This window comes from Kaistella sp. CFF1-2, from assembly GCF_059509915.1.
Genome location: NZ_JCAKLF010000004.1, coordinates 57672 through 115342 on the forward strand (window position 1 = coordinate 57672; position 57671 = coordinate 115342).

56 protein-coding genes and 1 riboswitch (1 of these 57 only partly in view) are annotated in these 57671 nt (G+C 36.5%); of the genes, 23 read left to right on the forward strand and 33 right to left on the reverse strand.

The genetic code is table 11. The features are described 5' to 3' along the window. The 3 genes in view from AC5XHR_RS11440 to AC5XHR_RS11450 are tightly spaced (at most 14 nt apart) and all read right to left on the reverse strand, a layout consistent with a single transcriptional unit that may run on beyond the window. Positions 1–306 carry the 5' portion of a response regulator gene (locus tag AC5XHR_RS11440; RefSeq protein WP_495950927.1) on the reverse strand. Its footprint begins 60 nt before the window's first position, so only the first 306 of its 366 coding nucleotides appear in the window; it begins with the start codon at positions 304–306; its stop codon lies off the left edge, out of view. 14 nt (positions 307–320) lie between these two features. Beyond that, complete coding sequence (locus AC5XHR_RS11445) at positions 321–3932, reverse strand: response regulator (RefSeq protein ID WP_495950928.1); 3612 nt, start codon at positions 3930–3932, stop codon at positions 321–323. Positions 3933–3936: 4 nt separating this feature from the next. Continuing rightward, positions 3937–5406: a sensor histidine kinase gene (locus tag AC5XHR_RS11450; protein ID WP_495950929.1), complete on the reverse strand. Its 1470-nt coding sequence runs from the start codon at positions 5404–5406 to the stop codon at positions 3937–3939. Between the two features lie 144 nt (positions 5407–5550). On the opposite strand from AC5XHR_RS11450, the gene AC5XHR_RS11455 reads away from it, so the two are divergent. The 3 genes from AC5XHR_RS11455 (at position 5551) to AC5XHR_RS11465 (ending at position 7305) form a co-directional block, all read left to right on the forward strand. Beyond that, complete coding sequence (locus AC5XHR_RS11455) at positions 5551–5859, forward strand: hypothetical protein (RefSeq protein ID WP_495950930.1); 309 nt, start codon at positions 5551–5553, stop codon at positions 5857–5859. Between the two features lie 368 nt (positions 5860–6227). Next, on the forward strand, positions 6228–6407 hold the full coding sequence (locus AC5XHR_RS11460; protein ID WP_495950931.1) for a hypothetical protein: 180 nt from the start codon (positions 6228–6230) through the stop codon (positions 6405–6407). A gap of 139 nt (positions 6408–6546) precedes the next feature. Further along, on the forward strand, positions 6547–7305 hold the full coding sequence (locus AC5XHR_RS11465) for an alpha/beta hydrolase (protein ID WP_495950932.1): 759 nt from the start codon (positions 6547–6549) through the stop codon (positions 7303–7305). A 31-nt stretch (positions 7306–7336) separates the two neighbouring features. Here AC5XHR_RS11465 and AC5XHR_RS11470 read toward each other — a convergent pair whose 3' ends face one another. Next, positions 7337–8206 (reverse strand): DUF808 domain-containing protein, encoded by an 870-nt coding sequence (locus AC5XHR_RS11470; RefSeq protein WP_495950933.1) that lies wholly within the window; start codon positions 8204–8206, stop codon positions 7337–7339. Positions 8207–8330: 124 nt separating this feature from the next. On the opposite strand from AC5XHR_RS11470, the gene AC5XHR_RS11475 reads away from it, so the two are divergent. Then, complete coding sequence (locus AC5XHR_RS11475) at positions 8331–8753, forward strand: hypothetical protein (RefSeq protein WP_495950934.1); 423 nt, start codon at positions 8331–8333, stop codon at positions 8751–8753. Positions 8754–8798: 45 nt separating this feature from the next. Then, complete coding sequence (locus AC5XHR_RS11480; protein WP_495950935.1) at positions 8799–9815, forward strand: TQO small subunit DoxD; 1017 nt, start codon at positions 8799–8801, stop codon at positions 9813–9815. A 46-nt stretch (positions 9816–9861) separates the two neighbouring features. On the opposite strand, the gene AC5XHR_RS11485 is transcribed toward AC5XHR_RS11480, so the two are convergent. The 8 genes from AC5XHR_RS11485 to AC5XHR_RS11520 all read right to left on the reverse strand — a co-directional run bounded on the left by AC5XHR_RS11485 (position 9862) and on the right by AC5XHR_RS11520 (position 19124). Then, positions 9862–11187 carry a hydroxymethylglutaryl-CoA synthase family protein gene (locus AC5XHR_RS11485; RefSeq protein WP_495950936.1) on the reverse strand — a complete coding sequence of 442 codons (1326 nt, stop codon included), beginning with the start codon at positions 11185–11187 and terminating at the stop codon, positions 9862–9864. Between the two features lie 119 nt (positions 11188–11306). Next, positions 11307–13820: a M1 family aminopeptidase gene (locus tag AC5XHR_RS11490; RefSeq protein ID WP_495950937.1), complete on the reverse strand. Its 2514-nt coding sequence runs from the start codon at positions 13818–13820 to the stop codon at positions 11307–11309. Positions 13821–13877: 57 nt separating this feature from the next. Beyond that, positions 13878–14672, reverse strand: coding sequence for a thymidylate synthase (locus tag AC5XHR_RS11495; protein ID WP_495950938.1), 795 nt, complete (start codon positions 14670–14672; stop codon positions 13878–13880). 82 nt (positions 14673–14754) lie between these two features. Continuing rightward, a complete protein-coding gene (locus AC5XHR_RS11500) occupies positions 14755–15231 on the reverse strand; it encodes a hypothetical protein (protein WP_495950939.1) in 477 nt (158 codons plus the stop codon). Between the two features lie 18 nt (positions 15232–15249). Further along, positions 15250–16599, reverse strand: coding sequence for an alpha-amylase family glycosyl hydrolase (locus tag AC5XHR_RS11505; protein WP_495950940.1), 1350 nt, complete (start codon positions 16597–16599; stop codon positions 15250–15252). Between the two features lie 93 nt (positions 16600–16692). Beyond that, the gene (locus AC5XHR_RS11510; RefSeq protein WP_495950941.1) at positions 16693–17283 is read right to left on the reverse strand and encodes an IS1096 element passenger TnpR family protein; all 591 of its coding nucleotides are present in this window, start codon (positions 17281–17283) and stop codon (positions 16693–16695) included. Positions 17284–17384: 101 nt separating this feature from the next. After that, the gene (locus tag AC5XHR_RS11515) at positions 17385–18437 is read right to left on the reverse strand and encodes a sensor histidine kinase (protein WP_495950942.1); all 1053 of its coding nucleotides are present in this window, start codon (positions 18435–18437) and stop codon (positions 17385–17387) included. 9 nt (positions 18438–18446) lie between these two features. After that, entirely contained in the window at positions 18447–19124 is a 678-nt protein-coding gene (locus AC5XHR_RS11520) for a response regulator transcription factor (RefSeq protein ID WP_495950943.1), read from the reverse strand. A 198-nt stretch (positions 19125–19322) separates the two neighbouring features. Between AC5XHR_RS11520 and AC5XHR_RS11525 the strand changes: the two genes are divergently transcribed. Next, complete coding sequence (locus AC5XHR_RS11525; protein WP_495950944.1) at positions 19323–21953, forward strand: outer membrane beta-barrel protein; 2631 nt, start codon at positions 19323–19325, stop codon at positions 21951–21953. A gap of 45 nt (positions 21954–21998) precedes the next feature. Further along, positions 21999–23222 carry a beta-helix domain-containing protein gene (locus AC5XHR_RS11530; RefSeq protein WP_495950945.1) on the forward strand — a complete coding sequence of 408 codons (1224 nt, stop codon included), beginning with the start codon at positions 21999–22001 and terminating at the stop codon, positions 23220–23222. Positions 23223–23305: 83 nt separating this feature from the next. Here the strand turns inward: AC5XHR_RS11530 and AC5XHR_RS11535 are convergent, their stop codons facing one another. The 4 genes from AC5XHR_RS11535 to AC5XHR_RS11550 are packed head-to-tail and all read right to left on the reverse strand — an operon-like array spanning position 23306 to position 25568. After that, complete coding sequence (locus AC5XHR_RS11535; RefSeq protein WP_495950946.1) at positions 23306–23620, reverse strand: barstar family protein; 315 nt, start codon at positions 23618–23620, stop codon at positions 23306–23308. Positions 23621–23649: 29 nt separating this feature from the next. After that, positions 23650–24225: a ribonuclease domain-containing protein gene (locus tag AC5XHR_RS11540; protein WP_495950947.1), complete on the reverse strand. Its 576-nt coding sequence runs from the start codon at positions 24223–24225 to the stop codon at positions 23650–23652. A gap of 14 nt (positions 24226–24239) precedes the next feature. Continuing rightward, entirely contained in the window at positions 24240–25031 is a 792-nt protein-coding gene (gene nadE / locus AC5XHR_RS11545) for an NAD(+) synthase (protein ID WP_495950948.1), read from the reverse strand. A 9-nt stretch (positions 25032–25040) separates the two neighbouring features. Further along, complete coding sequence (locus AC5XHR_RS11550; RefSeq protein ID WP_495950949.1) at positions 25041–25568, reverse strand: GNAT family N-acetyltransferase; 528 nt, start codon at positions 25566–25568, stop codon at positions 25041–25043. A gap of 41 nt (positions 25569–25609) precedes the next feature. Here AC5XHR_RS11550 and gldB point away from each other — a divergent pair, with 41 nt between their 5' ends. From gldB to AC5XHR_RS11590, 8 genes are all read left to right on the forward strand, one after another. Then, entirely contained in the window at positions 25610–26596 is a 987-nt protein-coding gene (gldB, locus tag AC5XHR_RS11555) for a gliding motility lipoprotein GldB (RefSeq protein WP_495950950.1), read from the forward strand. 2 nt (positions 26597–26598) lie between these two features. After that, positions 26599–27279, forward strand: a complete 681-nt coding sequence (locus AC5XHR_RS11560) for a hypothetical protein (RefSeq protein ID WP_495950951.1) — start codon at positions 26599–26601, stop codon at positions 27277–27279. Continuing rightward, complete coding sequence (gldC, locus tag AC5XHR_RS11565) at positions 27276–27602, forward strand: gliding motility protein GldC (protein WP_495950952.1); 327 nt, start codon at positions 27276–27278, stop codon at positions 27600–27602. Before AC5XHR_RS11560 ends, gldC begins: the two co-directional genes overlap by 4 nt. 11 nt (positions 27603–27613) lie before the next feature. Beyond that, entirely contained in the window at positions 27614–28759 is a 1146-nt protein-coding gene (locus AC5XHR_RS11570; protein ID WP_495951031.1) for a cystathionine gamma-synthase, read from the forward strand. Between the two features lie 64 nt (positions 28760–28823). Then, complete coding sequence (locus tag AC5XHR_RS11575) at positions 28824–29276, forward strand: GNAT family N-acetyltransferase (RefSeq protein WP_495950953.1); 453 nt, start codon at positions 28824–28826, stop codon at positions 29274–29276. A gap of 92 nt (positions 29277–29368) precedes the next feature. Next, positions 29369–29872, forward strand: coding sequence for a DinB family protein (locus AC5XHR_RS11580; protein WP_495950954.1), 504 nt, complete (start codon positions 29369–29371; stop codon positions 29870–29872). A gap of 76 nt (positions 29873–29948) precedes the next feature. Next, positions 29949–30458, forward strand: coding sequence for a DinB family protein (locus AC5XHR_RS11585; RefSeq protein WP_495950955.1), 510 nt, complete (start codon positions 29949–29951; stop codon positions 30456–30458). Between the two features lie 3 nt (positions 30459–30461). Further along, positions 30462–31010 carry an L-threonylcarbamoyladenylate synthase gene (locus tag AC5XHR_RS11590; RefSeq protein WP_495950956.1) on the forward strand — a complete coding sequence of 183 codons (549 nt, stop codon included), beginning with the start codon at positions 30462–30464 and terminating at the stop codon, positions 31008–31010. A 1-nt stretch (position 31011) separates the two neighbouring features. Here the strand turns inward: AC5XHR_RS11590 and AC5XHR_RS11595 are convergent, their stop codons facing one another. Then, on the reverse strand, positions 31012–32829 hold the full coding sequence (locus AC5XHR_RS11595; RefSeq protein WP_495950957.1) for a POTRA domain-containing protein: 1818 nt from the start codon (positions 32827–32829) through the stop codon (positions 31012–31014). Between the two features lie 181 nt (positions 32830–33010). Here AC5XHR_RS11595 and AC5XHR_RS11600 point away from each other — a divergent pair, with 181 nt between their 5' ends. After that, positions 33011–34435: a CCA tRNA nucleotidyltransferase gene (locus tag AC5XHR_RS11600; protein WP_495950958.1), complete on the forward strand. Its 1425-nt coding sequence runs from the start codon at positions 33011–33013 to the stop codon at positions 34433–34435. Positions 34436–34471: 36 nt separating this feature from the next. Here the strand turns inward: AC5XHR_RS11600 and AC5XHR_RS11605 are convergent, their stop codons facing one another. Then, positions 34472–36388 carry a TonB-dependent receptor plug domain-containing protein gene (locus AC5XHR_RS11605; RefSeq protein WP_495950959.1) on the reverse strand — a complete coding sequence of 639 codons (1917 nt, stop codon included), beginning with the start codon at positions 36386–36388 and terminating at the stop codon, positions 34472–34474. A gap of 97 nt (positions 36389–36485) precedes the next feature. Next, a riboswitch (cobalamin riboswitch) is annotated at positions 36486–36677 on the reverse strand. 11 nt (positions 36678–36688) lie between these two features. Continuing rightward, positions 36689–37168 carry a cytidine deaminase gene (locus AC5XHR_RS11610; RefSeq protein WP_495950960.1) on the reverse strand — a complete coding sequence of 160 codons (480 nt, stop codon included), beginning with the start codon at positions 37166–37168 and terminating at the stop codon, positions 36689–36691. A 152-nt stretch (positions 37169–37320) separates the two neighbouring features. Here AC5XHR_RS11610 and AC5XHR_RS11615 point away from each other — a divergent pair, with 152 nt between their 5' ends. Further along, positions 37321–37605 (forward strand): DUF2752 domain-containing protein, encoded by a 285-nt coding sequence (locus AC5XHR_RS11615; RefSeq protein WP_495950961.1) that lies wholly within the window; start codon positions 37321–37323, stop codon positions 37603–37605. 36 nt (positions 37606–37641) lie between these two features. After that, positions 37642–37974, forward strand: a complete 333-nt coding sequence (locus AC5XHR_RS11620; RefSeq protein WP_495950962.1) for a CCC motif membrane protein — start codon at positions 37642–37644, stop codon at positions 37972–37974. Positions 37975–38023: 49 nt separating this feature from the next. Here the strand turns inward: AC5XHR_RS11620 and hemL are convergent, their stop codons facing one another. The 3 genes from hemL to AC5XHR_RS11635 form a co-directional block, all read right to left on the reverse strand. Continuing rightward, positions 38024–39298, reverse strand: a complete 1275-nt coding sequence (hemL, locus tag AC5XHR_RS11625; protein ID WP_495950963.1) for a glutamate-1-semialdehyde 2,1-aminomutase — start codon at positions 39296–39298, stop codon at positions 38024–38026. A 64-nt stretch (positions 39299–39362) separates the two neighbouring features. Further along, complete coding sequence (locus tag AC5XHR_RS11630) at positions 39363–40418, reverse strand: glucosaminidase domain-containing protein (protein WP_495950964.1); 1056 nt, start codon at positions 40416–40418, stop codon at positions 39363–39365. Between the two features lies 1 nt (position 40419). Continuing rightward, positions 40420–41331 carry a 1-aminocyclopropane-1-carboxylate deaminase/D-cysteine desulfhydrase gene (locus tag AC5XHR_RS11635; protein ID WP_495950965.1) on the reverse strand — a complete coding sequence of 304 codons (912 nt, stop codon included), beginning with the start codon at positions 41329–41331 and terminating at the stop codon, positions 40420–40422. Positions 41332–41481: 150 nt separating this feature from the next. Here AC5XHR_RS11635 and AC5XHR_RS11640 point away from each other — a divergent pair, with 150 nt between their 5' ends. Both AC5XHR_RS11640 and AC5XHR_RS11645 read left to right on the forward strand, forming a co-directional pair. After that, positions 41482–41973 carry an RNA polymerase sigma factor gene (locus tag AC5XHR_RS11640; RefSeq protein ID WP_495950966.1) on the forward strand — a complete coding sequence of 164 codons (492 nt, stop codon included), beginning with the start codon at positions 41482–41484 and terminating at the stop codon, positions 41971–41973. After that, the gene (locus tag AC5XHR_RS11645; RefSeq protein ID WP_495950967.1) at positions 41966–42637 is read left to right on the forward strand and encodes a DUF8845 family protein; all 672 of its coding nucleotides are present in this window, start codon (positions 41966–41968) and stop codon (positions 42635–42637) included. The genes AC5XHR_RS11640 and AC5XHR_RS11645 overlap by 8 nt, the downstream gene beginning before the upstream one ends. A 49-nt stretch (positions 42638–42686) precedes the next feature. On the opposite strand, the gene rpoN is transcribed toward AC5XHR_RS11645, so the two are convergent. From rpoN to AC5XHR_RS11660, 3 genes are all read right to left on the reverse strand, one after another. Further along, positions 42687–44168 (reverse strand): RNA polymerase factor sigma-54, encoded by a 1482-nt coding sequence (gene rpoN, locus AC5XHR_RS11650; RefSeq protein ID WP_495950968.1) that lies wholly within the window; start codon positions 44166–44168, stop codon positions 42687–42689. A 91-nt stretch (positions 44169–44259) separates the two neighbouring features. Beyond that, complete coding sequence (gene asnS / locus AC5XHR_RS11655) at positions 44260–45708, reverse strand: asparagine--tRNA ligase (protein WP_495950969.1); 1449 nt, start codon at positions 45706–45708, stop codon at positions 44260–44262. Positions 45709–45795: 87 nt separating this feature from the next. Further along, positions 45796–46122 carry a hypothetical protein gene (locus tag AC5XHR_RS11660; protein ID WP_495950970.1) on the reverse strand — a complete coding sequence of 109 codons (327 nt, stop codon included), beginning with the start codon at positions 46120–46122 and terminating at the stop codon, positions 45796–45798. A gap of 38 nt (positions 46123–46160) precedes the next feature. Between AC5XHR_RS11660 and AC5XHR_RS11665 the strand changes: the two genes are divergently transcribed. Both AC5XHR_RS11665 and AC5XHR_RS11670 read left to right on the forward strand, forming a co-directional pair. Further along, positions 46161–46337 carry a C1orf53 family protein gene (locus tag AC5XHR_RS11665; protein WP_495950971.1) on the forward strand — a complete coding sequence of 59 codons (177 nt, stop codon included), beginning with the start codon at positions 46161–46163 and terminating at the stop codon, positions 46335–46337. 5 nt (positions 46338–46342) lie between these two features. Next, positions 46343–46873, forward strand: coding sequence for a DUF4136 domain-containing protein (locus tag AC5XHR_RS11670; protein ID WP_495950972.1), 531 nt, complete (start codon positions 46343–46345; stop codon positions 46871–46873). A gap of 50 nt (positions 46874–46923) precedes the next feature. On the opposite strand, the gene AC5XHR_RS11675 is transcribed toward AC5XHR_RS11670, so the two are convergent. After that, the gene (locus tag AC5XHR_RS11675) at positions 46924–47763 is read right to left on the reverse strand and encodes a restriction endonuclease (protein ID WP_495950973.1); all 840 of its coding nucleotides are present in this window, start codon (positions 47761–47763) and stop codon (positions 46924–46926) included. 114 nt (positions 47764–47877) lie between these two features. On the opposite strand from AC5XHR_RS11675, the gene fabV reads away from it, so the two are divergent. Then, positions 47878–49080: an enoyl-ACP reductase FabV gene (gene fabV, locus AC5XHR_RS11680; RefSeq protein WP_495950974.1), complete on the forward strand. Its 1203-nt coding sequence runs from the start codon at positions 47878–47880 to the stop codon at positions 49078–49080. A gap of 75 nt (positions 49081–49155) precedes the next feature. Here fabV and pafA read toward each other — a convergent pair whose 3' ends face one another. From pafA to AC5XHR_RS11715, 7 genes are all read right to left on the reverse strand, one after another. Then, complete coding sequence (gene pafA / locus AC5XHR_RS11685) at positions 49156–50799, reverse strand: alkaline phosphatase PafA (RefSeq protein ID WP_495950975.1); 1644 nt, start codon at positions 50797–50799, stop codon at positions 49156–49158. 120 nt (positions 50800–50919) lie between these two features. Next, positions 50920–51354 carry a hypothetical protein gene (locus tag AC5XHR_RS11690; protein WP_495950976.1) on the reverse strand — a complete coding sequence of 145 codons (435 nt, stop codon included), beginning with the start codon at positions 51352–51354 and terminating at the stop codon, positions 50920–50922. Between the two features lie 96 nt (positions 51355–51450). Continuing rightward, positions 51451–53073 carry a TonB-dependent receptor domain-containing protein gene (locus tag AC5XHR_RS11695; RefSeq protein WP_495950977.1) on the reverse strand — a complete coding sequence of 541 codons (1623 nt, stop codon included), beginning with the start codon at positions 53071–53073 and terminating at the stop codon, positions 51451–51453. 177 nt (positions 53074–53250) lie between these two features. Continuing rightward, positions 53251–54177: a malate dehydrogenase gene (locus AC5XHR_RS11700; protein ID WP_495950978.1), complete on the reverse strand. Its 927-nt coding sequence runs from the start codon at positions 54175–54177 to the stop codon at positions 53251–53253. A 127-nt stretch (positions 54178–54304) separates the two neighbouring features. Beyond that, positions 54305–55318 (reverse strand): nucleoid-associated protein, encoded by a 1014-nt coding sequence (locus AC5XHR_RS11705; RefSeq protein WP_495950979.1) that lies wholly within the window; start codon positions 55316–55318, stop codon positions 54305–54307. Positions 55319–55420: 102 nt separating this feature from the next. Then, positions 55421–56977 carry a sodium:solute symporter gene (locus tag AC5XHR_RS11710; RefSeq protein ID WP_495950980.1) on the reverse strand — a complete coding sequence of 519 codons (1557 nt, stop codon included), beginning with the start codon at positions 56975–56977 and terminating at the stop codon, positions 55421–55423. Positions 56978–57058: 81 nt separating this feature from the next. Continuing rightward, positions 57059–57637, reverse strand: coding sequence for a TMEM175 family protein (locus AC5XHR_RS11715; protein WP_495950981.1), 579 nt, complete (start codon positions 57635–57637; stop codon positions 57059–57061). Positions 57638–57671: the final 34 nt, after the last annotated feature.

The following is a 57671-nucleotide window of genomic DNA, read 5'->3' on the forward strand; positions in this document are numbered from 1 at the left end:
ATCTTGCGCACCTGCATCCAAACATTTTTGCTTATCTTCGGGCATTGCTTGAGCCGTTACCGCGATAATCGGAATTTGCTTAATATCCTCCGATTTTCTGATGATTTTCTTGGCTTCATAGCCGTCCATTTCGGGCATCATCATGTCCATCAACACGACATCAAAATCGTTTTGAGACTTCAACATTTGGATGGCTTCTTGCGCCGAAGTTGAACTTTCCAATTGAAAACCTCTTGATTTTAAAGTCAATTTTAGAGCAAATATGTTGCGTGGATCGTCGTCCACGATGAGCACTTTCTTATTCATAATTCTAAAGCAAATTAACTTTCGTACATCCAAACGCGGAGTAACGATAACAATTGGTCGGTATCCACAGGCTTCGAAATATAATCGGAAGCGCCAGCTTCAATACATTTTTCACGTTCGCCAATCATGGATTTTGCCGTAATAGCAATCACCGGAAGTCGCATGTATTTTGGTTGTTTTCGGATTTCGCGGATGGTTTCGTAGCCGTCCATTTCGGGCATCATCATATCCATTAAAACCACGTCAATATCAGGATTTGCAGCCATTTGTTCTAGGGCTTGCTTACCGTCCATCGCCAAAACAACTTCCACTTTATATTTTTCTAAAACCTTGGTTAGCGAGAAAATGTTGCGAACATCATCATCGGTAATTAAGATTTTTTTACCACTCAAAACTTCTGTCAACGAGCCAAGCGTCGAGTTCTTTCTGTTTTCTTCGGTGCTGTTTTTTTCTTCTACTAAATGTAAAAACAAACCAACTTCGTCCAAAATTCTTTGGTAAGAATGAGCTGTTTTCACGACAATAGAATCGGCGTATTGCTTGATTTTCAACTCCTCAGATTTCGATAAACTACGATCAATAAAGATAATAATCGGTAGATTTTCTAAACCTTCATGGCTTTTTATGGTTTCAATAATTGAATATTCCTCACCACGCGAATTTTCAACATTTAGAATCACGCAATCCACGTTCTGATCGATGAAAGCCGACACGCAATCTTCCGCTTTGTCTTCCACCGAAGCCGAAATATTAAAGTTGCTTAAAAAATACGAAAGCGCCGTTGCATGCTTCGCGTTTTCCTCTACAATAAGCACTTTTTGAAGGGTTTTGCTTAAAGCTTCTTCAATTTTTTTGAAAACATCCGCCATTTGTTCCAACGCCATCGGTTTGTTGATGAAATCGATCGCACCTTTCATCAAACTTTCCTTTTTCACGTGAAGTGACGACATCATGTGCACCGGAATATGCTTGGTTTGAAGATTTCCTTTCAATTCGTCCATCACTTGCCAACCGTCTTTTACAGGAAGTTGAACATCCAATAAAATCGCTGACGGACGGTATTTCAACGCGGCAGGAAGTGCGTAATCGCCACGAACCATCGCTATTGCTTTGTAATTTTGAGTATGCGCATATTTCACCAAAGCTTTTGCGAAATTAACGTCGTCTTCAACAATCAAAATCACTTTATCGTCTTTTACAATGGAATCTCGATCGTCGGGAACGTCTTCTGGAATGCCCAAAATCTCGATTGGAGCGGGCAATTCGTCGTCCTCAAACTCTATAATTTCTTTGATCTCTTGAACGTCTTCTTGAATGGTTTCAATTAAATCTTGTTCCTTATTCACGTATTCCACCTTCAAATTTGACGTCATTGGAATCACCAAACTAAACTCCGAACCTTCATCCACTTTTGAAGTCAACTGAAGTTCGCCGCCCAATAATTTCGCGATTTCGCGACTGATGGAAAGCCCAAGTCCAGTCCCGCCAAACTTACGTCTGGTTGAGCCATCCGCTTGTTGAAACGCCTCGAAAATAATGCGTTGCTTGTCTTCTGGAATCCCAATTCCAGTATCTTTTACGGAGAAAATAACAAATCCTTTTTGTGCAGGATCTTTTTTAATATTTAAACTAATGCTGCCTTTAGACGTGAATTTGAGGGCGTTTGACATTAAATTCCTCAAAACCTGATCGACACGAAGCCTATCGGTTTCGATGGTTTGACTTAAATCTGAATCGATATTAATATTGAAATCCAAACCTTTTTCTTGCATTATTGGATTGAACAAACTGCGCAAATCCTTTACTACATCGTCGATTGGAACGTGTTGATATTCCAAATTCATTTTACCAGATTCGATTTTTGCTAAATCTAAAATCTCGTCAATTAACGTCAACAAACTGCTTCCCGAACTTTGAATCACTTTTGCAGATTCAATTTGATCTTCCGTTAAATTATCGTCTGGATCTTCCGCCATCAAACGAGAAAGTAGTAAAATTGAATTTAACGGTGTACGCAATTCGTGGGACATATTCGCCAAAAATTCAGACTTGTATTTCGTGCTCAAAGCCAATTCTTCCGCTTTTTTCTGAATTTCAATATTACGTTCTGCAATTAAATGATTTTTCTCCTCCAACAATTTCGAACGCTCTTCCAATTCAGCATTGGTTTGCATTAATTCTTCCTGTTGAACGCGCAATTCTTCTTCGGAAGCTTGCAATTTCTGGGTTTGAGCTTCCAATTCGGTGTTCAAATTCTCTAATTCCGAATGCTGAACTTGCAATTCCTCCGACTGCGCCTGAGTTTCTTCCAATAATTTTTGCTCTTTTTCGCGACCTCTTGCCGCACTTAATGCAATCCCAAGAATTCGGCAACTTTCTGCAAAGAAATCAACATCATCTTCTTGGAAATTATTACCAGAATTTAATTCAATAATTCCGACAGCTTGTCGCCCAACCATAATTGGAACCAACAAAATTCCGTTGATATGCAATTTGCTACTCGCAAAACTTGCCACCACATCTTTCTCTAAAATATCATTGTAAACACGAGGTTTTTTCTGCACAAAAACTTGCCCAACCATGCCTTCACCTTGATTAAAATGGTTTTTCATAGTGCTTTCTAAACCGTACGAACTTTCAAGTTTTAGCACATCATCATTCAATAAATAAAGTGCGCCACTGATGCAATTTCCGTACTCCACCAAATGCGTCAAAGCCTTTGCAGTAATCTCTTTGACGGATTTATTCCCGACCAAAGATTCGTTGAGAACCGCCAAACCTTTTTGTCGCCAATCGCTTTTATTAATGGTATCAAAAGACGTTTTCAAGGAATCGGTCATGTGATTCAAAGAATCAACTAATTCACCCAAATTATCGGACTCAGAGTCGTCAATTCGTAAGCTGTAATCGCCTTTGGCAACACCGTTTGCAATCTTTTGAATCGCCGAAACACGCGCCGTCATTTGCTCATCTTTTGCGACCAATGCTTTTTCTAATTTATCACGACGGAGAATGTCATTTCGAAGTTTAAAATAAAGAAAAGCCGTAATCCCAATCGCTCCAAGCGACGAAAATAAAAGGAAAATTTTGGTGATTAACGCCGATTCCTTAAGATCGACATTTTTAAGTTCTAAAACATCTTCTTCATGCTTCACAAAATCGGCCACCAATTTGCGACTTTTGTCCATGTAGGTCTTGCTTCGAAGCATATCGGACTGCGAAACATCGATGTTTTGACGCTTTTTATCAATCATACTTTGTAAAACGCCAATGCGACTCTGCACCGAGCTTTGAAGACTGTCAACCCGGTCTTTTTGGATTATATCGTCGTTACCCAAATCTTTTAAACGCGCAATCGCTTTCGGAAACTCTTCCAAACCACGATTGTAGGGCTCTAAAAATTCTTCTTTGCCCGTTATTTGAAAGCCTCGATTTCCTGTTTCAGCGTCTAAAAGTGCCACCAAAACATCTTTTATCGCGGTTATGGATCGTCTGGAATTGGACAAACTTTCGCGGTTTTCCATTTGTTTTTGAATGCTTAAATACGACGCAATTGAGGTCGCAATAAGCAACAAAAGCGACATTCCGACGCCAAATTGTAGATTTCTGATTGTTTTTCCTGCCATAAATTTACTTTATTGGTAAGGTGAAATAAAAAGTTGATCCTTCATCAATAATGCTGGAAAGACCGATGTTTCCGCCATGTTGCTTGATGATTTCTGCACAAATATAAAGTCCAATTCCCATACCTTGAAATTGCAGGGAAGACTCTTCAACACGATAAAATTTATTGAAAACCGCATCTTGTTTGTACTCGGGAATCCCGATTCCGAAATCGGTTACACTGATTTTAACATCGTTTTCGTCCACCGAAGTGGTTACGATAACTCTATTGTTTTTCGGCGAATATTTTATGGCATTGGTTAAGAAATTTATTAGAACTTGCTCCACACGAATTGCATCAAACGGCATTAAAAAATCTGGTTTCTGGCCGTGTCTTTCGATGCTTACGCTGTTTTCGTCATGGGTTTGAATAATCGTTTCAATGGCGTTATGAATTACATTTTCCAAATTAGTTGGCTGTAAATTCATCTTCAGTTTTCCATTTTCTATTTTCGAAACATCGAGCAAATCGGTGATTAGATTATTCAGTTTATCAATTTGATCCTGAACTTTTGTCACGTAATTGGCTTCAGGACTTTCTTTGTCTAACTTCAACTTGCGATCTAAAAGCTGAACATAAGCTTTAATGCTTGTTAGCGGCGTTTTCAGTTCGTGACTGGCGATACTCAAAAATTCGTCTTTTTCTTTCTCAACCCTTTTTTGATCGTTGATATCGGTGAATGTTCCCACCCAATTTTTCGCTTCCGAATTTTCTAAAATCGGCGACATTCTCAACAAATGATAACGATATTCACCCGTTTCGATATTTTTAATTCGAGCCTCAAGTGCGATGGCTTGAAGGTTTTCTCGTTGACGACCAAATTCATCCACCAAATCTTTATCATCGGGATGAACTTCTGGAAAGGTTTTATCCGACTTCGAATATTGGAACCATCTTCGGTTAACGAACTCAATTTCGCCCGTATTGCTCAATGTAAAAGCAATCTGAGGTAACGCTTCCAACATTTGCTGGAAATGATCGAGCTGCGATTTCATCGCGACCTGCGTTTCGCGACGGCCTTTAACTTCAAGTTCCAGGCTTTGTTTGGTTTTCTTCAGCTCCGCATTTTGCCCTTGAATATTGTAGTAGGTTTTCACCTTCAACATCAAAATATCAGGATCGATAGGCTTCGTCACATAATCGATTCCACCAGAAGCGTAACCCTTTGTAATAAAGCGTTTGTCGGTGTTCACAGCGGACAGAAAAATAATCGGAATTTCTTTGGTTTTGCTATAACCAGCAAAAGTTTCTGCCACCTCGAAACCATCCATATCGGGCATTTGAACATCCAAAATTATCAATTGATAATCGTTGCGAAGCCCTTTTGCAAGCGCTTCTTCACCCGAACTTGCGGTATCCACGGGAAAATCCTGAGATTCCAAAAGCCTTTTTAGCGAAAATATATTGGATTGATTGTCGTCTACTATTAAAATCATAAATCAAATTAAACTAGTTTTAATTAGTTCATATTTGTGTTTTTGAAAACCAAAAGTACTTAGAAAATCGGAAATAAACGAAAAACTAGGAAAAACTAGAAAATAATTTACAATCGGGTAAAAAATAAAGCTAACTTTATCAGTATGACGAAAATATTTGAACTGATCAGTGAGGTTATAGCAAGTATTTCCATTGCTCTTTCTCCCATATTAATCGCACTGGGGATTGCAGCGGCAATTTATTTCTCTAATCCTAGTCCATTTCGATTGGGCATTGCAATAACCATCGCTATTTTAGGTATTTTTTCAGGAATATACTTCGCGATAAAAATTTTCAAATCAAAAGATGGAGCCGTACATTTTATGTCTAGAGTTTCCGCATCACCAGAACTTGACGAATTGAAACCTGCAAAGGAAAATTCAGATGAAAGCGCAGAAAACACTTCAAAATAACAAGAAAAGTTATATCGAAATAAATTACAAAATTTGGGCAATTCGACAATAGGTTTCCCGTTGCGCTCTAAATAAGTTGAGATAAATCACAAAAATCCCTAAAAATTAGGTTTTTACAAAAATTAGTATTATATTCGTTCAAGATTTGAGATTCTGATCTAAAAAAACACAAAATCAAAACCTTAGAAATTAGCAATAATTGTATCTTTTTACAAGTCAATAATATAGGCTTTGTACGATGTTTTTAAACTAAACCTTCTCCTATCCGAATCAAAAAATTAAGAAATCATACGCATTCAATTTGTCAAAAAAAACTGAATGTAAAGAAGTATGGAATAGAACGTTTAACCCATAAATGAAGAAGAAAAATGGACATTACAAATTTTATTAGGACATTTGCTATTGCAGGAATTATTGCAGGAATCGCGATTACAGTGAGTTATTTTGTATCCGGAGTAAGCGACAACAATACGCTAATTATAGGCATTGCAGGCTCTATTAGCTCAATTATTTTATTGATGGCTAGTTTTGCAAAACGAAGATTTTAAGTAAGAAGTTACAAAAATTGACTTTTTAAATACGTAAATGAATCGAAAACAAATTTTCGACAAGAAAATTATTTTCCTTCCAAAAAAAAATCCCAGGATTCGTTCCTGGGATTTTGTATTTTTAAACCAAAACTTCCGCATGTTTAAAATAAAGTCTCTTTTTTTAATCGCTCTTCTATTTATTGTCAGTTCTTGTCAAAACCAAATATCAAGTAAACACAATGTAATCAATATCCAAAAGATAGAATATTACGACGCGGCACGATCAAGAGAAATTCCGGTTGCTGTGATCACTTCAAAAAAGCAAAATAAAATCCCTATTATTTTCAGTCATGGATGGGGCGAAAATAAAGGTGGAGACTATTTAGTATATTCCTATCTAACTGATTTTTTAGCTCAACAAGGCTATTTTGTAGCAAGTATTCAACATGAACTTCCAACAGATGAATTTTTAGCCATGGAGGGCGATTTTAAAGTTACTCGAATGCCGAATTGGAAGCGCGGCGCTGAAAACATTCACTTCGCAATTCAACAATTGAAAAAGGATTTTCCAGATTTGAAATTTGATAAATTGATAGTCATTGGACATTCTAACGGCGGAGACATGTCCACTTTATTTGCTCACCAACACCCCGAATTGCTAGAAAAATTGATCACTTTAGACCAAAGAAGAATGGCATTACCACGAACTTTAAAACCCAAAATTTACACAATAAGAAGTCAAGATAATCCTGCAGATGAAGGCGTTTTACCAACGGAAGAAGAAACTAAAAAATACAAAATCTCTATCGATTGGGCAGCAATCAATCACAGTCAAATGGATAACGATGCGACACCGGATGAACGAATGTACATGACCTCAAAAATTCTACAATTTTTACAAGATTCAACCAAATAAAAAAAGCTCGTTAAAAACGAGCTTTCTATTTTTAATGGCTTTTTGCAGAGCCTAATACTTTTTTGACTAAAGCAACAATCAGCACAACGAGTAAACCTACAATTAACCCCAATCCCAATTCCTTAACAAAAGATGGAATACTAGGAAGCATATCGTGGAAAAAATGAATGTTATGAACGAAAATCCCTCCAGAAACCATTAATAAAGCGATGGTACCAATAATTCCTAGCGCTTTAATGATAATAGGCAAAGCTTTCACTAAAAAGTGACCAACTCCAGCCAAAAATCCTTTGTCATTGGACGATTTTATTAATTTAAAACCAGCATCATCCATACGGACAATAAGAGCCACAATTCCATAAACGCCAACAGTTGCTAATATTGCAACAACACAAACGGTGAGAATTTGAATTGCCATGGGCTCGTTTAATACAGAACCTAATGCAATAATGACAATTTCCACGGAAAGAATAAAATCGGTTGTTATCGCTGATTTTACTTTCTTCTTTTCAGCAGCTGCGCCATCTTCTTCAACTTCCTCAATTACCTCTTCTCCTTTCTTTTCTCTATGAAAAAGAAACTCAACAATTTTTTCTGCACCTTCATAAGCAAGAAATAAGCCTCCTAAAATCAATATAATTGCAATGACTTTAGGAAGAAATGCATTTAACAGAAGTGCAATAGGAACGATAATCAACTTGTTAATAAAAGAACCTTTTGTAATCGCCCATAGAACGGGAAGTTCACGCGAAGACAAAAAACCAGTTGCTTTCTCCGCATTTACTGCCAAATCATCTCCCAATATCCCCGCTGTTTTCTTAGTAGCCACTTTTGCCGCTACCGAAACATCGTCCATTAGAGCCGCAATATCATCTAATACTGCAAAAATACCTGATGCCATAATTTAATTTTCTGGTTGTAAAAATAAACTAAAATCCGTTTTTCTTCCTAGTCTTTTTTTATGTTTTCTCAATTAAATTATTGAAAATCTTAAGGTTTGTTAAGGTTTTGGAAACACTTTGCTTTTGAAAACATTAATTACTAGTTTTGCTCCCGAGATGCAAAAAACCAAGTTCCATAATCCCATTTTTCAATTTCACCGAAATTTTATTTGGTTGGTTATTGCACTTTTTTCGTTTGCCCCTTGTTCTGTAAAAGAACAGTGGCTTTCTCAAATTAATATTGAACACAACAATTCTACCAACAAAGTAAAAACTACAAACGTTTCTACTTCCATTTGTAGTGAACCGGTTCAAAGTTCTATTTCCGATTCAGATGTTCATCAAAAGCAAGAAAAAAAGTTTTCTGAACCCAATTTAGGAAGTGAAAACCGATTATACCTTGTTGAAAAAATCGAATTTAAAACCCAGTATTTCCTTAGTGAAAATCGAGGTAACAGCCCTCCTAAATATATTTTGTATCAACGATTAAAAATTAGCCTTGCGTAATTCTCATTTCGCAAAACATTTTCGTTGAACAAAATATTTTAAAACATGTCAAATTCTTTATTGAAGACCGCAAATACACAAGCGGGTCTATTTACATTAGCCTTTCGAATGGTGATTGGCTGGACGTATTTTTCTGCCTTTTGGAGGCGTTTAATCTTAGAAAATAAACTAATTCCCGAGGAAGCGGGATATATTGGAGAAAAATTCAACCATTTTCTCCCCAATGCTCTTTTTATAAAACCCATTATTGAACATTTGGTCACCAATCCAGATCAATTGCAAATTTCCATGGTCGTCTTCACTATCGTTGAAGCCATTGTTGGACTGTTTTTAATATTCGGATTGTTTACCCGATTTATGAGTATGGGTGTTTTCGGATTGGCGATGGGAATACTACTTGGAAGCGGTTGGATAGGCACAACGTGCTTGGACGAGTGGCAAATTGGCGTCTTAGGTGTCGCTGGAGGTTTCACGTTATTTTTTACAGGAAGCGGCCCGTACTCCATCGATTATTTGTTGATGCAAAAGCAAAAACCAATCGCAAAAACGAAATTATTTCGCTGGTTTGGCTCAGGTGAATTACCATTTAAAAATGAAAAAATCCCAGTTTTAGTTGGTTCTTTATTCATTTTAGGGTTAACATTATTCACGAATCAAGTATTTCATGGCGGCGTTTATGGAACCTTACATAACAAATCCGTCAAGCCCAAAGTGGAAATTTCAAATGTAACACTCAATCAAAATCAATTAAAATTTCAAATTTACCGAGTTGAAGGCGCCGATGTTTATGGATCATTTCTTATCGGAATTGATTTGTTAGATTCGAATGGAAATTCCGTTCTTAGTTTGGATGGAAAACAACTCTCAAAATTGGATAAAAGTCAAATCAATAATCACTATGTCACCAAAGTAAAACCTGGAAAGCATAGTTTGGTCATTCCATTGGGTGGAAAAGCGGATTTGCAACTTCCAACGAAAGATTTAGTCTTAAATCAGGGTGAAAAATATCTTCTTAAACTAACAGATATTAGTGGAACCGAATGGGCCGAAACTATTCAGTAGTAAAAGAAAAAGGTTGTCTTAAAGACAACCTTTTTTATTTTTCTATTTATTGATATTGATACCAACGAGCTCCGATAGAAACTGGATTTTCTTTTTCAATTGTTTTCAATCCAAATCCTTTGTATTGAGGATTTACAGAAGAATTCAATTGTTTTCTATGAAGTTGTTCGTAGGTTTCAAAACTAATTTTTGTACGATTTTGAAGCGATGAAAACAGATTCCATTTCGAAACAACGTCTTTCCATTCATTAATTACTTTACCCACAAAAACCTTCGATTTAGAACCACTTCCATAACCTAAAAATCCAATTTCCTGCCCAGCTAAATCTTCTCCTGCATCGTAACTCACTTGCAACGCCGAAAGTAAAGCCATGAAAATAGAAGCTGTATACATATTCCCAATTTCAGAAGAAGCACGTTGCGAAGGTTCAATTTTCTCATTGATAAATTGAATATACGCTTCCGATTTCGCCACAGCCTTTTGCTCATCCGCATTAGAATATGGTAACTGATTCTCTAAACTATAAAGCTCGGTAAAAACTCTTTTTCCATGAAATGCGTATGGTAAGTGGAAAATTAAATATCGCCAATTTTCGTAAGGCTTTTCTTTTCCAGTTTGTTCAACATAATGTTGATAGGCTTCGCGAATACGATCTTGGTAACACTGATTGGAATATTGCCCATCAAAAACAGGTTCATCGGTGAAGATTTCAATCGTATCTGGCATATTCTCACCAGCATTAGCTAAATCTGATTTTGAAGCTGTTCTTCGAGGTTTGAAAAAATCAAAAACACTTTCGGTAGCCACTCCAAAAACGGAATCAATTTCCATCAATTTTGGATTTGAAGACACTAAAACAGCAACTGCACCGCCACCTTGCGTATATTCTCCGGAAGAAGCCAATTCATATTTAGCATAATCGGAAGCGATAACAACCGCCTTTTTATCTGGATTAGCACGAACAAAATCCAAACAATTTTGAAACGCGTCTACTGCTCCAACACATGCAAAAGTAAGATCTACAACATCGCAATTTTTAAAAACACGTGCTCCGTATTGACTTTCTAAAACACCTTCCACCATTTGCATGGCATACGTTGCCGTTGGTTTTGCCGCATCCAAAGCACTTTCGGTTCCCAAATAAATTCTTGCAATTTCCTTTGGGTTTATGTTATAATCGTTGATTAATTTTAACAAAGCTTCGGCTGCAAAAGTTGCAGCATCTTCGTGCACATCAGGAAAAGCCATTTTATGCAATCCCAAACCTTTTTCCAATTTTGCGGCTTCAATATTTCGTTGCGCTGCCAAATCTTGAATTTCTAAATAAAGTGAGGGAACATAATAGCTTGCTGCTTCAATACCAAATTTCATTTTCCTATAATTTTAATGCGAATTTAGGAAAACATCCTTTTTAAACTGCCCTTTCATCACATAAATTATCAAAAAAATACACCTACTTTATAGCAAGTGCATTTTCAATTATCTTGATTTTACTTCGAGTAAGACTCGATGGTTTTGTTTAAAGAATCAATTTGTTTTTTAACTAAAGGATTCGTTGGGTTCGCTTTCAAAACTTGCATTTTACGATTGAGACCGTCTTTCAAAACTTGAAGCATCATCATTTTTGCTTGCGGATTCGACTCTAATTCCCCTTTCACTTGCCCCATAATTTTAATCAACTTTTCCGTTGCTTTAGCATTATCCGAACTCATTATCCATTGATACCCTTCTTCGGCTGAAGCGCCTAAAGTTGGATTTTGAAATTTCACAAAAGGATAAAAAGCCGCAACGGAAGCTATCGCTGGCATATGCTTTTCTAATTTGTTTTTTACAATAATTGGAAGTAAAACATTCATGATATCTTCTGAAGCATTACTCAAATCAACTTGATTAGAATAGGTAGCAACTTTCGAAGGCTCTAAACTTGCGATTCCCGCCAAAGCTGCTCCTTTCACTGCTGTAGAAGGTGTTTTCATCGCATTTTCAAATACAACTAAATATTTAGGTTGGTTTAATTTTCCTAACGCCATCAATGCCGCGGCTTGAACTAAAGTCTTCGGATCTTGCGTTGCTAGTTTCTCCACTTCGGATAAAGCTTGCTTTGCAACCGATGAATTAGACAAATCTAAACCACTAATTGCTTTTTCACGAACTCGGAAATACGGATCTTTCAAGGCAGCGACTAACGTTTTTATGGCTACATCATTCTTTTGGCCCATATCAACTACCGCACTAACTGCTTGATAACGTCCGTAAAACTCTTTGGTATTTTGATATTGTGCTAAATAATTCTCTGCCGTTTTCGATTGCGTAATGTCCGCTACCAAAACTCCATCCGGATTCAAATTAACAAATTCTGGATTTTTTGTGGCTGGAAATGTGAAGTTATTTTTGGATTTTGCATTTACCCAAACCATTTTACGACTTGCTTTTCCATTTTCGAAAACATCTAACGTCAACGGAAATTCAAACAAAGGGGTTTGATTTTGATTGATTGAAATCGTAACTTCTTTTTTAACTGGTTCGAAATGGCTTGTATAACTAATTTTCGGGTGACCGTTGCTAAAATACCATTGATTAAAAAACCAATTCAGGTCTTTACCAGAAATTTTTTCCATCGCAAGACGAATCTGATGAGCCTCTCCCGTTCCATATTCGTTCGATTTCAAATACTCCGTCATACCGCCAAAAAAAGCTTCGTCACCCAGATAATTTCGCAACATATGGAGAATACTTCCCCCTTTATTATAGCTCACCAAATCAAAAACATCTTCTCGAGACGCATAATTAAAGCGAACTAAATGTTTACTATAATCTTCTGGATCATGCAAATAGCGGCCAATATCTGTTAATTTATGATATTCAGCATCGTCTTTTCCGTATTGATGTTCAAACCACAAATACTCCGAATAATTAGCAAACGATTCATTAACCGTTAAATTACTCCAACTTTCTGCGGTAACTAAATCTCCAAACCAATGGTGAAAAAGTTCATGTGCAATTGTTGCTTCCCATTTGTTTTCGTCTTTCAAATCTTCTGCCGTTTGTTGCGCAGAATCATCATGCAAAGTCGCCGTAGTATTTTCCATCGCTCCCGAAACGTATTCTCGAGCCGTCATTTGTGAATATTTCGCCCATGGATACGGATAATTCAATTTTTTAGAATAGAAATCCATCATTGCTGGCGTATTCCCGAAAATTCCTTTTGCGTAAGGCTCGTACGCCTTTTCAACATAGTAATCAACAGGAATTCCATTCCATTGGTCTTTCACAACCGCATATTCGCCCACGCCCATGAAAAATAAGTACGGAGCATGTTTTTTATTCATCACCCAATGATCAGTGCGTTGTCCATTATTTTCTTTTTTAGATTCCTTTAAAAGTCCGTTCGACAAAGTCACATACTCATCAGGAACTGTCATGTAAATTTCCTGAGTGGTTTTCTGATTTGGCTTGTCAATCGTTGGAAACCAAGCCGAAGAAGATTCTGTCTCACCTTGCGTCCAAATCTGAACGGGTTTTTCTGGATCTTGCTTCTTCGCATTCACAAAATACAAACCTTTAGCATCGTTAATCGCCGCACTTCCCTCCTGTTTCACTTCATTAGGTCTTGCCGTATATTTTATGTAAATCGTATACTCTTGATTTCGGCTATACGTTTTATCTAAATTAATTTTTAAAATATCCTTTTGATACTCGTACTTCAAAGGTTGTTTTGAACCTCCTTTATCTAAAGCAACTTCGTGAATGAGCATTGACTTCGCATTCAAAACCAACGAATCACTTGGATAAAAATACGGACTTGCCGTAAGCCATTCTTCACCATTCATTTGCTCTTTATCAAAGTCAAAATTCACTTTCAATTTGGTGTGTTTCAAGTCCGTCCACTTGGTGTGACTTGCTCTGTAAACACCTTCTCTATTGGAAGTTTCCGTTTGCGCTTGAAAAAAAGTAGGTATCGATATCGCAGCAAGAAATAATGCAGCAGTAAAAATTTTATTCATGAGTTTTAACTAAATTAATCTATAAAAAAATGCCAGTAGATACACCGGCATTGCTTATTAAATCGCTACAGGCGCTTTAATTCCTGGATATGGATCGTAATTTTCTAACGTAAAATCATCAAAATCAAAATCGAAAATATCTTTAATTTCTGGATTGATTTTCATGGTTGGAAGCGCTTTCGGTTCTCGTGCCAACTGTTTTTTCACTTGTTCGAAATGGTTGTTGTAAATATGAACATCACCAAAACTATGCACATAATCGCCCACTTCAAGGTCACAAACTTGCGCTACCATCATCAACAACAATGCATAACTGGCAATATTGAACGGAACCCCTAAAAAGACATCCGCACTTCGTTGATACAATTGCAATGACAATTTTCCATTGGCCACATAAAACTGAAACATCGCATGACAAGGGGCTAGTGCCATATTTGGAATTTCAGCAGCGTTCCAAGCAGAAACGATTAATCTTCTAGAATCTGGATTTTTTTTGATTTGCTCAATCACCTCCGAAAACTGATCGACCACTTTATTGTCCGCTCCTTTCCAACTTCTCCACTGCGCACCATATACAGGCCCTAAATCTCCATTTTCATCTGCCCATTCGTCCCAAATAGAAACGCCGTTATCTTTCAAATATTGAATATTCGTATCGCCTTTCAAAAACCACAATAGCTCGTAAACGATGGATTTTAAATGCACTTTTTTAGTCGTCACTAAAGGAAAACCTTTAGACAAATCATAACGCAATTGGTAGCCAAAAACACTGCGTGTTCCAGTTCCTGTGCGGTCCGTTTTGTCGGTTCCGTTATCTAAAATATGCTGTAAAAGTTCGTGGTAATTCTGCATGGAGATGTATAAAAATTCGTGAACTCAAATGTATAAAAAAAGACTGATGCAGTAAAATAGAAAAACCAAAAAAATGAACGAATTAGAAAATATCAATTAGTTGAAAACTCATTCCGTTGAAAGTGATAGAATTTCCTATACTTTTTCCTGCTAAAATCTTTGCTAAAGGCGCATCCATAGAAATACACATCAACGTTTTTCCATCCAATTCCATTTTTCCTAATGAAATTCCGAAAAAGAAAAATCCTTTATTGGTATTGGCTAAAGCAGATGATTCAATACTTTCGGAAGGTTGAATAGAAAGTTTATCTGCAATGCGTTGAAGCTCCAATGCTTGGTTGAGCTGACCTTGCAATTGATTAATTTCTTGCTGAAGCATTTCGCGTCCCGTTTCGTATTTGTCTCCCATCGAAGATTTGGTATCGTTGTTGGAACTACGCATTTCGTCAATAAGCTTTTGTAAACCTTCAACTTTCTCTTTGGTGAGTTTCTGAATTTGCTGTATTACGATTTCTTTATTCATAGAAATAACAAAGAACGGAAAAAATCCGTTCTTCATTATTTATTTTACCGTTATTTATTTTACAAAAACGGCGTAATCCGAAACTTTGAAATCAAAATTTTTATCCGAATCAAAATTTCTTGTCGTTTGCGTAAATGCTTCCTTAAAACTTCCTGATGCCTGAGCATCTTCTAGAGAAAACTTCACAGGGTCTTTGGACATATTCAAAACAACAAGCACTTCCGAGTTTCCATTTTTACGTTTGTATGCAAAAATTTTATCGTTTGCTGATGTATTTAAAATATGAGTAGAAACGCTTGCATCACCACCTCTCAAAGCGGGAACTGTTGATTTTAATTGAAGTAACGTCTTATAAAAATCAGCCATTTCAAACGAACCATTCCATTCGATCACGTCTTTTTCAAAGAATTCTAAACGTTTTTTGTTCGGCAATTCTTGACCCGAATATAGCAAAGGAACTCCGTTCCAAGTTGCTGAGAAAACCGCTAAAGGCTTTGCAATAACGCCGTATTTCTCATATTCGGTTCCGTTCCATGTGTTTTCATCGTGGTTTGATGTAAACCAAGCACGTTGCGTTTTGTCTCCTAAAGCCGAATATTTGTGCAACAGAGCCTTCAAATCATCCAAAGAAACTTTATTATCGTAATAGTCTTTGGTTTTGTGCATCCACGTCCATGAATAACTCGCATCGAAAACACGACCGTATTCTGGCGTATCCAATTCATCGTATTCACCTAACCAGAAAAGAGGTTTTACTTTTTCAACTTCAGGTTTTGCTTCTTCCCAGAAATCCACTTCTACCCAACTAGCAAGATCGCAACGGAATCCGTCGATATTTGTTTCGCGAACCCAAAACTTCATTGCCTCAATCATGGCTTTACGCGTTGCAGGCTTCGAGTAATCCAATTCAATAATATCATCCATTCCTGATGCGATTTGAAAATCGTTGGTTTTTGGATCCATTAAATAGTATTCAGGATGTGTTTTCGTCCAAACATGATCCCAACCGGTATGGTTCGCCACCCAGTCAATAATTACTTTGAAACCTTGTCTGTGCGCTTCTTTCACCAAACGTTTGAAATCATCCATCGTCCCAAATTCTGGATTGATCGATGTATAATCTGCCGCCGCGTATTGGCTTCCTAAACTTCCTTTTTTATTTTTTTGAGCGATTGGAGTGATTGGCATAAACCAAAGGGTTTTCACTCCCATTTTTTTCAAGCGCGGAAGGTCTTTTGCAAATGCATTGAAAGTACCTTCTTGCGTGTATTGTCTTAAATTAACTTCGTAAATATTCGTGTTATGTTTCCACTGATCGGGTGATTCCATCGTATTCTTAGATTTTTGAGTGGCACAGGACAGCAGTCCCATACCGATGATTGCCATTACAACTAACTTTTTCATATACTAATTTTGGGGATTGTGAGCCAAAAATACTAAAAAAGCCTGAGTTATTCTCAGGCTCTTTCATCTATTTTTTATGATGTAAGTAGAATCTTAATCTTCTTCGCGATCGTCTTCGAAGTTATCATCTTCGTATCCTACTTCTTCTTCGTCATCAAAAGAATCATCATCTTCGTCATCGAAACTTTCGTTACCAAAATCGTCATCAAAGTTAAAATCATCATCCATTAAAGGCATTGCTGATTTTTTTCCTTTTCCTGAAGCGGCACCGCCATTTTTCCCTGGCGCTTTCAAAGGCGCGTTTCCGAAACGGAAAGCTGTAATTGGATAATTTACAGCAGGTTTTTCCTCGGTAGTATCCACCAACTCACAGTAAAATTCCCATAAATCTAATAAACCATACTGAAATTGAGCTTTGTCACCCGTTGTTTCAAAAGCTTCGTCGATATAAATATCAGACATAATTTCACCATCTCCGTCATCACTCATGTCTTCCAAAGGAACTGATTTTACAACCGTTCCGTCTTCTTCCAAAAGGTTGAACGCAGACAACTCTTCTCCCTGCAGGCTAAAGGCACTTTTAATTCCCAAGTGAAGATTCCACAAGGTTTGTTTTCCTTTGATCTCGATGTCTCTGAAAACATCCTCTTTAGCATCTAAAATTACGCGAATTTTATAAACCATTTTTTTCTCTCTTTTCTTTATTCAATTGAACTGATGCAAAGATATGATAATTGAAAAATGACAAAAAATTAATTGAATATTTTTTTACAAAAAAGATTTTTTTAAATTCCCGGCTTCGGGATCTCTTGTGCTTTTTTCAATAAGAAGTTAAATTTCGTCCCTTCCAAATACTCACTAGCAACGGTAATTGTCTCGCCGTGACCCTCTAAAATATGCTTTACAATAGCTAATCCCAAACCAGAACCACCATCTTTTCTATTTCTACTGGTTTCGACACGATAAAAACGTTCAAAAATCCTCGGCAAAGCGTCTGGTTTTATTCCCATTCCATTGTCGGCAACTTCCACCATCACCTTATTTTTCAGATAGGCGGTCGTAATTTTTATCGTTGCTTCTTGTCGATTGGAATAATGAATTGCATTGGAAACCAAATTAATTAAAACTTGGGAAATTTTCTGTTTATCGGCTTCAACAAAGATTTGTGGTAACGCTGGAACTAATTTTAAAATTGCACCTTTCTTTTGAGCTTCAATCTCCAATAAATCAAAGACTTCGCGAATCAATGAATTTAAATCAAATGTTGTAATGTTAAGTTTAATTTCATCCGCTTCGAACTGATTAATCATGTCCAAATCATTGACAATATTAATCAATCGTTCCACAGAAATACCTATTCTATCCAAATATTTCCCTAGAATGACCGGATTTTCGGAAGCGCCATCCAATAACGTTTCTACATAGCCTTGAATGGAAAAAAGCGGTGTTTTAAGCTCGTGGGAAATGTTTCCTACATATTCTTTTCGGAAAACTTCCATTTCTTTAAGTAAATCCAATTCGGATTCGCTTTCTTTTTTGATGTCGGAAATTTTCTCGCTCAATTCCTTGAAACCCATCAAATCTTCCACTTGAAAACCTACTTCGGGAATATTTTCCGCCATTTTTTTTAATTGCCTTTTTCCGTACACCGAAAACAAAGTTTCAATCCCGAAAAAGGTGACAATAAAAATAAGAACCGTAGTAATGATGAGTAAATACGTGAGATTGAACTCAAACTGACTCACATTATTACGAGCGTCATCAAACAAAATTACAATCACTACAATAGCGATTGTCATTAAGGATGCGGTAAGAAATGAAAGTCGGCTAAATCTCATGCAACAAAGTTACACAACTAATTTGTAACCGATACCTTTAAGAGTTTGTATAGAATCGTCGCCTAATTTTTCGCGCAAACGACGGATATGAACATCAATCGTTCTCTCGCCTACGACCACGTCGTTTCCCCAAACTTTCTCCAAGATCTCTTCTCTTTTGAAAACTTTCTCCGTATTCGAAGCCAATAGATATAAAAGATCGAACTCTTTTTTGGGAAGCGGCATAAATTTTCCGCTTTTAGAAACGCGAAAATTATCTTTATCAATAACCATATCGCCAATTTCTAATACTTTGGATGTATCTTCTATTTGGGCATTCAGCTTTAATAAAGCATTGATTTTTGAAATCAGAATTTTTGGTTTGATTACTTTAACTACGTAATCGTTTGCGCCAGCTTGGTATCCGGCAAGTTGAGAAAACTCCTCGCCACGAGCCGATAAAAAAACGATTAACGTTCTTTGTAACTCTTTTATTTTACGAAGATCTTGGCAGGTTTCGATACCATCTTTTTCAGGCATCATCACATCCAAAAGAATTAGGTCTGGATGAATTTCTCTGGCTTTTTCAATTCCTTTTACTCCATTATCAGCCGTATATACTTGGTACCCTTCTTTTTCTAAATTGTACGAAAGGATTTCCAAAATATCATGCTCATCATCTATTAAAAGGATTTTTTTTGCACTCATTTTTACTTTTTAATTTATTGTAGAACTTTCAAATTTAGGCAAAAAGGTCACTCGAAATCAAGAGGTTTTCACAATTCACATAAAATTAATATTTCCCTATTTCTGTTAAAGGAATGGTAACGTAAAGTTAAGATTTTAGAAAACAACACACCTCACTTTAATCTATTCCTTTGCACCGAAGAAAAAGTAATAAAAAGAATGAAAGTCTATAAACTAAGTATTGCAGTATTGTTTCTTGCGGGTGTAAGTGTAACCGCCCAACAAGCGAAACAAGACACTATTAGAAAGGAAACGTCACTAGAAGGCGTTACGGTAAAAGCAAGTAATAACAAAAAAACAGAAGCTGCAGTTCTTGTTGAACAAAAGAAAGCCATCATCCAAAAACAGGCTGTAAGTGCGGAAGAAATTTCTAGAAAAGGAATCTCGAACGTTGAGCAAGGTTTAACGAAAGTTACCGGAATTACAACGGTTGAAGGACGTGGACTTTTCGTAAGAGGATTGGAAGAGCGTTACAACTACCTTTTAATTAACGGATTGGGATCGCCATCGAACAACCCGTTCCAAAAAATTATCGCATTGAAGCAGTTCCCAACGGATGTTGTTGGAAAACTGAACATTTATAAAACCTTCAACTCCAATCTTTACGGAGATTTTGCAGGAGCAACCTTTGATATTGAAACATTAACGATAGATAAAGCGTTCTCTAAAGTAGAATTCGGGATCGGTGTTAATACGCTATCAACATTCAGAAATCAATTTAAAATTGCTGAAGGAGCTTCAGGATTTGACGGATATTTAGGTTTGAATTCAGAAGACAGAAGACTTCCTTCTTTAGTTCGTGGAAAAAGACCAACGAACCATAAATTTACAACCGAAGAATCGTTAAACGCTTTCAAAGATTCTTGGAATGTAGACAATGTAAAATCGCTACCTAACACAAGTTTAGGATTTACAACGGCTCAAAGAATCAGAACTGGAGAACAAAGTACGTTAGGAATTATGTTTTCCCTAAACCAATCTTCGAAATACAACTATCAAGAAGGCAACAACAACCAATACAGAAGTTTGGGCGAGCAAGGAACGGTTTATTTGAACAAGCTAAATCGTAAAGAATACGAATACGAAACAGAATCGGCGGCATTATTAGGATTAAACTACAAACGTTTAGGAACGAATTTACTCTTAAATGCCATCTATTTGCAAAACGCGCAAAACACAATCTCAGATAACTTCGGGTACAAAAACCAAGAAGTAAACAACACATCAGGATTTTTCAGAACCAACCAATTGGATATTTCAAGATTCTTGGATTTGCAATTATTGGGATCTCAAAAAATTGATGATCGAAATCAAATTAAAGCGGGAGCAAGTTACGTGATCAACAATTACAGTCAGCCCGATCGTAAAATCATGGACGGAAACTTAACGGATGCTAATGGACACGCACTTCCTGCAGGTTCAATGAACATGACATACGGTGGAAACAACTTAATCCGTCAGTATCTTGATGTTGATTCTCGTTTCTACGGATCAGCTTTCGCTGAATATCAACTTTCTTTAGGAAACAAAGGCGACAAAAAAGAATATCCTGTACAAATCAATGTTGGATACAATGGTTTTGCAGATTTCAGAAAGACGAGCTACCGTTTCATCTTCGGAAGAAAAACAACCGCGTCTAACGATTCGCACATCATTAACATCGATAAGCCTCAAACTGCTTTTGATCAAGCGATTTCTAACGGTTTATTGTTCTTCCAAGAAGGATCAGACGCTTCTCAGTTCTACTCAAGTTTCTATCAAATGGTGAACGCAGGTTACGCAACCGTAAACTTGAAACCGACAGAATCTTGGGACATCTTATTGGGAGCGCGTTACGAAACCGATATGACCTTAATTCGTTACTCACAATTAAGTGCCGATAAAAAAGAGAATTTAGATAAAACAAGAAACGAATTCTTACCATCAATCTCGGTTAAGAAAGCATTAGGAGATAGAAACAATTTACGTTTCGCTTTCAGTAAAACGGTTACAAGACCGATTTTGATTGAGACGCTTCCTATTGAATACATCAGCCCAGATAACGTATCGGTAATCGGTAACCCAAATATCAAAACGAGTGATAACTACAACTTCGATTTGAAATGGGAATATTTCGGATCTAAAAAAGAATTCTTCGCAGCGAACCTTTTCTACAAGAAAATTGAAAACGCTATTGAAAGATCATTAACAGCATCTGCAAACGCAACAGGAACAACCATTACGTTCTTCAACGCAACAAGTGCTGATGTTTACGGTATCGAGCTTGAAGGAAATATCGGATTGGGAAGACTTTCGGAATCTCTAGATCGATTCTCGTTAGGAGCCAATGCAACCATTATGCACACCGATGTGAAGAGAAGCGACAAGCAGCTTGACATGGAGCGTCCGTATTGGGTAGACTTGAAAGACCTTAAGAAGAGAGGTTTGCAGGGAGCTGCACCATACACTATCAACGCAGATTTGAAATACGAATACAAAAACAAAGACAACTTTGCGAAAACATTCTCTTTAGTGTACAACGTTTCTGGAAAGAAAATCTACGCAACAGGAGGTTCAGGAACGGATAATTACTATGAATTGCCTTTCCACCAATTGGATTTCGTTTATCAGAATCAAATCAACAAAAACTGGAATGTAAAATTCGCTATACAAAACATTTTAAACAGCCAATATAAAATTAACATCGGAGACGAAGGATACAACCATTTAGACTTAAACAACGGAACCAACCTTCTAAACGATTTCTACAAAGGAGTGAACTTCAACATGACTGTTGGATACACATTCTAAACCAAAATTTAACCAAATAATTAATCAATAAATCTACATATCAAAATGAAAAGAAAAGTATTATCATTAGTATCGCTTGCTTTAGTATCAGGAATCGCTCTAACATCGTGTACCATTGAAGTAAATGACGGGTTCGACGGCGATGGAGGTCAAGGAGGAGGAGGTGGAACTACCGAATCTGTATTAAGCGGAAGCGGAACTTTAAGTGGAACTATTTCTAAAGACCTTTTAATTAAAAAAGGAGCTTATACGCTTGACGGAATTGTAAAAGTTACCGGAAACGCAACAATTACGATTGAACCAGGAGCTACATTTACCGTAAACACAACAAAAACGAGTAGCTTAGTAGTGTTGCAAGATGGTAAAATCAACGCACAAGGAACTGCTTCTGAGCCTATCGTTTTCACAACAGCAACTAAAACTCCGGGAGATTGGGGTGGAATTACACTTTACGGAAACGCACCTATCAAAGCGGTAAACGGAAACGCACAAGCGCTTTCTGAAGACGGAAACAACGTATATTACGGTGGTTCTGATGCAAATTCGAATTCAGGAACAATGAAATTTGTACGTGTAGAATATGCAGGTAAGAAAATCGGTGACGGTACTTCTGAAACCAACTCAATGACTTTCTACGCGGTAGGAGCTGGAACGGTTTTGGAAAACTTGGTAACATACAAAGGAACGGATGATGGTTACGAATTCTTCGGAGGAACCGTTTCTGCAAAGAACATTATTTCTTACGGTAACTATGATGATTCTTTTGACTGGCAAGATGCTTGGAGCGGACAAAACAACACGAACTGGTTTGCTTTCCAAACAGGAACAGGGAATTTCGGAATGGAGATTGAATCTTCAGGAAACGCGGATAACACAGCTCCAAAAATTTCGAACATCACGTTGATTAGAGATAACAACACGAATCCAGAGTCACCAAACTCTCCAGAAATTTCTGCAATTCAGTTCAAAAAACACGGAACAGGAATTTTCTCTAACGTTTACGTTAGCGGATACAAAAATATTGGATCTCAGAAAGCATACGCGGTACTTATCCAAGACGCAGCTACAGAAACGGCGCAAGTTGCCACTGGAAAAATCGTTGTAAACCCACTTTCTTACAACAATTCTGACAATCTAGGAGTTTGGGGTTATGCATATTCTCAAGCAAATCCTAAATCATTCACAAATGGAACAGTAACTAAAGTTGTCCTTACAGAAGGAGCTTGGGCTACTGTTGATGGAGTCAATTTATTAGCTCCTTTGAAATAAGACCCATTTAAATTTTCTTCATATCAACAAAAAAAATACGATGCTCTCGAGTATCGTATTTTTTTTATGTTCATATTTAAATTCTATTCAGAATCCGCTTCGCCTTCTTCCTCATCTTCGTCTTCGTACTGCTCAAGATAATAGGAAAACGAAAAATCTTCAACCTCATCTTCAGCGTCTTCAAGCGTCGTTAACAAATCTTCAAATGTTTCAAGTTGATCGACGCTCATGTTCACAAATTCAATATGCAAAGGCAACTTTATATCCCCAGTTATCGAATCAAACAAAGCATCCAAATTATCTCCGAAATACTCGGGAAGCGTTAGTTTTTCTTTTAGTTGTGTGTAAAAATCTTCGTAATCTCCGATTTCACTAAAGTCTATATATACTTCTTTCATTGCTAAATCTAAGTTTTATGAGTGCAAAATTACTGCTTTTCGAAGGTTTTATAATGGTTTTTTGTTAAATAAACATCGCCATTTTTGGTAAAAACAATACGATCTGCATTTCTTCTTCCGCACGAATAATTCACATCCGCCTCAAAATACGAATCTCCCTTTGGAAGTGTTTTCTCTCGATTGCTAAAATGATCGCCACCAATCGCTCTTCCCGGTAAAACATCGCACAAATTTCCTTTCGAAGCTTCCCAACCTTGATTTCGGGCTTCTCCTTTGGTGATGTAATAATCAGGCAATTTATGATGTTCTTTTACATAGGCTATCACACGATTTTCTTCGGTTAAATCATCAATATTGGATATTGATGTTCCAGAAGACTGTTGATTTTCATTGCTGTTGTTATTCCAATTGGATTTAGTTTTCGACTTGGACTTTGAATTGGATTTACTTCCGTAATCAGAATCCGATTTCGAATTTGAAATTTCAGTTGACGAAGAATCTGGATTTTTCTTCTCAATTTTATAATTATTGAAAAGATACATCGCAAGCATTCCTACCAAAAGGCCAACAACCAAATAAAATAGTGATTTGTTCTTTGAATTCATGGTTTATTTTCAGATTAATTTCTCCACTCCTCCGGAATATCACACACCGGAATTGGGTTGATTTTATGTTGTGCCGCACGATTCATACGTTGAAAAATCTTGAAAACCTCCAAATCTCTTCCGCTATAATCAGCTTCAGTTTTGGTTCCGTATTCTTTCTGAATTTTCTCCAATTCCGGATACGTTGCTCCAATTTGTTGTTCATCTGTACGATCAACATCCCATAAACCATCGGTTGGAATGGCATTTTTAATACTTTCCGGAAGGTCCAAAACGCGGGCAAGTTCATAGACCTCGGTTTTGTATAAATCTGCAATTGGTGAAACATCGACTCCTCCATCGCCGTATTTTGTGTAAAAACCAATTCCAAAATCTTCAACTTTATTCCCCGTTCCACACACCAAAAGACTGTTGATTTGCCCATAATAATACAATGTCAACATGCGTAAACGGGAACGTGTATTCGCAAAAGCCAACTTTTCGTTGGGAAATTCTTCATCATGAACATCAAAAGTTTTATACAATTCTTCAAAAGCGGGAGTTAAATCCACGCTCATTCCTTTTACATTGGGAAACTTCGCTTCCAAAAAACGAATATGTTCCAAAGCGCGATCCGTTTGATCCACTTTTTGACGAATCGGCATCTCAATCGCTAAAACATCCAATCCCGTCATCGCGCACAATGTGGAAACAACACCCGAATCAACTCCGCCCGAAACTCCAATAACATAGCCTTTTACACCAGCTTTCGTGGCGTAGTTTTTTAACCAATCGACAATATGTTGAATTACTTTATCTGTTTGCATTTTTTATTTTTATTTTGAATTATTTTGATGTACAAACCAAATACAACGTCCATCGGATTCCATGAAATCGCCTTGAATCTCAAAACCTAATTTTTGTAAAACATGATGTGAGCCAACATTTTCTTCATGCGCATACGCGAAAAGTCCTTTGACCCCCATTTCGTTAAACGCTCGATCTACAAAAGGTTTGTTAGATTCCGTTGCATAACCTTTCCCCCAAGATTCGGGTAAAAAGCGATATCCGATTTCATAAAAATTTTGGTGTCCATTCACTTCATAATCCACAAATTTCAGTCCAGCCCAGCCGATTAAAAGATTGGATTCCTTTTCAATGACTGCAAAACGTCCAATTCCGAATTTCTCATATTGCGCTTGAATCATCTCAATAACCGCTCGACTTTGGCTAGGCTCGGTAAGCACGGGCTGACCTACATATTTCATTACTTGTGGGTTACTATCCAACAAAAACAAGCGATGCACATCCTCTGCAACGAGTGGACGGAGGATTAATCTTTCGGTTTCTATAGGATTCAGCATAGGAAAGTTGTATTTTTGTTCCTTATTTTGATGTAAAAATAATGAAGTTTTTGAGAATATTTTCCGTTGGAATCATAATTTTTGGCGCATTGCTTTCTTGTAAAAAAGAAACCGAAAAGCAATGGGACACCCAAATTGAAAAACCTGTTGATAAAGTTGAAATCGTTGATATTTCGAAAGAATTTTACAACCCGAACCTACCTTTAGAAGAGTTTCAGAAGCAGTTTCCATGGTTTCAAGGAACGGTTACGAACGAAGATTTTGTAAAACGAAGACAAGATTCTGCCGAAGCCAAAATCTATCATGAAGCGATTGCAAAAATTGACATCAAAAAATTGGATGCCGATCTGAAAAAGCTTTACGCACGTATCCATCAGTATTTTCCAAATTTCAAAACACCGAGAACGTATTTGTATTCATCGGCTTTGCAAGCGGTAACGGATCCTATTTTTTACAAACCCGAAGAAAATTTCATTTTCGTGGATGTTACGGCGTTTATGGGCGAGAACAATCCGAGATACAAAGGTTTAGAACAATACTATCAAACCTCGATGAATCCTCAAAATATCGTTCCAAAAATCTCTCAAATTTTAGCGGAGAGCAAAGTTCCATTCAACAGAGATCATCAAAAATTCTTGGATCAATTGGTGTATCAAGGAAAAATCATGACCTTACAAGACGCTTTTTTGCCGGAAACACCTGATTATTTGAAAATTAACTACACTCAAAAGCAATACGATTGGGCGGTTGCTAATGAAGTGAATATTTGGAATTATTTAGTTGAGCAAAACCTTTTATACAGCGACGATTCTCGACTAGTTGATCGTTTTATCGCTCCAGGACCTTTTTCTAAATTTTACACAGAAATCGATAACGAATCAACTCCTCAAATTGGAATTTTTACGGGATGGCAAATTTGTAAAAAATACTTCCAAGTAAATCCAGACACGCCTTTGCAAAAGTTTTTGGATACCAACGCTCAGGAAATTTTCACGCAAGCGAAATACAAACCTAAATTTACTGAGTAAACGTGGCTTTGGACTTCAAATCATTAATCAATAAATCCGTTGAACCCAATTTTGATTCAACATTAAATCCATTATTTCCCGTTCTCTTCCGAGTTTACGTGATTGTGGCTATTTTCTTCGGCTCTGCGTCAGGAGAAAATGAAGGAATGTTTGATTATGAATTTCGATTCCAAATTTTAAGCCTCATCATTCTTGTTTTTACAGGTTTACTAGTCGCTTTCAACAGACTTAGCATTCCAAAATTGAAAGAGTGGTCGGAAAGTGAAGGGAAAGAATTCCCTTTCAAACAGGAAGAATTTTGGAAATTCCGCACAACAGTCAATGGACTTATTATTATATTTTTTCTTTCGGCTCTTTATATTGCCGATGCTCATCTTGTCTTCCGAAATGTCGCTTTTGGAAAACAATATTTAGGCTTGAATATTGCACTTATTGGAAACTTCATAGCGGGGATTTTCTTAATTTTGTCGAAACCTATTGAGGCGGTAAAAATTATGTTTTTCCGAGGCGTGGAATTATATAAAACTTATATTCGTTCTATTTTCATCAGCGTTGGAATCATTCTTTGTTTGTCTCTATTTTGGGATAAACCATTTCCAGTAACCATGTTGGCATTCAACGCGGTGTTATTGTACAACGAAATTAAAACTTACAATTATTATTTAAAAAATAAGAATACATGAGAAAGACCCAGATTACCATAGATGTTGAACTAGACGAAAATCACGTTCCTGAAAAAATAACTTGGAATGCCCAAGATGGCGGCATTAGCAAGCAAGAAACGAAGGCTACCATGATTTCGGTCTGGGATGACAAAACGATGGAAGCTTTGCGTATCGATCTTTGGACGAAAGAAATGCCTGTAGATCACATGAAACGTTTCTACCACCAGATTTTGGTTTCTTTAGGAGACACGTACAAAAGAGCAACAGGTGAAGAAGATGTTTCCCAATGGATGGCTGAAGTAGCCGAAGAATTCGCAGTAAAATCTGCTATAAAAATGTAAAAAGTATAGAAATTATGAAATTCAATACCAAAGTAATTCACGGAGGACAACAACACGATCCTTCGACAGGAGCGGTGAATGTTCCTGTTTACCTTACCTCAACATTTGCACAAAAAAGTCCAGGAGTTCACTCAGGATACGAGTATTCTAGAGCAGCGAATCCTACGAGACAAGCTTTAGAAGACAGCTTGGCGAGTATCGAAAACGGAGCGCGCGGCTTGGCGTTCGGTTCTGGTTTGGCAGCAACAGATTGCGTTTTGAAATTATTAAATCCAGGTGATGAAGTTATTGCTTGTGACGATTTATATGGGGGAACATTCCGAATATTTACCAAAATGTTTGAAAAATACAATCTGAAATTCCATTTTGTGAATTTTGATGATTTGAAGAACGTAGAAAGTAAAATCACTGATAAAACAAAATTAATCTGGATCGAGACACCAACAAATCCATTGATGAAATTGGTGGACATCCAAGCCGTGGTTGATTTAGTTAAAGGAAAAAATATCCTTGTTGCCGTGGACAACACGTTTGCAACACCATATCTACAAAAACCTTTGGATTTAGGAGCTGATATCGTAATGCATTCTGCTACGAAATATTTGGGTGGCCATTCTGACGTTGTTGCGGGAGCTTTAGTGGCGAAAACACCAGAATTGGGTGAGCAATTGCATTTTATCCAATTTGCATCGGGCGGAATTTTAGGTCCACACGATTCGTATTTGGTTTTACGAGGAATCAAAACCTTGGCTCTGCGTGTTCAAAGACATTCTGAAAACGGATTGAAAGTCGCTGAATATCTTGAAAACCATCCTTTGGTAGGAAAGGTTTTCTATCCAGGATTGGCTTCGCATCCGCATTTTGATTTGGCTAAAAAGCAAATGAAAAATGGTTTTGGAGGCATGGTTTCATTCAACTTTAAATCTGGAAATGGAGCTGATGCAATTAAATTCTTGGAGCAAATTCAAGTTTTCACTTTAGCAGAAAGTTTAGGTGGCGTAGAATCTTTGGCAAACCATCCAACAACGATGACGCACGCTTCTATTCCTGCAGAAAAAAGAGCTGAAGCTGGAATCACCGATGATTTGATTCGTCTAAGCGTTGGTATCGAAGATATCGAAGATCTTATCGAAGGTTTAGAAAAAGGCTTTGCTTAAAATCAACTCAAAATAAATGAAAATCCGAATCCAAAAGATTCGGATTTCTTTTTACCTTTAATCTATGAAAACAACCATCCGCAAAGCAACAACTGAAGATTTGAATGAACTTGCCGTTCTCTTCGATCAATATCGAATGTTTTATCATAAAACGAGCGATACCTATGCTGCCAAAGAGTTTCTAGAAGAACGTATTCAGCAAAAAGATTCGGAAATACTTGTTGCCGAACTTGATGGAAAGTTGATTGGATTCACCCAATTGTATCCACTATTTTCATCAACTCGAATGAAAAAATATTGGCTTTTGAATGATTTATTTATTGCTGCCGAGTTTCGTGGAATTGGCGCTTCCAAACTCCTTTTAGAAGAAGCTAAAAACGTTTGTCAACAAACCAAAGCTTGTGGAATTCTTTTGGAAACGGGAAAAGAAAACCAAATCGGAAACCAACTCTACCCCGCTTGTGGCTTCGAATTTTACGATCACGCCAACTTTTACGAATGGTCCAATCCTGATTAAAATTTCAGCAAGATTTAAGAAAAATTTAGCATTCAGAAAAATCGTTTTTTTGAGATAATCTGTACCTTCGATTTACTAAATAAATAGAAATTATGATCAAACAAGGATTACTCAGCGAATTCGAATACGAAGCTGAAAATACAAGAAAATTACTGAATGCTATTCCGGATTCGGCGTTGGATTATCGTCCACAACCGCACTTATGGTCGATAGCAGAATTAGCTTCTCACGTTGCAGAAATTTACAATTGGTACGATGACACCTATAATACCGACTCCTTCAATTTTGCAGGATATCAATATGATAAAGGCGATATCACGAAAGCGTCTACGATTGTTGGAAAGTTTGAAGAGAATGTTGCGAAAGCGAAAGAAGCGATTTTAAAATCGGATGAAGCAACGTATTTTAACGATTGGGCGTTGATGTTTGGAGATCAAGTTGCGGTAGGTCCCATGCCGAAAATTGCGATGATTCGTTCATTTTTGAATAACCATTTGTACCATCACCGTGGTGAACTAATTGCGCATCTTCGTGTAACTGGAAATAAAGTTCCGGGCTTGTACGGACCAACCTATGAGGAATCAATGCCGAAATAAAAACTGAAAACCACTCCAAAAGAGTGGTTTTTTCTTTGAAAGAATCCGTAATTTTATCCCCTAAAAACAACTCTTCATGACCGAATTTGAAAAATACATTCAGCGGTATCTTGATTTGGTTCCGTCCGAGAATTGGATTCAAGAATTAAAAAACGTTGGCAATGAAACCTTAGAAATCTACCATCAATTAAGTGAAGACGAGGGAAATTTTGCATACGCTCCCGAAAAATGGACGTTAAAAAATTTGCTTCAACATCTTATTGATACGGAGAAAATATTTGGATATCGCGCGTTACGATTTGCTCGAAAAGATCAAACGGAATTAGCGGGTTATGATGAAGATTTGTTTGCGGCTAATGATTATATTGACACGAAGAAACTGAATCATCTTCTATTTGAATTTGATTGTAACCGACAAGCTTCTCTCCTATTTTTCAGACCTTTAAACGAAGAACAATTAAGCCAAAAGGGAAAAGCCAATGGCAACGAAATTTCCGTGGAAACGATTGGGAAATTATTAGTTGGTCACAACATTCATCATCTTAACATTATCAAAGAGCGCTATTTGCCGCTACTACAAGCTTAGAACATGGAAAAAGCATTAGAAACACTTAAAAACGGAGGAACTATTTTGTACCCAACGGATACCATTTGGGGAATTGGCTGCGACGCGACCAACGTGGAAGCCATCCAAAAAATATTCGAAATTAAGCATCGTGACAAAAACAAATCCATGATTATCTTGGTAGAAAACGAAAAGCGATTGCAAAGTTTGGTGGATGTTCCAGAAATGGCTTGGGAAATCATTGACCTTTCTGAAAAGCCAGTAACCATCGTTTACGAAAACCCAAAAGGCCTACCAAAAGAGATTTTAGCAGAAGATGGAAGTATCGGAATTCGTTTGGTGAAAGACGATTTTTGCAAACGTTTAATTTCAAAACTCAACAAACCATTGGTTTCTACATCAGCCAATTTTAGTGGTGAAAAATCTCCGATGAAGTTTTCTGATATTTCTCAAGAATTAATTTCTGCTGTTGACTTCGCTGTTGAAGAAAATCGAGAAAAAGTTTCGCAATATTCAGGTTCTTCGGTAATTAAAATTTGGCCCGACAACCGCATAAAAATTTTACGAGAGTAAATTAATCGTAGTGATAATCCACAGCCGATGGTTTTCCTATTTGGAAATTCGGAATCGGCATGTGATTATTGCGATAACCGTTGAAATCAAAAATAGGATTGTTATCAAACGGAACTTTAGGATAAAAAACAAAGGATAGTTGGAAACGATTAAACGCTAAAAACGGATTATAAATCTGCACTCCTAGTCCAATTTTGGTGTGCATTCCTGAATTGAAAAGATTCTTATTTTCACGCTCGAGCCAGCCAAAACCTGCCATGACATACGGATTAAAATAGAAGTTTTTCCACGGTTTATTCACGAAAAATTGCAATTGATAACGCAAAATCAATTTCGATGTTCCGAGATAATTATCATTGTATTGCGGAAACTCGTCCAAGGCAGACATATTCAATCGATCCAAATACGTGTTGCTTCTTGCGGTACCAATGACCAAGGTTGGCGAAAAAAAATGTCTAATTTTAAGATGATCACCTTCTCTCAACTTACTAAAATAGAGTCCATCCAAACGAAAAGCCGTTCTGAAATTATCACCATTTTTATACAACGTTCCTAATTCTGTTCGAATATTAAAATATCCAAATCGATTAAACTCACCAAAAGAGCCAGAAATCCCATAATAAGGCATGGATTCACCTAACATACGGACAAAACCTCCTGTTAACGACAGGGATTTTCCATACGCAATATCTTCAGGAAGTTCAAATTGAAAGACATTTTTTCGGGTTGAAAACTTCCGTTGCGTATAACTTACCGACCCTAAAAGCATGGTATGTGAGGTGAAAAAATTGAGCGGATCTAAATCTTTTCCTGGAGAATCGAGATAAGAGAAATTCTGAAAACGCATCGTAACTCCAATATTATCGGTGACTTTTCCATCCGATTTTGGTTTCACTCGAAACTGAATTCCACCCCATAAATCCTGATTCTGAACCTGAACAGCACCTTGCGGAAACGGAGGTTTGTCTTCGGCGTTCGGAATTTCAATAAACCTTCTGAAATACTCCAAATTAACACCTCCTGCCCAACGTGTTAAAGGCGAGTAAAAAGCTCGATCAGCACGGATATAGACATTCTCGTTTTTGTCAAAATCTTTTTCGCCCTTAATTTCTGCATTAATATACGTTCCGTAGATATTGTTTGCTTTATAGCTTGCTAAACGGTAGTTTCTTTTGTCGGAAAAATCCGTTCGATAAACCATTCCCAATTCATGACCGAGACCAAGAAAATTCCCTTCTATAATACCTACTCCAAGTTTTTTACCCGAAAACGTAAAATTGGGTTTCAAACTCCAAGAGTCCAATACCAAAACATGAACATCAATTGAATCTTTGGTCGAAGTACTGTCGATCACAGAAATATTCACACGATTAATAAAACTTGTATTACGCAAGAGACGTTCGGATTCATATAATTTTTGAGCATTGTAAACATCACCTTTTTTGAATAACAAATAGCCACGAACCGCAAATTTCTTAGATTTTACATGAAGTCTATTTCCGAAATCCTCAAACCATTGTTTATTCTTTTCTTGAAAATTTTTGGAAGTACCAAGTGGATCAATCGTTTCAATAGAAATATTTCGGATAAATTTTCCTTGGTATGTGTTTTCTGACTTTAGATCGTTGGTTGGTACTTCAACAGAATCAGGAATGTTCCTAAAAATCAGCTTGTAAAGAAATTTTGATGCTTTTCTTTTATGAGAATAGGTTTCGATTTTTTGATAAAGCGAGTCGCGTTTTTGTTTGTCTTGGGCAGAGCAAAAACCAACTCCAAACACAAGAAAAACTACTAAAAAAACACAATTAAAACACCTCATACAACCTCGGTAAAACCACTTTTTAAATTTTATACGACCCTTTTCAGTGCATAAAGTTATAAACTTTATATAAAATGAACGATGTCGTTTATCATAATCTAAAGAAAAATAGCCTAAAACAATCCCTTTCCTTATCTTTGCACTTGGAAAATTTTTGCAAAAGAAATTTCGGAAGGACCTCATGAAAATCAATCTTAATCAAAATAAAAATCTCAAACTTTTCAAAACCATTTCTCAAGTAGCTGGAGAAAACAACATGCGTGTTTATGCGGTTGGCGGCTATGTTCGTGACTTATTAATGAGCAGAAAAGTTGCCACCGATATTGATTTTGTTACTGAGGAAAATGGTATTCTTTTAGCCCAAAAAATAGCGGAAACTCTCGATCCTAAACTTAAAGTTTCGGTTTTCAAAACCTACGGTACAGCCATGTTCAAATACCAAAATTTAGAATTGGAGTTTGTGGGAGCAAGAAAAGAGAGTTACTCTGAAGATTCTAGAAAACCCGCTGTTGAAAATGGAAGTTTGGAGGACGACCAAAAAAGACGTGATTTTACAATCAACGCCATGGCAATTTCTCTGAATGCAGATACTTTTGGCGAATTGATGGATCCTTTCGAAGGTCGCGAAGATTTGACGAAAAAAATCTTGCGAACGCCTCTAGAACCTCATCAAACGTATTCTGATGACCCATTGAGAATGATGCGAGCTATTCGTTTTGCATGTACTTTGGATTTTGAAATTGAAAACAACTCCTTGGAAGCCATTAAGCAAGAAGCGGATCGTATTAAGATCGTTTCCATGGAACGAATTATGGTAGAATTCAACAAAATAATGAATTCTGAAAAGCCATCTCGAGGATTAAAATTACTAGAATCCACCGGATTATTAGAGCGAATTATTCCCGAACTTACCGCTTTAAAAGGCATTGAAGAAGTAGAAGGACAAACTCATAAAGATAATTTCTACCACACCTTAGAAGTTGTAGACAACATTTCTAAAAATACAGAAAACCTTTGGTTACGTTGGGCAGCGCTACTTCACGATATTGGAAAAGCACCAACGAAAAAATTCGTTGAAGGAATTGGTTGGACTTTTCATGGTCACGAATTCCTTGGTTCGAAAATGGTAAAACCCATGTTTCAGCGATTGAAACTGCCGTTAGGACCGGATATGAAATACGTACAAAAAATGGTCAAGCTTTCTTCACGTCCTATTGCATTGATCGACGACGACACATCGGATTCCGCTTTGAGAAGGTTATTGTTTGATTCTGGGGAAGATTTGGAAGATTTGTTCACACTTTGTAAGGCAGATATCACAACGAAAAACGCTTCTAAACAAGCCAAATTCAAAAAGAATTTCGAGTACGTTGCGACAAAAATTAAAGAAGTTGAAGAAAAAGATAAAGTGAGAAATTTTCAGCCACCGATTTCTGGAGAAGAAATTATGGCGCTTTTTGATTTGAAACCCGGAAAGGAAATCGGAATTTTAAAAGAAAAAGTAAAAGAAGCCATTTTAGAAGGCACCATTCAAAATGATGCTTCAGAAGCCAAAAACTTAGTTATCGAAGAAGCTGAAAAGCTTGGCTTAGAACTTAAAAAATAAAAAACTCCCTTTCGATTTTCGAAAGGGAGTTTTCTTTTAGAATTGGTAATTGAAACCAAGTGTATAATTTCGCCCTTTGGTTGTGTACCCAATTACATCTACATAATTCTCATTAAAAATGTTATTTACGTTTCCGAATAAACTAAGTTTATCGGTAAGCTTTTGATTAACATTTAAGTGGAACGTATGATATGCTTTATTCTCTACAGCAACCGTTTTGTAAGTATTTGAATCAAAATAAGCATCGTTTCGTTTTCCGATAAATTGGTGCATCAACAACAACGATGTACTTTTAGAAGGTTTAATGCTCACTTGTGAATTCACTCTATGTTTTGGAATTCTCAACATCGAAGCTTCATTTTCCTTCTCAACAAAGCTATAGTTCGCGCCAAGTCCTATGAAATCGACAATTTGATATTCAAAACCTAGTTCAAAACCTTTTGCTTTATTTTCATCCAAGTTTACAAATTGTCCTGTGTAATTCGCTTGATCAACAATCGCATATACAAATCCGTCCTTTTCTTTTCTTTGGAACAAACTTGCCGTTACCTGCCATTTTTTATCTAAACTTCCCACACTTAAATCAATTTCATGTGTTGAATTTTTCTCAGGTTTCAAATCAAAATTTGGTAAAATATACGGAATAGAACCGTAGTTTTGATACAACGTTGGTGCAATAAATGCCGTTGCAAACGAGTATCCAATTTTATAAAACACCGAATTGGTTTCCCCTACATAATACGGATTGATGCTATAAACCCAATGATCTTTGAATTTAGAATGGTTAGTCATACGAACTCCAGCATCCAAATTAAAGCCTTCATAATTAACATTTGCTTTCGCATACGCATCAAAAGTAGAAATATCGGTATCTTTATTTTTTAGTTTTTCTTCCAAAGAAGTCCCACCCCATGGTGTTTCTTTGTATCCCAAAGATTGCTCTTCGTACTGAACGCCCGCAACTAAAGAAGCGTTTTTGCTGAATTCGTAATAGTTATACAATTCAAAAAACGAATTTTTACCGATGTATTGATACTGATCTTGATATCCGTCTTTTGTTAAATCTTGCAGCAAACGATCCGTTTTCGTAAAACGGGTGTTGAAAACCAAATTACCCTTGGTATAATTTAATTTCGCATTTCCACCGAAATAGGTTTGCTCATCGTCACCACGTTGGTTGCTATCCGCAAACGCGCCTTGATCAAATTGATATAAGAAGTGGTTGTAACCTGCATACGCATTCACCTGAAACTGATCTACCGAATATCCAATTTTGAATTGAACATTTTGTTTTTCATAACCATCTTTATCAAATGTATCATCTCCCTTAGCCGAAGATATTCCTTTAGACTTTTCGTTGAAGCCATCCACTTGATAATTAAAACCATTTACAGCTCCTTTTACTACGACATTCTGAGCATAAGTTCCATACGAACCACCTCTAGCAGAGACTAGACCTTCAACTACTTTTTTAGCGGAAGATTTGGTTACAATATTAATAACCGAAACCGTTGCATTAGAACCGTACAAAACGGAAGATGCACCGTTAAGGACTTCAATAGACTCAATATTTTCAAGAGCTAGCCAACGTAAATCCGAAGCGGTATAGTCGTTTCCAGAAACATCACGCAAAGGAACACCATCCAAAAGCAATAAAACATTAGCACTTTTACCACCACGAACTCGAATTCCTTTCGGTTCAGTCATGTTGTTAAAGTTTCCTGTAATCTGAATTCCAGCTACCTGATCCAACACATCATTAAGATTCTGACCTTTGTAGTTTTCCAAATCAGCTGCGGTAATCAAGGTTACATTTTTCCCAACTTTGTTGATGTTTTGAGGCGTTTTCGAAACCAAACTCACTTCTTCGATTTGGGTTTCTTCAGTTTGTTGTGCATGCATACTCGTTCCTACGCCAAATAGCAATGCCACCAATACGGTTTTTTTGTTCATAAATTTGAGGTTAGTCGCCCAGAATACCAATCGTAATGCAGAAACTTGAAAAAAATCAAGCTAGAGACATCAGGACTTTTCCTCCGAAAGCGATGGTTAAAAAATAGGCTTTCAGTAAGGTCTCCTGACTTTCAATTAAGCTACACCTTCTCGTTATAAACTAACAATGGTATTTGTAGCAAAACTTCTTTCGAAGCAAGTTGATTTACAGTTGCGGGGACAGCTCGCGAATTGCACACGATTCCCTTTTCTGAAAGGCATGCAAAAGTACAAAAAACAATGGAATTAACGTCAATTATCCTATAAATAGGACGCGTCAAATGAAAACGGTAATAAATCCCGAACCGATTGGGTCTTAATAATCTCCCCTTCTACCGAAGTAAAAAAGAGTTCGATATTTTTATTTTGTTTGGACTCGTATTCTAAAATCGATTGTCGACACGCACCACATGGCGGAATTGGTATTGAAGCAGGATTCACCTCAGCTCCTCCAATGACAAATATTTTCTTTATTGCTAAAGTAGGAAAATTCGATGCTGCCCAAAAAATAGCGGAACGCTCTGCACATAACCCCGAAGGGTACGCTGCATTTTCTTGGTTATTGGCTACAATAATTTGTCCGTCTTCCAATAGCATTGCGCAACCAACATGAAATTTAGAATAAGGCGCGTAGGCCTTTGTACGAGATTCTAATGCTGCATTATACAATTTTCGATCATCATCACTAAGCGCTTCCTTATTTTGGAAAACAGCGTACTGTATTTTGAATTCTTTGTCCATATATCAAAAAGGGCATTAAAGATAGTAAAAATCCTATATCCTTCTGATTTTACTTTCGATTTTTTATTAAAAATACACTTCGATTCAATAAAACATAAAATTAATTTTATAGTAAAAAAAAAAGTATTATTATTGTTATCAAAGAAACTAGAATGGCTCTTGAAGATTATATGATTCCTTGCCTTAACAAGAAAATTTTTGGTGTAGACTGCTTTGGATGCGGTACGCAGCGAGCTCTTGCTTTGGTTTTTGAAGGAAAGTTTTCAGAAGCTTTTCATATGTTTCCTGCGATTTATACCATGATTTTATTTGTGATTATGGCAGGAGTTAATTTTATCGATCGCAAAAGAAACTACTCAAGTGTTTTGGTCACCTTAGCAATTGTTAATACCCTTATCATGGTAGTTTCATATTTTTACAAACACCACTTCTCTTAGAAAAAAAAGAAATACAAATATTAAAATTAGAAAATTATGAATCCACAAAAATTACCCAATGCGACTACGGTCTTAATTTTAGGAATTGTTTCTATCGTAACATGTTGTTGTTATGGTATCCCAAGTTTAATCACTGGTTTTATCGCGCTTAACTTGGCTAAAAAAGATGAAGCTTTGTATCTGGCAAATCCACAAATGTATACGGATTACAACAACCTGAAAACAGGTAGAATCTTAGCATACATCGGTATTGGATTAGGTGTATTGTACTTATTGTACTGTATCTTCTTAATTGCTACCGTTGGTATGGATGCAATGACTGATCCAGAGTTAATGAGAGAAAGAATGAACGATATGATGGGGAAATAACAACCATCCAAAACATAAAAAACTCCTGAAATTCAGGAGTTTTTTTTATTTAGAACTTTCGTACTGCTTCTAAAGTCTTGTCTATTTCGGCATCTTTAATGCAATCTGAAATAAACCAAGTTTCATAACCACTCGGAGGAAGATACACCCCATTTTCCAATAACTTGTGGAAGAACTTATTGAAAAGATCGTGATTTGCAGCGGCTGCATCGTCAAAATTTCGAACTTCATTCGTTTCAAAAAATACCGACATCATCGATCCTTGACGATTTATTAAATGTTGAATCCCTTTCTCAGTAAGGATTTTTCCAATTTCAACATCCAATGTTTCTGTTGCTGCATTGATTCGTTGATACATTGCCATATCATTCAAAATCAAATTTAGGGTTGTTAAACCACCACGCATTGCTAAAGGATTTCCACTTAATGTTCCTGCCTGATAAACACCACCATTTGGAGCTAAGTGATTCATAATTTCATTTCGTGCTGCAAAAGCTCCGACTGGCATCCCACCACCGATTACTTTTCCGTAAGTTGTAATATCTGCTTTCACATTGAAAACTTCTTGTGCACCGCCAAAAGCCAAACGGAATCCCGTCATAACCTCATCAAAAATCAACAGAGCGCCATATTGATCGCAAACCGTTCTTAGATTTTGAAGAAAATCAGCATCTGGAAGAACACAACCCATATTTCCCGCAACAGGTTCAACGATAATCGCAGCGATTTCTTCTGGATTTTGTGAAAAAATATCGCGAACTTGCTCAATATCATTGTATCTTGCTAAAATCGTGTCTTTTGCCGTACCAGCAGTTACTCCAGGAGAATTTGGATTTCCAAAAGTTGCTGCTCCACTTCCCGCTTTAATTAGAAAAGAATCGGAATGACCGTGGTAGCATCCTTCAAATTTGATGATTTTATCACGCTTTGTATAACCTCTTGCCAAACGCACCGCCGACATACATGCTTCCGTTCCCGAAGAAACCATTCTGATTTGATCAATATTCGGAACGTTTTCAATAACTGTTTTTGCAATTTCAGTTTCTAGAGCTGTTGGCGCTCCAAACGAAAAACCTAGTTCTGCTTGTTTTTGTATTGCCACCAAAACTTCAGGATGCGTATGTCCTAGAATTGCAGGACCCCAAGAATTGATATAGTCTACGTACTTATTCTCATCTTCATCGGTAAGATAAGCACCTTTAGCCGACTTCATAAAAACAGGAACTCCACCAACCGATTTGAATGCTCGAACGGGAGAATTCACCCCACCTGGAATATACTTTTTGGCTTCATCAAACAAAGCACTACTTCTTTGATATCTCATTAAAAAAAACTTTTATTCTGAATTTATAGTTGAAAAAATGCGCCTTAAGGCGCATTGATTCATTTTAAGATCTTGGTCTCTTTTGTTGCAAATAAACAAGCTGCCCCGCCTTCAGTTGATCACGTGCATCCATTCTATTTTTTGACAAAAGTTTCGAAAGTTTAATCCCGAATTTCTGCGAAATATCGTACATACTTTCGCCCGCTCTCGATTTGTAGGTCGCTACATTTCCTTCGCTTCCTTTTGCTTCTAAGAACACAATATCGTTGGTTTGTAAAAGATCCGTGCTTGACTCGTTGTACCTCATCAAACGCTTCTCATTAATCCCAAATTTCTTAGAAATGAAATCCATATTGGTATTTGCTGGAATCACCACATACTTCCGTCCACCATTTGGATGGTTTTTCACCAACATGGTTTCTAAAAGTTCTTTAGGCGATTTTGTACTTGAATTTGAATTGGTTTTCGCAGCCAAAACAACTGGAGGTTTCACTTCGCGAATTGGTTCTGCTTTCGATTTTGAAGGCTTATAATCAGCTCCTAAACTTGCTAAATAGGCTTTGTCATTTTGCAAATCAGGATACAATTTCACCATCGTAGCAAGTAATTCATCGGTTGATGAATTATCAAACTCATACAAACGGTGCTTTTCAATCTTGCTAATTAAAATATAAGCATACTTAGGATTGGTTGCATAACCTGCTTTCTTCAAACCGTGCGCCCAAGCCTTGTAATCTTTCATATCAAGTTTGAACAAATTCACATAGTATTGTCTAAAAGCTAAAAACTTAGAGTGATCTTCGTACGAATCACGAGGGCTATCGTACACACGGAAACACTCATTAGGAGCATCATCGGTGTGCTTCATCGATTTACCCGTCCACTCTTCTTTACATTTAATCCCGAAGTGGTTATTTCCTTCTTTTGCTAGTCGGCTTTGTCCACCACCGGTTTCAAGAATTCCTTGCGCCAAAGTAATTGAAGCTGGAATTTTGTATTTTTCCATTTCTTCAACGGCGTATTTTGCAAAACGTTGGATATACTGTTCTTCGGTATTCCACGTCTGAGCGGACATTTTTCCTAAAATTAAAAGGCTTGCTAGCGCTAAAAGTCTTTTCATTTTACTGGTTTTGTATTGGTCGTTTGTCTTTTCTAATTAAACTTGCATTCATCCCATCGATAGCTTGTAAACCGCCGGTATGAAATGCTAAAATCTTACTTCCTTTCGGAAAAAAATCTTCATCAATTAAGTGAAAAATTTTCTGCATCATTTTCCCCGTATAAATGGGTTCTAAAGGAATTTTGTACTTTTCATTAAACTCATTAATAAAGGCAATCAAATCCTCTGTAACTTTTGCGTAACCTCTTCCTGAGGCATCCCAAAAATCAACATTTTTACGAGAGCTCCATTCTTGAACTTTTGGTGGAACCGAATTGTCTTTCACTACTTGAAAACCCAAAATTTTCTGATGATTTTCAGCAAAAAGTGACAATCCAGCAACGGTACCTCCAGTTCCTACTGCGGTGCAAAGATAATCAAAATCTTTGGTACGCTCGTCCAACATCATCGCAATTCCCTTTACAGCCAGTTCATTAGAACCACCTTCAGGAATAACCAGTGCTTCAGGAAATTGATTCTGAAATTTAACCGTAAGACTTTCTTTATCTCGATATGCTTCCCTTGAAACAAAGTGAAACCGCATTCCACGTTCTGAAGCTTGTTTTAGAGTTGGATTTTGCTGCCATGAATCTTTTAATTCGTCACCACGAATAATTCCAAGAGTTGCAATATTCAATTCTTCTCCCAAAGCGGACAAAGCCGCAATATGATTAGAAAAAGCGCCACCAAAAGAAATCAACATTGGTTTTTTAGGTTTACTTTCTAAATAAGTAATCACATTGTAATACAGTTTCCAAAATTTATTTCCTGAAATTCCTTCATGAACCAAATCTTCTCGTTTCATCCACAATTTAACCTTATCGGAATAGGGAATTGGAACGATTGGCGTTGGATTTTTACTCAAGTGCTTCATGACGGAGCAATTTACAAACTATATTGTTAAATTGAAATTCAAATAGGGATAGAAACCCGTATTTTAACAGTCAGATTTATTAAATTTCGCTTTTTTCAACCTAAAAATTAAGGATATTGTACTATATTCGTTGCTCGATTTAGTATTACCGTGTCCAAAGAAAAAGAGTTTGCGAAGCTAATAAAAGATAATCAAGGTTTGATTATCAAGGTTTCCCGCCTCTACACCAATGATTCTGAGGACGAAAAGGATTTATTTCAAGAAATCGTGTTACAACTTTGGCGAAGTTACGACTCATTTAAAGGTGACTCTAAAATTTCGACTTGGATGTATCGAGTAGCTCTGAACACAGCTATTACTCTTTTCAGAAAAAAAACAAAATCACCACAAACGGATGAACTTCAGGATTTTCATTTTAAAGATTATCTCGAAGATGATGATGAAAAACAGCATCAGATAAGCTTATTATACAAGGTAATAAAAATGTTACCCAATGTAGAACGAGCGATTGTGATGATGTATTTGGACGATTTGCCCTACAAAGAAATAGCCGAAAACCTCGGTATTTCTGAAGTAAACGCACGAGTGAAAATGAACAGATTGAAGAAAACCCTTAAAGAACTAATGCAAAAACATGCCTGAGTTTGATATAGACGATTTTAAGAAATCTTGGCAAGAGCAGGACGTAAAGCCTCAATACGACAGTTCGGAAATCATCGAAATGCTGAATAAAAAGTCACGTAATTACGTGAAATATATTCTGTGGATTAGTATTGCGGAGTTTTTGATTTTGCTTTTAGCGAACATTTATTATTTAATGCAAGACTCTACGCAAGGGAGTTTTACACGAATTGTCGAGCGTATCGGAATTAAACAAACCGATGAAATTGCACATAATTTTGATTCAATTTATTGGGTGATGAAATCCATTAGCCTTCTGGTAACGTTATTTTTCGTGTATCGTTTTTTCATTAACTACAAACGAATCCGAATTGAACAGAATCTTAAGGAACTTATCCTGCAAATTATTCAGTTTAAAAACACCGTAAACGCTTTTATCATTACGAACATTGCTTTGCTAGTGGTTTTCACCTCAGCTTTGGTGATTTACGTTTCGTACCAAATTAATCATCAAACCGAAGAAATTAGTCAAGGAACGTATATTGGTTTTATCGTTGGATCAACCGTAACGCTTGTATTTTGTGCGATCTTGTTTTGGATGTACTACAAGATTATTTACGGAATCCTCATGCGAAGATTGGGCAAAAATCTCAAGCAACTTCAAGAAATTGAAGAACAAAAATAAAAAAAATCCAAGAGCAATTCTTGGATTTTTTGTTTTTATTAATTGAATTTTACAATTCTTTTCTTAAACGTGCTACAGGAATATTCAGCTGTTCACGGTACTTTGCAATCGTTCTTCTCGCGATATTGTAGCCTTTTTCTTTAAGAATTCCAACCAATGCATCGTCTGTATATGGTTTTCGCTTATTCTCGTTATCAATCGCTTCTTGAAGATAGTTTTTAATTTCTTTTGTAGAAACCTCTTCCCCATCGTCGTTCGTTAATGAATCTGAAAACAAATCTTTCAAATACACAATTCCGTTCGGCGTATCTGCATATTTGCTTTTTACCACACGCGAAATTGTCGAAATATCAAAACCTGTAATATCCGCAACATCTTTCAAAATCATCGGTTTTAATGATTTTTCATCGCCCGTAATGAAATATTCTTTCTGCAATTTCACAATCGCCGTAATCGTTTGCAACAATGTATTTTGACGCTGATTAATCGCATCGATATACCATTTTGCCGCATCCAATTTCTGCTTGATAAAAAGAGCCGCTTGCTTATGTTCCGCAGATTTTTTATCGTGAGAATAGGTTGTTAAAATATCTTTATACTCATCCGAAACACGCAATGTAGGCGCATTTTTAGAATTCAGCATTGGGATCACTTCAAACTGACCTTTCTTTTTTCCTTCTTTTACTTGAATGATAAAATCCGGAATAATCTCATTATTGATGGTAATCGTTTGTGTATCGTAGTTTCCACCAACACGTGGGGAAAGTTTCGAAATTTCATCCAACGCATCTTTCAAATCATCTTCTTCCACATCATACTTCTGCATGATTTTGTTGTAATGCTTATTGGTAAGGGCATCGAACTGATTTCGTAAAATATTCGCAGCTAAAGAAACGGCCTTATCAGCACTTACTTTCTTTTCAATTTGAAGCAACAAACATTCTTGTAAATCTCGAGCACCAACACCCGCTGGATCAAGCTTCTGAACGTAATTTTCTAATATATTCTGAACGTCTTCTATCGTTGTGTAAATTCCTTGTGAAAAGGCTAAATCATCAACAATAGATTTCAGTTCTCTACGTAAATAGCCGTCTGTATCGAGGTTTCCGATAAGATATTCTGCAATTTGCAAATCCTGCCCATCGATATTGATAAGGTTAATTTGCTCCATCAGATAATCGTATAATGTTTGACCTTCGGTTAAAAGGCTTTCGTTATCGAATTCTTCATCATCGGCAGAATAGTTACTGGACGCCGTTTTGTAACTAGGTTCGTCATCATAGATATACTCGTCTACATTAAAGTCTGTCTCTATGCTGTCCGTTCCTTCGTCTTCATAATCCGAGTCCAAGCTTTCATAAGGATCATCCGAAGAATCGTCCGTATCTCTTTCCAGAGCTGGATTTTCTTCTAACTCGCGCTCCAATTCCTGTTCAAACTCAAGCGTATGAAGCTGAATCAACTTCATTAACTGAATTTGCTGTGGTGCGAGTTTCTGACCTAATTTAAGCTGAAGGTTTTGTTTTAGCATGTTTCTTTTCTTCTTCTATACTTGACGTGCAAATCTATTATTTTACTTCAGGAAAGACTTATAAAATTTATTAAAATTATTATAATGTATCCTAAAATTCGGCACTTTTCGGTGTTCTTGGGAACGGAATCACGTCTCTAATGTTCGTCATTCCCGTAATAAATAATACCAAACGCTCTAATCCTAAACCGAATCCCGCATGCGGAACTGATCCAAATTTACGCGTATCTAGGTACCACCAAAGTTCTTTTTCGTCTACGTGCATTTCTTGCATTTTCTTCAACAAGACATCGTGACGCGCTTCTCTCTCGGATCCTCCAATGATTTCTCCAATTCCTGGGAAAAGAACATCCATCGCTCCAACGGTTTTTCCGTCTTCATTCAACTTCATGTAGAAAGCCTTAATTTCCTTCGGATAATCGAATAAAACAACTGGACTTTCAAAATGCTTCTCTACCAAGAAACGCTCGTGCTCCGACTGAAGATCAGCTCCCCAAGCTTCAATTGGATATTGGAATTTCCCTTTTTTATTTTCTTTAGAATTCAACAAAATATCAATTGCTTCCGTATAACTCACACGTTTGAAACGCTTCGCAACCACATTCTGAAGTTTTTCTAATAAACCTTCTTTGGCTCTATCTTTTTCTGGTTTTGATTTTTGTTCCTCAGCAAAACGCTTATCTAAGAACTCTAAATCATCTTTACAATTATCTAAAACATATTGAATCACGTTCTTCAAGAAATCTTCCGCCAAATCAATATTGTCTTCCAAATTATTGAATGCAACTTCTGGTTCAATCATCCAGAATTCAGCAAGGTGACGCGTTGTATTCGAGTTTTCTGCACGGAACGTTGGTCCAAATGTATAAATTCTACCCAATCCCATTGCCGCAGTTTCTCCTTCTAACTGACCAGAAACTGTTAAATTCGTTTTTCTACCGAAGAAATCTTGGTTGAAATCAATTTCACCCTCTTCATTTCTTGGAATATTGTCTAAATCGAAATTCGTAACGCCAAACATTTCGCCCGCTCCTTCTGCATCAGCACCAGTAATAATTGGTGTGTTGATGTAGAAAAATTGATTTTGATTAAAATATTGGTGAATCGCAAAGCTAATTGCAGAACGTACTCTGAAAACCGCTCCGAACAAATTCGTACGAAATCTTAAATGCGCTTGTTCACGAAGAACTTCCAAAGAATGCTTCTTTGGCTGAAGTACTGTTTTTTCAAGTTCATCTGAGAAATTTTCACCTAAAACAACAATTTTCTTAGCGATAATTTCTACTGTTTGCCCTGCCCCTTGACTTTCAACAACTTCGCCCGTAATTTTCAGTGAAGATGCTGTTTTAATATTTTTAATGGTTTCCTCATCAAACTTTTCAAAATCTACAACAACTTGTAAATTAAGAATCGTAGATCCGTCATTAAGCGCGATAAATCGGTTTGATCTAAAGGCTCTTACCCAACCTTGTACTGTAATGTCATGATGAAGAACTTTTTTGTAGCCTTCTAAAATATCTTTAATCGTCTTTTTTTCCATTGTATAAAAATGATTCCTGCAAATTTAAGAATTCTGAATCGAATAAGTAAGGAATATACCGCATAATTCCCCGAAAAGCAATTAATTCTATAGGTATTTCCAAAAACTGAACAGTTTTCGTTTTTTTAGATAATCCAAATCCTCTTCCATCGCATAAGCTTCTCTCTCAAAACTGATCATTTTGTAGGCCATGTATGAATTTCGAACTTTAAAATAATGATACAAATATTCGCCTACGTACCATACATAGAAAAACAGAATAAGAAGCTCAAGTTGTTGTCGTAAATGAATTTTCTCGTGATTGATGAGTACGGCATTTCCACGATCTCGTTGATGCTTCAAAATAATCAGCGGAAACAAAGTAATCCCCGAAATTTTCGTATTTTTGAGTATCTTTTGCCAAACCACAATCATAAAGCAAAGATAAGAATTTTGAAAATCGGATTTAACTTATGAGCCAAACCCCAATCAAAGAAAATGAAGACTTTTATTACAACGAACAGGGGTATAAAGTTTTTACAGAAAAATTTCACTTAAAACGCGGTTATTGCTGCAAAAGTGGCTGTAAACACTGCCCTTACGGTTATGATAAAAAAACGGATACGTTTATAAAACCAACGAAAAAATAATGAATATGAAACGATATTTTATTCTGGCATTAGCTGCCGTAACTTTAGGAATTACGTCTTGTAGCCCATTCCAAGTTCGTTCAGATTATGCACAAACAGCTAATTTCAACGATTATAAAACCTATAAACTACGTGTTGACGATCTTAAACTAAATGATTTGGATAAAGATCGCGTATTAAACGAGCTTTCGAAACAATTGAAAGCTAAAGGTTTAAGCGTTGGTGACAATCCTGATCTTATTGTGAATGTAAAAGCATCTCACAAAAAGGTAACCGACATCCAAACGACGCGTCCATACGGAGGTTTTTACGGTTGGGGCGGCCCTTGGGGTTGGGGAGCAGGTTATGGAAGAACGTGGACGGACGTTTACAATAACGGAACTATCTTAGTTGATTTAATCGATGCAAGATCACAAAAATTAGTATGGCAAGGTATCGGAAGTGGAATTTCCGTTGATTCGCCAAAGCGTAAGCAAAAGCAAATTCCAGAAATCGTAACCGAAATTATGGCGAACTATCCGCCACAGAAAAAATAAAATTTTTCACAATAAAAAAGGATTCAAATTTTTGAATCCTTTTTTTATTTCTATTCTGAAATCTTCGTTACCAAAAGCTCTTTGGATTCTTTCAGCATTTCTTGTTTTCGTGTTTCATTCAAGCCTAAAATAGCTACATTCGTTTCATCTTCCACCAACTCTTTTACCAAAATACAGCCTTTACTTAGCAATTTTGATTTTTCAAATTCATTAATCGTAGTCAAACACGTTACAGGATACAAAACATTGGCATCAACTAAAATTTTTAAACCTTTATTTTCGGGATAATCCCAAGCTAACATTCGAAGTCCATAATAGGTCGCAAAATCAATAGAATCAGAAGTGAAATAAGCATTAGTCACCAACCAACCATCTGTAAATTTCGTTTTCTTCCCAAATAATTGATAGTCAATTCCCGAAATATCTTTAATTCGAGACAAAACATACATTGGTGTTGTTACTGAAATTTTCGTTTCGCCTTGGTTGCGGAACTTGCATTCCATCCAATACGTTTTGTCATTTTTATGGGCAATAACATCGGCTTCATGCGTTACGGCGTGCCCACGAATATGCTGCCCCGTTTCGGTTTGATATCCCAATGATTGAAAAACTCGGGAAATCCACTGTTCAAAATAAAATCCCGCAGGCCCCAATTCCAACAAGGCTTTTTTCAAACTATACCGAGCCGCTAAAGAATTCGAAACTTCCTTCAAGGCATCAAAAGCCATTTTGTACAACTCTTTCGTTGTAATTCCTTCATAGCATTTGGGTGAAATAAGCTCGACCACTTTTTTAATTGTCTCTTCATTGGCTCCAGCGCCTTTCAGCGAAGCACTCAATTTTGCATCATCAAACTCCACCAACTCACCAAAATTATTTCGAATTTTCATAGGCTTTTCTCTTTAGAACTTTTAAAAATCACGATTACAACCAACAAAGTCTTGGCCATAAACCGAGTTGAAGTGCAAAAAAATACTTAATTTGCATCGTTAAAATTACTAAAAATGATTATCCAACCAAGAACAAGAGGTTTTATCTGCCTTACAGCGCATCCAGAAGGTGCTTTGCAGAGTGTAAAAAACCAAATTGAATATGTAAAATCCAAAGGAACTTTAGCTAACGGACCCAAAAAAGTTTTGGTAATTGGGGCTTCAACAGGATTCGGTTTGTCTTCAAGAATTGAAGCCGCATTTGGATCTGGAGCAGCAACGATTGGTGTTTTCTTTGAAAAACCAGCTTCAGAAGGTAAAATGGGAACTGCAGGATGGTATAATTCGGCAGCATTTGAAAAAGAAGCTCAAGCAGCCGGTTTATATGCGAAAAGTATTAATGGAGATGCATTTTCTGATGAAGTAAAGCAACAAACTATTGATTTAATCAAGAAAGATTTAAGTCAAGTTGATTTGGTAGTTTATAGTTTGGCCTCTCCAAGAAGAACGCATCCTAAATCGGGAGTTGCGTACGCTTCGGTTTTAAAACCAATTGGACAACCATTCACGAACAAAACAGTAGATTTCCACACAGGAGTCGTTTCGGATATTAGCATTCAACCGGTAGAAAACGATGAAGATATACAAAATACGATAGCCGTAATGGGTGGTGAAGATTGGAAATTTTGGATGGAAGATCTTAAAAACGCAGGTGTTTTAGCGGAAGGTGTAAAAACCGTGGCTTATTCGTATATCGGTCCAGAATTAACATTCCCGATTTATAGAAACGGAACGATTGGTCAAGCGAAAAATGATCTTGAAGCAACGGTTACCGTTCTAAATGATTTGCTAAGTGATATCAACGGAAAGTCGTACGTATCGGTAAACAAAGCTTTGGTAACGCAATCGAGCTCGGCAATTCCAGTAGTTCCGTTGTATATTTCTCTTTTGTACAAAGTGATGAAAGCGAAAGGAACGCATGAAGGAACGATTGAGCAAATGGAACGTTTGTTCTCGGAAAGACTTTATACAGTGGACGGAAATGTTCCGTTGGACGAAGCTGGAAGAATCCGAATTGATGATTTGGAAATGGCAGATGATGTACAAGCAGAAGTTGCTAAACTTTGGAATAGCGTAACATCTGAAAACCTTGGAGACATAAGCGATATCGAAGGCTACAGAAAAGAATTCTTCAACCTTTTCGGATTTGAACTAGATGGCATTGATTACGAAAAAGACGCGAACGAAAACGTTCAAGTTCCAAGTATTGAAGCGTAAAATAAACGAATCGAAATAAATAAAAAAGCGATCCAAAATTTGGATCGCTTTTTTAGTTGAATAAATTTTTAACTCTTATTTTCCAAGAACTTCGGTAATAGGATTTCCGATGTTTCCACTTGGGTTTTCAATTTTCAAGAATTGAGCCAGCGTTGGCGCAATATCCGTCATAAAATACGGATGATTACTTTCACCATGTTTCACGCCCCAACCCATGAAAATCAAAGGAATGTGTGCATCATACGAGTTCCAAACGCTATGCGTGGTTCCTCTTTTGGCGTAACTTGGCAATAATCCATCATGAGAAATGATCTGAATGTCTCCGCTTCGTTGCCAGTTGTAACCGTTGATTATTCTGGATTTAATAGGCTCTGGAATAGCGGACGAACCTACTTTAGCAAGATCTACAGCATAAAGAACACGTGGATCTTTATTCAATTTGTTGATAATCGTTTGTTTTACATCATCCACATTCAAATTCATTGCAGCGATCGCCTTATAATCTAAATATATTTGATAATTATCTACTGCCATAATAAATTTGCTCTTTGGATATTTCTGCTCCAATTCTTCACCCAAATTCTTCACCATTCCATCATCAAAAAATCCAGAAAGCATTTTGTTTGCCTTCATGAAGCCTTCGGAGTGGGCTCCACCGTGGTCCGCAGACAAGAAAACAAGATATTCTCCCTTTCCTACTTTTTTATCTAACATTTTAAAAAAATCGGCTAAATCTTTGTCTAGTCGAAGGTATGTGTCTTGAACTTCGATTGAGTTTGGTCCAAAAGCGTGACCAACGTAATCCGTCGAAGCGATATTAATTGCTAAGAAATCCGTGATCTCATCTTGTCCCAGTTGATACCCATCTAATGTTGCTTCAGCAAATTTCAGGGTATAGGTGTTTCCAAAAGGAGTTGTTCTTAAAACGCCTTTTTTCTTTGCAAAATCTCCTGCCAAATTGGTATACGGAAACACGGGTTTTGTAGAACTTCCTAACAAACTCTCCCAAGGAACATCATCTGCTGAACTTTCTTTATAATCTGCAATTGGCAAAACGGTATTCCAACCATTAGAGACTAATTTTTCTGCTAACTTTTGCTGGTTAAAATTTTTCACAAACTGAGGTAAATCCGACATGTAATATGAGCTCGTAACAAAATCTCCTGTAGTTTCATCAAACCAAAACGCACCTGTAGGATTGTGTCCAGCTGGAAGAATGGATGCGCGATCTTTTAAAGAAACTCCAACTACTTTGGATTGAAAATTTGTTGCAAGACGTAACTGATCGGAAATTGTCGTACTCCAAAGGTTTTTAGGAGAATGCTGTCCTATTTTATCAGAAGTTGTTCCAACACCTTTCACCTCTGCATCCGTTGTACAATATACATTTTTTCCTGTTTCTTTATCTGTCCAATCATTTCCAGCAATCCCGTGAATTGAAGGAACAGAACCTGTATAAATACTAGTATGCCCCAAAGCAGTAACTGTGGGAACATATGGAATCATCACGTTATTAAAGGAATACCCTTGATTTAAAAGTCTTTTGAAACCATCGTTCCCATATTTATCATAATATCGGTACAAATAATCCCATCTCATCTGATCGATAACCAAACCAACTACCAATTTCGGGCGCTCTAACTTTTCAGTTTTCTTCTGAGCTGTAGCCGGAAGAAAGGCAAGAAAAACCAAAGCAAGCGAAGTCATTTTTCTGAACATAGATCTATATTTTTATAGCACAAATTTAAAATTTTTAAAATGGAAAGCCATTAAAAAACCTTTAAGATTTGGAAATCTTAAAGGTTTATATTTTATTTTTAGTTGATTTAGAAAAAAATCTTACTTTCCACCACCTTGGTTCTTTTCAACATCCGTTTTGGTATTTTCCTTTACTTTTTGGTTACCGAAACGTTTCGTTAACGTAAATGAAAACCCTCTATAATCAAACCTATTTAATGTTTTATAGATTCCAGTTTGACTGTAAGTTGTTATGTCATATCTCGGTTTTTGAAACATATTATTAAACTGAACGGTAGCTTCCATACCAATCTTATCAAATATTTTAGTAATAGAGAAATTGTCGTAAATATTATTGCTATTGCCAATAGAGTTCCCTTGATTCTGACGATAAACCCCAAACCATAATGCAAGATTAACGTTCTTGTTAAACAAATTGGTGTACATCAAATTTGCAGATCCGCTATAATTGGTATAGTAATTTTTTGCAGGAATATTATTTCGATTATTGAAATCACTATTATCTCTATAACTCACTCCTAAATTCACATTTACGTTGAGCTTGTTACTAAAAAAGGTTTGATTGGTATTGAAATTGGCCGAATAACTTGCCGACTTTCCGTTGAAGTTACTTTACGTATTAATCAGCTTGTCTCCTTCTTGGATGTAATCATCCCAATAATCTTGGTTGGTAAAGCCATATCCAAGCGACAAGAAATACTTTTTGTAAACCCCAAATTTCAAATTAAAACTGTGATTCGGGTTTGGATTTAAGTCCATATTTCCACGCTCAAAAATCCCGGTGTTTGTTGGTAATTCGAACGGATTCATTTCAGAAAACCACGGTCTCCATAGATAGAAATTATACGAAGTCGAAACATTAAAATTAGGTGTAAATGTGTATTTCAACAAAACATTCGGCATCCATTTTCCGTACGAATCTTCTTTACTCTGATTATTTGAAGCCTGATGAAGTTTAAACGAAATATACTCATAACGAATCCCCACACGCGTTTCTAGTTTTTTGAAAATTTTTGTACTGTAATTCGCATAAAAAGCATTGAGATTGTCAGTATATTTAAATCGGCTAAAAAGATTAGAGAATGAGCCATCAGGATTCTGAACTCCGTAATAATCAATTGGAGCTGTATTGTTATTAAAATCAAACTTGGCACCAACCTCAAAACTGCTTCCCAAGGTATCCAAAGGCTGGGAATAATCCAATTTCAAATAATAATTTCGCATTTGGGAATTATCCAAAATCCGATTATTCAATGTGTTTGGTGCTATTGTCTGTCTTTGTACAAAATTTCGATCGCTGTTGCTCGAATTGTAATTTGTTCCCACATTAACGTCCAAAATTCTATTCTTCACCTTATCGTAGTACTTATAAAATAAATTTCCGTTTAGATTTTGATAGCGAGAATCTGAAATCTGATCAACAGTGTACGAATTATATGGTAAATCATTTCTAGAAATTTCACCAATCGAATTGTTGGTTGAGTTGCTTTTGTTTTGATAAAACTCACCAATAACACCAATCGTATTCTTATCATTCAATTCATATTCGGTTGATGATGAAAGTGATGGTGATTTCCCTTTGTAATAGGATTCTCCAGAAACAGTACGCTTTTCATTATTGTTGAAAATCAAACTTTCCAGTTGTCTCGTACTAACGCTATGATTTTCGCCATAACTTCCCGAAATGGTTTGGGTGAATTTATTTTTATGATAGTTGATATTGGCGTTAGAATACTGATTATTTTTCGTACTCTGTCTGTTGCTCATAGAAACGCTTCCTTTTATTCCTTCGTCCTCACGCTTTTTAAGAACGATGTTAATTACTTGCCCCGATGTTTCATAACGAGCGGAAGGATTCGTAATCACCTCGATTTTCATCAAATTATCAGCAGGAATTGATTTCAAATATTCTTTTAATTCTTTCCCTGTAAAAACGGATTTTCTATCGTTAATATAAACGGTAACATTTTCGCCTTCGGATCTCACGACATCATTATTATCAATACTCACCAAAGGGGTCATACGAAGGACGTCCCAGGTTGTATTTCCCGCAAGAACAGAGCTATTAGCCACATTAAAAACGGTACGATCGACTTTCGTTTCAACAGTTGGTTTTTTAGCAATAATCTTCACCGCTTCGATTTCCTTTTCGCCTGTTTTTATCGTATCGTTTGTAGTTTGAGCATAAATAGCCGTTGAAGACAGCAATGCAAAAAGTCCGAGTTTCCAGTTCATAGTTTAGTATTTCAGTTTCCTCAATGCTAATAGGACAACCGAAGTTAACTTATTGTTACACTGAAGAACGCAAAAAAAATGTGAATTCGCATAAACGATTCATACTCAAGCTTATGACCATAAAAAAAAAAAGAATGCACCGAAGTACATTCTTTTTTATTTTATGTTATATTGAAATTAGAATTTCAAATCGCCATTGATTTCTCTTACTGCGTTAGCTGCTGTTTTGAAAGCCGCTTTTTCTTCGTCAGTTAAAGGAACGTCCACAATTTTTTCAACGCCATTAGCACCGATAATTGCAGGAACTCCTAAACAAATATCCGATTCTCCGTACTCACCATCAAGCATTAAAGAACAAGGAATCATTTTCTTTTGATCGCAAATGATGGATTGAACCAATACAGAAACCGCTGCACCTGGCGCATACCAAGCTGAAGTTCCCAACAACTTAGTTAATGTTGCTCCACCTACTTTTGTTTCTTCAACTACATAATCTTGTTTTTCTTTAGACAAGAAAGTCGTCACTGGAACACCGTTACGCGTTGCTTTCGACATTAAAGGAACCATTCCTGTGTCCGAATGCGCTGCTACAACCATTCCGTCAACATCAGAAATTGGACAATCTAGAGCTTCCGCTAATCTGTATTTGAAACGAGCCGAGTCTAATGCTCCACCCATACCGATAATTCTTTCTTTTGGAAGTCCTGATGTTTTATGAACCAAGTACGCCATAGTATCCATCGGGTTAGAAACCACGATAATGATTACGTCAGGAGAATGTTTTACTAAATTTTCTGTTACCTCTTTAACGATTCCAGCGTTTATCCCGATAAGCTCTTCACGAGTCATACCTGGTTTTCTTGGAATTCCTGATGTAATTACAGCAACTTTAGAACCAGCCGTTTTGCTGTAATCTCCCGTTGTTCCTGTAATTCTTGTATCGAATCCGTTAAGAGATGCTGTTTGCATCAAATCCATTGCTTTACCTTCGGCAAAACCTTCTTTAATGTCCACTAAAACAACGTCTGATGTGAAGTTTTTCATAGCGATGTACTCAGCGCAAGATGCACCAACAGCTCCAGCTCCTACTACAGTTACTTTCATAATGATTTACGTATTTTTGATATTATTTCTTTGTTTGTTCTCAAATTTAATACTATTTGTAAACTAGGGCAATTTTTTCCGCTAGAAAATCAGCTAAGCCAAATGATATTTATCAATTCTGAAAAAATTATTTTTCGTCTTCGTAATACAAACGGTAGTACTTCCCTTTATCATCCTCGCCTTGTTCAATCATTTTACGATCTCCATGAATGTAAATATGGAAATTTTTATCTAGTTTGATGATGCTTTTGAAACCTCTACTTTGCTTCTTTACCGCCGATTCATTAATTGGAAATTCCTCTGCAATATTCACTTGCATATCTTGCTCATAATCCGTTTTGAAGTTCACAAAACTCTCAATAACATTAGCATCTTCAAGAACCGTATTAGTGAAATCTTCAAATTCGAATTGTTCTTTTTCCTTGAAAAATTCGATGGATTTATTTAAAAAATCGGCTTGATCTGCTTTTGAAACCTCAAATTCCTGCGGAAGTTGTTTGGTGATAAATTCTTTATACACCGAAAGCGTTTCTTGCGTTTGAAAATAATCGTTCTCACGTTGTTTTACCTTCAAAAAATCTTCAAACCAATAATACATATCGCCATTTTTATTATTATCAATGGCAGATACAACGTATCCTTCTTCCTTATCATTATTGTAAATTAAGGCTGCTTTATCGATTTTTGCTAGTCCAATTCCGAAATCTTTTTCAATCTCGAAACTCGCCCCTTCTGGAAATATTTTCAAGAAAGGTTCTCTTTTTTCCGTTTTGAAAATTCCAATTTTATCGATTTTTTGACCTTCGGCTTGTTCGCCTTCAAAATAAACGATAAACAATTCGCCATTCTGAACACGAGGATTTTCCGTGATGTCGTACAAATGTTTTGCAATGGTTTCCGATTCCCAAAGAAACTTTTCCGGATCTTCAAAAATCTCCGAAACAGCTCCATAAACCACATTATTTGCTAAGTATGTATCGCTGTAAAACTGAAATTGCTCTTCCGATTTGAAAGATTTCAAAAAATAATCTTCCAAAAGTTCTTTCATATCCTCACTTAAATTCAGCTGTTCTTGAGCCAAAAGCAATGATTCTTGATTGATTTTATTTCCTACCCGATGGGCTATAATTTTTGTAAACATATCCAAATTCTTTTGAGAAGTGCAAATATAATCCTTCGTCAACGGGTCGCCAAAATATTTTAAAATAGGGACAAAAAAAATCCTCACGAGGAGGATTTTCATTTATTTTTTACGAATCATCCAAAGGCCAATAAATGTGAGTAAACCATTTAGAATAATCAACTCAACTCCAATTCTATAATCCGTATAGGTTGTTGTAAGATAGTTGATGATGTATGTAAGGATCGGCGCCAAAATCGTTACCGCAAGAATTCCATACTTTTTATTAATCTGGAATTTGGTTAAAATTCCAAAGGCAAATAATCCCAAAAGCGGTCCGTACGTATATCCCGCCACTTCCATGATGAGATAAACAATCGATTTATCATTAATCGCTTTGAAAATCATAATAAGAATGAAAAAAACGACCGTGAACACCAAATGAACTTTCATTCGGGTTGCTTTTTTCTGCTTTTCAGTGCTTTTTTCGTCTTCGTTGATATTCAACAAATCCACACAATACGAACTTGTCACCGCTGTTAAAGCTCCATCAGCAGACGGGAACAATGCGGAAATCAAACCAATAATAAAAATCACAGAAATAGCCAGTGGGAAATAACCCTGTAGAGAAAGCGCTGGGAACAAATCATCACCCATGATGTTTTGAATTTGCCCAGAAGCATCTTTAAATCCAAAAACATTAGTAATAACTTCTTTGCCATCAACCATATTGGAAATTTGTCCGTATCCTGCACCATTTTGGATGGCATACAAATACAATAAACCACCCAAGAAAAGAAAAGCCAAATTTACAATAAGCAACGTTCCAGCGAACGTAAGCATGTTCTTTTTGGAGTTTTTCAAGTTATCAACGGAGATGTTTTTTTGCATCATTTCTTGGTCTAAACCAGTCATCGCAATCGTAATAAACATTCCTCCTAAAATCGTTTTCAAGAAGAAGGTTTTCGAGTTGACATCCGTGTTGATTAAGTGCGTATAATCTCGTTCCTGCAGTACCGAATATGCCTGAGAAAAAGAAAAATCCAATTGGGTTAAAATAAAAACAATACACGCAACCAAACTGATAATCATAAAGGAAGTTTGCAATGTATCGGTAATAACAATTGTTTTTACACCACCTTCAAACGTATAGAGTAAAATCATCAACAACAAGACAAAAGCCGTTAACCAGAACGGAATTCCTAATTGTTTCAATAAGAAAATCTGAAGAATATTCACCACCAAATACAATCTCGCGGTTGCTCCAATAGCACGTGAAATGATAAAGAAAATGGAACCAATTTTATGAGCTTCAACATTAAATCGTTTTCCTAAATAGGTGTAAATCGACGTTAAATTCATTCGATAATACAAAGGCAGAAGAACTCCCGCAACAATGAAATATCCAATGAAAAATCCGATGACCATCATGTAGTATTCGAATCCACCAAACGGATAATCGCCGCTCGTCATTTTCCCAACGGTACCTGGAACTGAAATGAACGTAACGCCACTTAAACTCGTCCCAATCATCCCGAAAGCAACAAGCCACCATTTACTTTTTTTGTTACCAATAAAAAAGGATTGATTATCCGAATTTCGGCTGGTAAAATACGAAATGACCAAAAGGCCGATAAAATAAATAAAAACAAAAAGTAATAGGACTGTTCCTGAATTCATGGGTAAAATTAAATTTGAACAAATATAGTTTTTCTAGATTTGAAACCAACAAAATGGGTGATTAATTGACATTGACTGAACTTAATTTTCTTTAAGTTCTTTCTCGATACGTAAATCGGGAACAAGCCACATAATCGCAACGACATAATAAATCCCAACGCTTATATACGGATAGAAAAAGGAAACTACAATTCCCAAAAGATACAAAACTGTAGAAATTTTCTCCTTCCAACGGGATTTTACGGCTTGTGCTAATTTAGAATCACGTCCTTCCGCATGAATCACTGCCGACTCTAAAAAATGGTACGCAATAGCGCACATCATCAAAATAAAGCCATAAACAGCTACTGGATTCGAAGCAAAAACCGTTTCACCAATCCAATTCGTTGCCACAGGAAGTAGCGAAAGCCAAAATAAAAGATTCAGATTTCCCCACAGAACTTTCCCATTCACTTTAGACGTTACCTGAAACAAGTGATGGTGGTTATTCCAGTAAATCCCCACATAAATAAAACTAAAAATATAGGACAAAAATTTGGGTAAAAGTGGACGTAAACTTTCAAATGAACTTCCTTCGGGAATATTCACTTGCAAAACCATAATGGTGATAATAATAGCTAAAACGCCATCACTAAACGCTTCTAATCGATTCGTAGTCATCGGAATAAAACTTTTGTCAATATTACGAAATCCG

What these genes read in the sequence shown, in the direction of transcription:
- AC5XHR_RS11480 (WP_495950935.1), top strand. Translation starts at nt 8,799, where the DNA reads ATGTCAAATTCTTTATTGAAGACCGCAAATACACAAGCGGGTCTATTT.
- AC5XHR_RS11600 (WP_495950958.1), top strand. Translation starts at nt 33,011, where the DNA reads ATGAAAATCAATCTTAATCAAAATAAAAATCTCAAACTTTTCAAAACC.
- AC5XHR_RS11450 (WP_495950929.1), bottom strand. Translation starts at nt 5,406, where the DNA reads ATGATTTTAATAGTAGACGACAATCAATCCAATATATTTTCGCTAAAA.
- AC5XHR_RS11645 (WP_495950967.1), top strand. Translation starts at nt 41,966, where the DNA reads ATGCCTGAGTTTGATATAGACGATTTTAAGAAATCTTGGCAAGAGCAG.
- AC5XHR_RS11695 (WP_495950977.1), bottom strand. Translation starts at nt 53,073, where the DNA reads ATGAACTGGAAACTCGGACTTTTTGCATTGCTGTCTTCAACGGCTATT.
- AC5XHR_RS11485 (WP_495950936.1), bottom strand. Translation starts at nt 11,187, where the DNA reads ATGAAATTTGGTATTGAAGCAGCAAGCTATTATGTTCCCTCACTTTAT.
- AC5XHR_RS11445 (WP_495950928.1), bottom strand. Translation starts at nt 3,932, where the DNA reads ATGGCAGGAAAAACAATCAGAAATCTACAATTTGGCGTCGGAATGTCG.
- AC5XHR_RS11705 (WP_495950979.1), bottom strand. Translation starts at nt 55,318, where the DNA reads ATGTTTACAAAAATTATAGCCCATCGGGTAGGAAATAAAATCAATCAA.
- AC5XHR_RS11505 (WP_495950940.1), bottom strand. Translation starts at nt 16,599, where the DNA reads ATGAAAAAGTTAGTTGTAATGGCAATCATCGGTATGGGACTGCTGTCC.
- AC5XHR_RS11700 (WP_495950978.1), bottom strand. Translation starts at nt 54,177, where the DNA reads ATGAAAGTAACTGTAGTAGGAGCTGGAGCTGTTGGTGCATCTTGCGCT.
- AC5XHR_RS11715 (WP_495950981.1), bottom strand. Translation starts at nt 57,637, where the DNA reads ATGACTACGAATCGATTAGAAGCGTTTAGTGATGGCGTTTTAGCTATT.
- AC5XHR_RS11575 (WP_495950953.1), top strand. Translation starts at nt 28,824, where the DNA reads ATGAAAACAACCATCCGCAAAGCAACAACTGAAGATTTGAATGAACTT.
- AC5XHR_RS11675 (WP_495950973.1), bottom strand. Translation starts at nt 47,763, where the DNA reads ATGAAAATTCGAAATAATTTTGGTGAGTTGGTGGAGTTTGATGATGCA.
- fabV (WP_495950974.1), top strand. Translation starts at nt 47,878, where the DNA reads ATGATTATCCAACCAAGAACAAGAGGTTTTATCTGCCTTACAGCGCAT.
- hemL (WP_495950963.1), bottom strand. Translation starts at nt 39,298, where the DNA reads ATGAGATATCAAAGAAGTAGTGCTTTGTTTGATGAAGCCAAAAAGTAT.
- AC5XHR_RS11530 (WP_495950945.1), top strand. Translation starts at nt 21,999, where the DNA reads ATGAAAAGAAAAGTATTATCATTAGTATCGCTTGCTTTAGTATCAGGA.
- AC5XHR_RS11665 (WP_495950971.1), top strand. Translation starts at nt 46,161, where the DNA reads ATGAGCCAAACCCCAATCAAAGAAAATGAAGACTTTTATTACAACGAA.
- rpoN (WP_495950968.1), bottom strand. Translation starts at nt 44,168, where the DNA reads ATGCTAAAACAAAACCTTCAGCTTAAATTAGGTCAGAAACTCGCACCA.
- AC5XHR_RS11615 (WP_495950961.1), top strand. Translation starts at nt 37,321, where the DNA reads ATGGCTCTTGAAGATTATATGATTCCTTGCCTTAACAAGAAAATTTTT.
- AC5XHR_RS11515 (WP_495950942.1), bottom strand. Translation starts at nt 18,437, where the DNA reads ATGAGATTTAGCCGACTTTCATTTCTTACCGCATCCTTAATGACAATC.
- gldC (WP_495950952.1), top strand. Translation starts at nt 27,276, where the DNA reads ATGAGAAAGACCCAGATTACCATAGATGTTGAACTAGACGAAAATCAC.
- AC5XHR_RS11540 (WP_495950947.1), bottom strand. Translation starts at nt 24,225, where the DNA reads ATGAATTCAAAGAACAAATCACTATTTTATTTGGTTGTTGGCCTTTTG.
- asnS (WP_495950969.1), bottom strand. Translation starts at nt 45,708, where the DNA reads ATGGAAAAAAAGACGATTAAAGATATTTTAGAAGGCTACAAAAAAGTT.
- AC5XHR_RS11520 (WP_495950943.1), bottom strand. Translation starts at nt 19,124, where the DNA reads ATGAGTGCAAAAAAAATCCTTTTAATAGATGATGAGCATGATATTTTG.
- AC5XHR_RS11660 (WP_495950970.1), bottom strand. Translation starts at nt 46,122, where the DNA reads ATGATTGTGGTTTGGCAAAAGATACTCAAAAATACGAAAATTTCGGGG.
- AC5XHR_RS11710 (WP_495950980.1), bottom strand. Translation starts at nt 56,977, where the DNA reads ATGAATTCAGGAACAGTCCTATTACTTTTTGTTTTTATTTATTTTATC.
- pafA (WP_495950975.1), bottom strand. Translation starts at nt 50,799, where the DNA reads ATGTTCAGAAAAATGACTTCGCTTGCTTTGGTTTTTCTTGCCTTTCTT.
- AC5XHR_RS11470 (WP_495950933.1), bottom strand. Translation starts at nt 8,206, where the DNA reads ATGGCATCAGGTATTTTTGCAGTATTAGATGATATTGCGGCTCTAATG.
- AC5XHR_RS11550 (WP_495950949.1), bottom strand. Translation starts at nt 25,568, where the DNA reads ATGCTGAATCCTATAGAAACCGAAAGATTAATCCTCCGTCCACTCGTT.
- AC5XHR_RS11535 (WP_495950946.1), bottom strand. Translation starts at nt 23,620, where the DNA reads ATGAAAGAAGTATATATAGACTTTAGTGAAATCGGAGATTACGAAGAT.
- AC5XHR_RS11500 (WP_495950939.1), bottom strand. Translation starts at nt 15,231, where the DNA reads ATGAAGAACGGATTTTTTCCGTTCTTTGTTATTTCTATGAATAAAGAA.
- AC5XHR_RS11620 (WP_495950962.1), top strand. Translation starts at nt 37,642, where the DNA reads ATGAATCCACAAAAATTACCCAATGCGACTACGGTCTTAATTTTAGGA.
- AC5XHR_RS11460 (WP_495950931.1), top strand. Translation starts at nt 6,228, where the DNA reads ATGGACATTACAAATTTTATTAGGACATTTGCTATTGCAGGAATTATT.
- AC5XHR_RS11510 (WP_495950941.1), bottom strand. Translation starts at nt 17,283, where the DNA reads ATGGTTTATAAAATTCGCGTAATTTTAGATGCTAAAGAGGATGTTTTC.
- AC5XHR_RS11670 (WP_495950972.1), top strand. Translation starts at nt 46,343, where the DNA reads ATGAAACGATATTTTATTCTGGCATTAGCTGCCGTAACTTTAGGAATT.
- AC5XHR_RS11605 (WP_495950959.1), bottom strand. Translation starts at nt 36,388, where the DNA reads ATGAACAAAAAAACCGTATTGGTGGCATTGCTATTTGGCGTAGGAACG.
- AC5XHR_RS11465 (WP_495950932.1), top strand. Translation starts at nt 6,547, where the DNA reads ATGTTTAAAATAAAGTCTCTTTTTTTAATCGCTCTTCTATTTATTGTC.
- AC5XHR_RS11630 (WP_495950964.1), bottom strand. Translation starts at nt 40,418, where the DNA reads ATGAAAAGACTTTTAGCGCTAGCAAGCCTTTTAATTTTAGGAAAAATG.
- AC5XHR_RS11590 (WP_495950956.1), top strand. Translation starts at nt 30,462, where the DNA reads ATGGAAAAAGCATTAGAAACACTTAAAAACGGAGGAACTATTTTGTAC.
- AC5XHR_RS11525 (WP_495950944.1), top strand. Translation starts at nt 19,323, where the DNA reads ATGAAAGTCTATAAACTAAGTATTGCAGTATTGTTTCTTGCGGGTGTA.
- nadE (WP_495950948.1), bottom strand. Translation starts at nt 25,031, where the DNA reads ATGCAAACAGATAAAGTAATTCAACATATTGTCGATTGGTTAAAAAAC.
- gldB (WP_495950950.1), top strand. Translation starts at nt 25,610, where the DNA reads ATGAAGTTTTTGAGAATATTTTCCGTTGGAATCATAATTTTTGGCGCA.
- AC5XHR_RS11610 (WP_495950960.1), bottom strand. Translation starts at nt 37,168, where the DNA reads ATGGACAAAGAATTCAAAATACAGTACGCTGTTTTCCAAAATAAGGAA.
- AC5XHR_RS11595 (WP_495950957.1), bottom strand. Translation starts at nt 32,829, where the DNA reads ATGAGGTGTTTTAATTGTGTTTTTTTAGTAGTTTTTCTTGTGTTTGGA.
- AC5XHR_RS11495 (WP_495950938.1), bottom strand. Translation starts at nt 14,672, where the DNA reads ATGCAGAATTACCACGAACTTTTACAGCATATTTTAGATAACGGAACC.
- AC5XHR_RS11490 (WP_495950937.1), bottom strand. Translation starts at nt 13,820, where the DNA reads ATGAATAAAATTTTTACTGCTGCATTATTTCTTGCTGCGATATCGATA.
- AC5XHR_RS11455 (WP_495950930.1), top strand. Translation starts at nt 5,551, where the DNA reads ATGACGAAAATATTTGAACTGATCAGTGAGGTTATAGCAAGTATTTCC.
- AC5XHR_RS11585 (WP_495950955.1), top strand. Translation starts at nt 29,949, where the DNA reads ATGACCGAATTTGAAAAATACATTCAGCGGTATCTTGATTTGGTTCCG.
- AC5XHR_RS11635 (WP_495950965.1), bottom strand. Translation starts at nt 41,331, where the DNA reads ATGAAGCACTTGAGTAAAAATCCAACGCCAATCGTTCCAATTCCCTAT.
- AC5XHR_RS11580 (WP_495950954.1), top strand. Translation starts at nt 29,369, where the DNA reads ATGATCAAACAAGGATTACTCAGCGAATTCGAATACGAAGCTGAAAAT.